This window comes from Stenotrophomonas chelatiphaga, assembly GCF_032054965.1.
GTDB lineage: Bacteria > Pseudomonadota > Gammaproteobacteria > Xanthomonadales > Xanthomonadaceae > Stenotrophomonas > Stenotrophomonas chelatiphaga.
Window position 1 is genome coordinate 690322 of sequence record NZ_DAMBRS010000001.1, and the last position, 57671, is coordinate 747992.

Sequence of the window (57671 nt, forward strand, 5' to 3'; positions counted from 1 at the left end):
GTGGGCCATGAAGTTGCGCCCGACCTGGCCGCTGCTGTTGGCCAGCCCCAGGTTGAGCAGCAGGCGCGGTGTCTCCACGCCGCCTGCGCACAGGAAAGCGGCCGAGCACTTCACCCGGTGCAGGCGATGCTCGCGCTGGTAGACCACCGCGCTGATGCGGCCACGGGTGTCGCGCTCAAGGTCCACGACTCGGCTTTCATCGCGGACGGTGGCGCCGTGTGCCCTCGCCCACGGCAACCAGGAGGTATCCGTGCTGGCCTTGGCGCCATTGCTGCAGCCCTGATGGCACGCACCACAGTTGTTGCAGGCGTGGCGCAGGCCCCAGTGCGCCTGCTGCCGGGCCTGGCTGACCAGCGCGGCCGGCGCATCGGTGGCGCGCACGCCGAGCGCATTGCAACCGCGCTGCATGGCCTGCGCCGAGGCATTGCGCGGCACGGGCGGGTAGCCGTACTGGCGGGCCGTGTCGCATGGGTAGTGCGCCGGGCCGGATACGCCGATGAACGCCTCGACCCTTTGTATGTATGCCAGCAACTCTGCTGGTGCGATGGGCCAGTCTGCCCCCTGCCCTGTCAGCGAGCGCAGGCGCAGGTCGCGCGGGTCCGGGCGTGGACAGAACGCGCCCCAGTGCAGCGTGGATCCGCCCACACCCTGGCCGGAATTGTTGGCGCCGAAGGCGGTAGGCGTCTGGCCGCCACTGAGGCGCTCCTCCATCCAGTAGATGTCGGTGGCCAGTTCGTCGGCAAGGTGATCATCCGGGGTGAAGGTGCGGCCCGCTTCCAGTACCAGCACCGATACCCCTGCCTCCGCCAGGCGGGCTGCCAGCGGCGCGCCACCAGCACCGCTGCCGATGATGACCGCATCGACCGACCCGGCCGTTGCGCGGACCTGCTCAGCACCCCTCAGCATGGAAGCTGCCACGCATCGATCGTGCCCGCTTCGGTGTGCTCGTAGCCTTGACTCTGCGCACCCTTGCCTCCGACGGCAAAGCCGTCGTAGCCGATGCGGGCCCAGGTGGAGGGAAGGCCCATCCATGTCCTGGCAAACAGCGCCCGCGCATCTTCGAACCACTGGGCCCACTGCACCGGATCCAAGGTGCCGCCCGGCGGCGCGATGGCGCTCTGCCGTTGTACCTGGTCAAGCAGGCCGTGCTGCGCGGCAGCGTCCAGCGTGGTGAATCCATTGGCGGCGGCATCCAGTTGATCCAGCGCCTGTGCCCATGCGTCCGCATCGGCGGGCAGGTCGGCAAACCGCCAGCCGTCGCTTTCCTGGTTCACCAATGCGTGGCCGACGCGCAGCGCCAGGTCATCGGCATCGGCGCCGGGCACAAGGCGCGCCGCCAAGGCAGTGAGCACGGCCAGATGGCGAGCGGGCAGTGCCGATTCCTGCAGCGGCAGCGGCGTGGCATGGCGGGCCAGCAAGCGGGCTCGCATGCGCGGGGCGACGCGCTCGGCGTCCAGCAGTTGGACGAACGCTGCGGGCAACGCGGACGCAGCCAGCGGCAGTGCCCACGCTGCGATGCGCTGGGCAAGCCAGTCGGGCTGCTCGAGCGGAATCAGATGCGCGGCGTCTGGTACGACGTCGACCGACGCGTGCAGATAGTGCGGTACGTTCAGTGCGCGTTGCCCCGCTTCGCCGAGGTCGCCGTCCTCGGCGCCGGCGATTATCAGCGCCGGTACGCGTAGATGTGCGGCCCGGTGCTGGCGATGCTCGCGGCTGCCGCGCTCCAGCCAGGCACGCCAGGCGATGGGATCGGTTCGCAGCACATCCACGATGGCCCCTTCGCGGGCAGCCCCGGCAAGCGGACGGTGCGTGTTGGCGTCGATGAATTCTTCAGCATGGGCCCGAGTAGGCGCGCCCGTCGCGAACCAGTCCAGCATCTTCGCGCGTCGCGCCTCCTGCATGGGTTCCGGGCACGGCGGCGATGCCGCCACCAGCACCACGCCGCTCAGGCCTGCCAGCCCCTGCACGCCGTCGCGACTGCGTGCGGCAAGCAGCGTGGCGATCTTGCCGCCCATGCTGTGGCCGACGGCGAACCAGCAGGTGGGTGCACGCGCGGTCACTTCCTGCTGGAACCAGTCCACCAGGGCATCGATGTCCGTCGCGTTGCCCGCGGCAGTGCCACCAAAGCCAGGAATATCCAGCGCGACACACTCGAACTGCTCGCCCAGGGCGCGCTGTACGGCACTCCATTCACGATGACTGGCGCCGAGGCTGTGCAGGAGAAAAAGAACGGGACGTTGCATGAAAACCTCGTCGTGTAGCGAGGCGAGCATGGTCGCCGGCGTGTCCACGCGGCGTGCAAACAGGTGTCAACGCAGTGCAGTGATCACGTGGCGTTGAGCCCTGCCTCACCCTGCCTGCGCGTGCGGCTGTCTAGCTTCAATGCACCCTACGTCTGGACATCCACCATGTGCTTCCCCCGTGCTGTTTCGGCAGCCTTGCACGCTTGCCGGAAGGCGCGTTGATGTCGACGCTGCCCGAGGCCACCCACCCCGTTGCCACCCCACACCGCGAAGCGCCGATTGCCATTGACCGCAGGCAGGACGGCGCGCTGCCGATCGAACAGTACTCGGCGCTGGGCGAAGGGCGCTCAGTCGCATTGACTGGCTGCGACGGTTCCATCGACTGGTGGTGTGCGCCGAACATGGACAGTCCGCCGCTGTTTGATCGCCTGCTGGATGCCACCAGCGGTGGTTACTTCAGTATTGCGCCCACCGAGCCCTGCACCGTCGAACGGCGCTACCGGGCGGAGAGCAACGTGCTGGAGACCGTGTTCACCACGGCATCTGGCCGTGCGTCGCTGACCGAATCGCTGAACAGCGGAAACGCCGGCCGACTGCCGTGGTGCGAGCTGGCGCGGCGCATCGAGGGCCTCGAGGGCGAAGTACGTTTTGCCGTGCGGATGTGCCCCGGTACGCGCGCGCAATCGGCCAGCCCCTACTGCTCTTCCATCGGCGAACACGTGGTCTTCCATGTACAGCGGCTGCTGGGCGTGATGATCCATCATCCGGCGCTGCAGCTGCAGTGGACCGACGAAGGCGCAAGCGGTGAATGCACCGTCAGCGCCGGTGAGCGCGTGACCGTGGCGCTGGTGGTGGGCGAGGATGAGCCGCTGGTGGCGCCTTCGGTGGAAGAGGTGGATGGCCGCATCGACCTGACCGACCGCGAATGGAAAGCGTGGGCCCGCAACGTGTCCTACGGCGGATGGGACCGCGCCACGTTCGTTCGCAGCACATTGGCGCTGAAGCTGCTGCTGTACTCGCCCTCCGGTGCCATTGCCGCTGCCGCCACTACCTCGCTGCCCGAGCGTATTGGCGGCGACAAGAATTTCGATTATCGCTACGCGTGGGTGCGCGACGCCGGATACACCATCCAGGCGTTCCTCGCCGCAGGGCTGGAAGCAGAATCCAAGGCGGCCTTTACCTGGCTGCTGCGCCAGCTGCGCCGTCACGGCCCGAAGGTGGTCTTCACCCTGGATGGCGAGAAGGTGGAGCCGGTGCAGGAACTGCCCATGCATGGCTACCGCAGTTCGCAGCCGGTGGTGAAAGGAAACCTTGCCGGCGACCAGCACCAGCACGGTATCTACGGCGATATCTTCGAGACCGCATTCTGCTTCGTGGCCGCGGGCAACATCCTGGATGGCGCCAGCGCAGAGCTGCTTTCCCGGATCGCGGACCTGTGCGCTGACCACTGGCGCGCGAAAGATTCCGGTATCTGGGAACTGCCGGAGCTGGAGCATTACACGATGTCCAAGATCAGTTGCTGGCAGGCGCTGGCGCGGGCGGTCGAGTTGGCCGATCAGGGCCAGCTGCCGACCACCTGCCGTGACCGCTGGCAGCGCGAACGTGACCGCATCAGTGAATGGATCGAAACCAACTGCTGGTCCGACTCCCTGCAGGCCTACGAAATGTATCCCGGCAGCGGCAGGCTGGACGCAGCGCTGGCGTTGGCCGTGCGCTTCCGCTTCGACGGCAGGGACCGCCTGCTGGCCACCCTGCGTGCCATCGACCGTGAGCTGGGCCAGTCGGGCTTCCACTACCGCTACTCGGGCATGGCCGAGGAGGAAAGCTGCTTCATCGCCTGCTCCTACTGGATGGCCGAGGCCTACGCACGACTGGGCTTCGTCGCGGACGCGCGCGACCGCGTGGATGCGTTGAACGGCGCCCTCGGCCGCTGCCAGGGCGTGCTCAGCGAAATGGTGGACCCCGCCACGGGCCACTACCTCGGCAATACCCCGCAAGGCTTGAGCCATCTGGCCCAGGTGATGGCCATGGCCACCATTGCAGACGCCCTGGGCTGCCCATGAGCCGCCTACTCTCCCCCCGCTCCACAACAAGGATCGACAATGAATGATCGCCTGAAAATGCAGGACCCGCGCAGCCAGTACCCGCAGCCGCCCTTCCCCGCCCAGCCGCAGCCGGTGCCGGGCAAGGCCGCGGCAATGGACCCGGTGCCGGACCACGGTGAAACGAGCTACCAGGGCTCGGGCAAGCTGAGCGGACGCCGCGCACTGATCACCGGCGCCGACAGCGGCATCGGCCGGGCAGCCGCGATTGCCTACGCCCGCGAGGGTGCTGATGTGGCCCTGTCCTACCTGCCCTCCGAAGCGTCCGATGCAGAGGAAGTCTTTGCCCTGATCGAAGCCGAGGGCCGCAAGGCGCTGGCACTGCCGGGTGACATCACCGATCCGGAATGGTGCAGGACGATGGTGGAGCGCACGGTGGAAGCGTTCGGCGGCCTGGATATCCTGGTGGTCAATGCGGCCCGCCAGCAGTACCGCGACAGCATCGCCGAGCTGAGCGCGGAGGACTTCGACAGGACGATGAAGACCAACCTCTACGCCATGCACTGGATCTGCCAGGCGGCCGTTCCGCACCTGCCGCCGGGTGCGGCGGTCATCACTACCGCTTCGGTGCAGGCGTATGACCCCTCCGCCATCCTGCTCGACTACGCCACAACCAAGGCCGGCATCGTGGCCTATACGAAGGCGCTGTCGGCGCAGCTTGTTGAAAAAGGCATCCGTGCCAACGTGGTGGCACCCGGCCCGTTCTGGACGGCGTTGCAGCCATCCGGTGGCCAGCCGACCGATGCGGTGAAAAAGTTCGGCACGCAGGTCCCGATGAAGCGCCCGGGGCAGCCGGTGGAAATCGCGCCGGTCTACGTGCTGCTGGCCAGCCAGGAAGGCAGCTACCTGACCGGTGAAGTCTTCGGCGTGACCGGTGGTGCGGGCATCGCCTGACCGACAGCATTGGCGCAGGTGGATGCCTGCGCCAATCGTTCCGGAGCCCGCGCTCGGTGCGCGCGCTCCGGGCGTGAGCGCTTATTCCGCCTGCGCCCGCAACATCGCCATCAGCCGCTGCGCGATGCCGGCGCGCACGTCCTCGTCGATCCTGCCGTTGTACATGCCCTCGTATACCCATAGTCCATCGGCCGCCAACCGTGCGATGAAGTTGTCCCAGACCGCCGGATCGGCTTCACCCGAGCGCGGGGGCGGCGGTGCCCAGCGCGCCATGGCTTCGCTCCAGGGGGCGACATCGCTGTCGGGCTGGACCGATTCCAGCATGAAGATCAGCTCGGCGCGGGTCGCGCTGTGAGCCGATACGCGCATGTAGGCCGCATGCCGTTCGACGGCGCTGGCCTGCCCCGCAGGCACGTCGAGCAGTTGCTGCATGGACGCTTCCCATGCCTGCACCAGGTGTTCGTCGATGCCGCGCAGCAACGCCTCGCGCGAGGGAAAGTGGTACAGCAGCCCGCCGCGCGTCAGGCCCGATTCGCTGGATACCGATTCGAAGGTCACCGCACGCACGCCATCGCGGTTGATGACCCGCACCGCAGCGTCGAGGATCTTCGTTTTATTGCTGGTTCTCATGCGTTCAATGTACGGCAATCGAGGTGCCGACGCGGCCACCGTGCACGCCGCGCAGCAGCAACGCAGTGATCAGTGCGCCGATCGCCAGGGCCGCCGCAACCACCCCCAGCACCAGCTGGTAACCGCGGTCGTAGGCGGCATGCACGTCACCCACCCAGGCAGGCGCGCCATCGCCGGCCAGCTGCAGTGCCTGGCCGATACCTTCGCGCGCGGCAGCCGGCAACGCGGCGTCAGCCGGCAGGAAGGCGCTGTACAGCGCGGCCGCCAGGCTGCCGAGGACCGCCACGGCCAGCAGGCCACCGAATTCGTAGGCCACCTCTTCCACCGACGAGGCCATGCCGGCGCGGTCGGCGGGCGCATTGCCGATGATGGCGGTGGAGGCTACGGAGATGGTCGCGCCCATCCCCACGCCGGTCAGCGCCATGCCGGCGATGACCCAGCCCAGCCCATGCGGGAAACCCAGCGCAACGACCGTCACGCCCACCGCACCACAGGCCAGCCCGCCGCTGATCAGCGGACGCAGTCCAACCCGATGCAGGAAGCTGCCGCCCAGCAGCGCACTGGGCAGGCTGCCCATCGCCGCGACGGACACCAGCAGGCCCGCCTGCAGTGGACTGAAGCCGGCCACCAGCTGGAAGCGCTGGGTGGTCACCAGTTGCAGGCCCGCCAGCGCGAACAAGGTGAACACCGCCGCCAGCGTGCCGGACAGGAAGGCCGGGTTACGGAAGATAGCGAAGTCCAGCAAGGGATACGGCAGCACGCGCTGGCGGCGTACGAAAGCGGCAGCGGCGATCAGCGCCACGGTGGTGGCGATGGCGGCCGTGGCCCACGCAGGCGGTGCGGCCATCACGGATTTGATGCCCAGTACCAGGCCTGACAGCGCCCCCAGCGCCAGCAACGAAGACAGCAGATCCCAGCGCCGGCTGGAATCCGGCACGCCTTTCGGCGCCAGCACGAGCGTGGCGATGAACGCCAGCACGACCACCGGCACGTTGACCAGGAATACCGAGCCCCACCAGAAGCGCGCCAGCAGCAGGCCGCCGATGATTGGACCGAGCGCGGCACCGATGATGGCCACCGAACCCCAGATGGCGATGGCGATGTTGCGTTCGCGTTCTTCGTGGAAGGTCAGCCCGATGAGCGCCAGCGTCGCCGGCATCATCGCAGCGGCGCCCACGGCCAGCGCCGCGCGCGCGGCGATCAACTGCCCGGCGGACTGCGCGAAGGCCGCTGCCAGCGAGGCCGCGCCGAAGGCAAGCAGGCCGATCAGGAACATGCGGCGGTGGCCAATGCGATCGCCCAGGGTGCCGGCCCCGAGCAGCAGTCCGGCCATCACCAGCGGATAGGCATTGACGATCCACAGCTGCTGGCTGTCGCTGGCGGCCAGTTCACTGGCCAGCGTCGGCAGCGCGGTGTACAGCACCGAATTGTCCAGGGTGACCAGCAGCAGGCCGGCGGCCACGGTGAACAGCAGGCTCCAGCGGCGCGCGGGCGACAGCGCGGACGTGGCGGGGACGGAAGCGGTCAGCGACATGGGTGATCAACAGGATTGCGTCGGGATGTGACCACTATACCGGATGTCCTGTACAGTTATGACACATCCGGCACGTGGCCGTTCACGTGCCGGAAGGCGAGTCAGCTCAGGCAGCCGCCGTGGCAAGCGTGTAAAATCTCGTCTTTTGGCCTCCTGACAATGGCGAAACCGTCACCTCGGCCGCCCGTTGCAGGGCCGCCCCTGATCCGCGCAATGCAGCGGCTTGGCCCTCACTCCGGCCCGGCCGAAAGCCCTGCCCTGCCTGCGGTGTTGGGCAGCTGGGTGGACTGGAACCGCGCCGTTGCCCTCGCACGGGCACTGGATGGCAGCCTTCCCGAGCAGCCGGAACAGCCGGCTGACATCGACGTGGACCGCCTTGTCGAAGAGTGCGCGCGTGCACGCAGCACCCACGCCGAGGCGATCCACGCGCTGATGGCCGAACTGCAGCAGCCGATGTCACCGGTCGAATTCGAACGCCGGCACGCCGCGCTGCAGCGGGCCCAGTTGACCACCACCGGTCGCCTGCGTGGACGCCTGCGTGACGCGCTGGCGAGAACGGACGACCACGGCGCACGCCTGGCCGAGATCGATGCGGTGATGGAGCAGGTGCTGGCACCGCGCGAATACCGGCTGCTGAACCGCCTGCCCCCGCACCTCGCCGCCTGCCTGCCAACCGCGATCAGTGCCGACTCCCCTGCCGTGGACGCCGACGCGGCATCGCCTGCCGTCATGCCCGACCCCCTTCCCGAGCCGTCCTGGCCGCCCGCGCTGCGCGATACCGTGCGCGACCTGCTGCTGGCCGAACTCGACCTCCGTTTCCATCCGATCGACGCGCTGTCTGCCGCCGTCCATCCGCACCGAGCACCGCCCCATGCTGCGTAATGCCCTGCACCTGATCGTTTTCCTCCTCGGACTGGCCGCTGCGGTCTGGATAGGCGTCGGTTACATCGGCCACAACACGCTCGGCGCCGCCGTCGCCCTGCTCATTGCCGCGTGCTACTGCGTTGGCGGCTGGGAGCTGCTGCAGTTCCGCCGCGCGACCGACGCGCTGCGTGGCGCCACTGGCAACGCCAGTGAGAGGGAAGACCTGGACGACTGGCTGAAGCGCGTGCCATCCGCCCTGCGCGGCGCGGTGCGGCTGCGCGTGGAAGGCAACCGCAGCGCCCTGCCCGGCCCCGCGCTGACCCCGTACCTGGTCGGCCTGCTGGTGCTGCTGGGCATGCTCGGCACCCTGCTGGGCATGATGGCGACGCTGCGCGGCACCGGCATGGCGCTGCAGAGCGCGACCGACCTGCAGGCCATCCGCGGCTCGCTGGCATCGCCGGTGGAAGGCTTGGCGGTAGCGTTCGGCACCTCCATCGCCGGTGTCGCCGCATCGGCGATGCTCGGCCTGCTCTCGGCACTTCTGCGCCGTGAGCGCCTGGCCGCGGTGCAGTTGCTCGACCAGCACATCCGCACCGACCTGTCGGTGCATGGCCACGCCTGGCAGCGTGCGGAAGGCCTGCGCCTGATGCAGGACCAGGCGGCCGTGCTGCCCACCCTGGTGCAGCAACTGCAGCAGCTGGTGGACGGCGTGCAGCAGGCAGCGGCAGCCAGCCACGCACAACTGGAGGCACGCCAGGAGGCGTTCATCGCGCGCCACGATGCGGCGCAGGAGCTTCTGGCTGCACGCCTGGAACAATCCCTGCAGCGCGGCGTACAGACCGGCACTGAAGCCATCGGCACGACGCTGCAGCCGCTGTTGCGCGATGCCCTGGGGAACCTTGAAGCGACCGCCGCGCGTACCCAGTCCAGCGTGACCGATGCGGTGAAGCGCCAGCTGGATGCGCTGCAGGCATCGACGCAGGCGGTATCCAGCGACCTGCGCGCCCAGTTCGAAGGTGCGCTCAGCGCGCAGCAGGCCGCCAACGCTGCGCTGGTCACGGCCCTTGGCAGCGCGCTGTCCGGCGTCATCGCCAGCCAGCAGGACGGCACTGATCGCCTGCTGGGCGAGATCGATGGCCGCCTGCGCAGCCAGGTCGAACAGCTTGGCGCCCACTGGGCCACGCTGGCCGAACAGCAGCAGGCCGCAGGTGACGCTGCCACTGAACGCGATGCGCTTGCACGCGCGGCGGCGCTGGAGGCGCAGCAAGCCGATGCGCGTGCGCTGCTGGCCCAGCTGCAGGACACCCACCAGGCGCTGCTGGAGCGGACCGAACAAGGCGACCAGGCGCGCCTGCAGCAGTGGTCGCAGGCGTTCACCGCGCTGGTCGAACAGGCGGGTGCGCAGTGGGTCACGCACAGCGAACGGGCCACGGCACAGCAGCAGCACATCAGCGAAACGCTGCAGCAGACCGCCAGCAGCATCGGCGAAGAAGCGCGGCGACAGTCCACCGCCACCCTCGCCGAAATCACCCGCCTGCTGGATGCCGCCAGTGAAGCGCCGCGCGCCGCCGCCGAAGTGGTCGCCGAGCTGCGCCAACGTCTGTCCGAAAGCCTGGTGCGCGATACCGCCCTGCTGGACGAACGCGCCCAGCTGCTGGGTACCGTCGGCAGCCTGATGGAATCGATCCAGGCCACGTCCAGTGCGCAGCGCGTTGCGGTGGACCAGCTGATCGAAAACGCCGCCGGGCTGATGCAGCACACCGGCGAGCGTTTTGCCGAACAGGTCGACGCCCAGGCGGGCACGCTGCAGCAACTGGTGGGCAGCGTTGCCGACGCCGCCACCGGCAGCCGCGAACTGGCCGCCGGACTGGAAGGCGCCGTGACCGCCTTTACCGCGACCAGCAGCGGCCTGTCGACCCATCTGGAACACCTGTCCGGCGCCCTCGACGCTTCGCTGGCGCGCAGCGATGAGCAGCTGGCCTACTACGTGGCGCAGGCGCGTGAAGTGGTCGACCTGAGCCTGCTGTCGCAGAAGCAGATCACCGAAGAGCTGCGCCAGCTTGGCAAGGGCCGTGCGCCGGCAGGGGCCGCATGAGCGATCACGACGAACTGGATGGCGATAGCGGCACGCCCATCTGGGCCGCGTTCGGCGACCTGATGTCGGTGCTGCTGGGAGCCTTCGTACTGATCCTGGTCGGCGTGGTCGCCATGCAGCTGGAACTGAGCGGGCGGCTGGATGCGGAAACCAAGCAGCGCCAGGCCGCCGAACAGACCCTGGAGCAGGCCTTGGCCGGACCCTTGGCCGGCGGCCGGGTCACGCTGGTGGACGGGCGTATCGGCATCAGCGGCAATGTCCTGTTCGCCCTGAACTCCGACCAGTTGCAGCCGGAAGGACGCGAGGTCCTGCGCAGCCTGGCCGGCCCGTTGAAGGGCTGGCTGGCGCAACGCCAGGACATCCTGATGGTCAGCGGCTTCACCGACGACCAGCCGGTGCACGCGCACAACCGGCAGTTCGCCGACAACTGGGAACTGTCCGCGCAACGATCGCTGACCGTCACCCGCACCTTGATCGCCGAGGGCCTGCCCTCGTCTTCGGTGTTTGCCGCCGCCTTTGGGGCCGAACAACCAGTGAGCTCCAACGCCGATGAAGCCGGGCGCGCGCGCAATCGACGCGTGGAAATCGCGCCGATGCCGCGTCCGGGCACGAAGGATGCCGATGATGCGCGATGACCGCGCTGTCACCGGGCTGGCGGGGCTGGTGCGGCAGCTGGAAGCGGGCTCGGCCTCGCTGCCGGATTATCCGCAGCTGCCATCACTGCAACCGATGCGCGATGCCTGGCAGCAGCTGCACGCCGACAGCCGCCTGCGTATCGCCCTGCAGCAGACACCGGCCGAAGGTGGACCGTTGAATTCGGCCGTGCTGGTGCATCGCATGCTCGATGCGATGCAGGCACTCTCGCCCGACTATCTGCGGCATTTCGTTGCCTACGCCGACACGCTGGCGTGGCTGGAACAGCAGCCCCAGCCGACAACGACCGTCCCGAAGCGCGCACCGCGCAAGCGTACGCCGAAAGCCCGGTAGCGCCGGGCCAGGAACGGCGGAAATCCCCCGCCGCCACAGCGCCAGGACGCCGCCCATGGCGATGCCGGTCGTTCTGACCGGCACCCCTGCAGGCCGGTCAGGCGTCGCGCTGCGCCTGCTTGCGGGTCAGGTCGCCGAAACGCGACAGCGACATCAGGTGCTGGTGCACCAGGCCCAGCCAGCCGTTGCGGTGCCATGCCAGCACCACGTCATCGGGCAGCTTCTGGAACTTCTCCACGTCCACCACGTTGAAGCCCTGCAGGGTGAGTTCGCGGCCGTTCGGCAGGCGCACGTTGGCGTTGCGCATCACCAGCAGGTCCTGCTCGATCAGCGCCTTGGAGAACGCCTGGGTGTGGTTGTGGTCGGCGGTGAAGCGGCCGCAGAATTCCATCGCCTGCTGCAGCAGCTCGCTCGGCTTGCCGTCGACGAACAGCGCCTCGCCTTCGGTGCCGCCCTTGACGATGCGCTCGGTGCCTTCGTCGAAGCCCAGCACGTAGTTCTGGCTGCCGTCGGTATCGATGAAGATGAAGGGGTGGCGGCGCACGTAGGCCGGCACGTAGGTATCCGGCTCCCACTGGCCGTCAGTGACGAACAGGTTGTCCTCGGTCACGCCGAGGGCGGCCATCGGCACCGCGTCCGGGCCGGCGAACAGGATCGGGAAATGGTGCAGCGCCAGCGAGAACTCGTTGACGATCAACGGAATCGCGTTGGTCTTGGCAGCGAAGCCCAGCTTGCCCGGCAGGATGCGCAGGTCGCCGTGGATATCCGACTGCAGCGGCACCGGGCGGCTGTAGAACAAAGGGGAGCCTGCTGCAGGCGCGGTGTCGTTGCCGTTGGTCATCAGAAAGCCATCTCTACTGAACGCGCCAGCCATCCCGGGCGCGAATGCGGGTGGAACATGAAGCCCGCATTATCAACAAGCCACGTTGCAATCACCACCCCGCCGCTGCGGCCTTACTTGAGCTGCAACGGATAGCGCTGCCACAGCACGTGCACCAGGAAGCCGGTCAGCTCGGGATCCTTGCCGCGGATAGCGCCACGGATCTTGTCCAGCAGCACCATGTCCGAGCATTTGCGCACATCGGAATGGTTGGCCTGGCCTGCGCGGCGCGCACGATAGCGGGCAGCACGCTGCGCATCGCTCATCGCATACCCGAATTTCGGCGGCCTGCCCCGCTTGCGCGGCAGAGCCAGTTCGAAGGTCCCGGGGTCTTTGTCGTCGCGCATGGGAATGGGGAGGGAAAACGGCCGCGCACTTTATCGTGAGGCATCACTTTAATCCAGTCTTTTTTCACGGAAACTGCTGGTTTTCCGGCTCGCGCGCCACGATCGGCCGCACCCGGCAAACGGCGCTGCGCGCCTCGCGAGTCCTCTGATTGCGAATGGGTCGCAATTGCGTTTCAACAAGGCCGACAGTAGACTGTGATCCACCTCTCTCATAGCGCTGTCGGCCGCCTCCGGATCCTGCATCCACGGCGTGCAGGCACGCCCGCGCACGCCCATGACACGACCCACCGCCTCACGACCCTCCCCCTTCCGTTTCCGCCCGTTGGCCATTGCCTGCGCGCTCGTCTGCGGCGCACCTGCAGTCCACGCGCAGCCGTCCGCCACTGAGTTGGACGCGGTGCGGGTCAACGCCTACCGCGCGGCCAACAGCGTCAGCAGCGCGACCAAGACCAGCACTTCGGTGGCCGAAACGCCGCAGTCGGTGTCGGTGATCGAACGCGCCGAACTGGATGCGCGCGGCGTGCAGTCACTCAACGATGCGATGCGTTACGTGGCCGGCGTAAGCCTGGAAAGTTCGGGCATCGACAACCGCGTGGATGACTTCCGCATCCGTGGCTTCGATGCAGGCAGCTGGGCCAACAACGTGACCCTGGATGGCATGCGCGCGCCGCAGGGCAGCCAGTGGAACCGCAGCATGTTCGACAGCTGGAACCTGGAACGCGTGGAGGTGCTGAAGGGTCCCTCGGCGGTGATGTACGGACAGGTCGCACCGGGCGGCATGGTCAACCAGGTCAGCAAGACCCCGCAGCCGGGCCAGTTGCAGCAGCTGCGACTCGGCCTGGATGCGCATGGCCAGTACAGCGCGGCGTTCGACGTGGGCACCGGCAGCGACGACGACGCGCACCTGGTGCGCTTGGTCGGCCTGTACCGCGATGGCGCAACCCAGATCAAGCACACCGAGCAGGAACACTGGTTCCTCGCCCCCAGCTACACCTGGCAGATGGCCGAGCGCACCCGCCTCACCCTGCTCGGCATGTACCAGAAAGACGATGGCGGATCGACCTACCAGTTCCTGCCGATGGACGGCACGCTGCGCGCCACGCCGTACGGTCACATGAAGAACACCACCTTCATCGGCGAGCCGTCCTGGAACACGTTCAATCGCACGCTGTGGACCGCGGGCTGGATGTTCGAGCACGCCTTCAACGACCACCTGACCTTCAGCCAGAGCGCGCGCCGCACGCATGTGGATTCGCTGTACCGCGGCGTGGTCACCAACGGCGCGCTCAATGCCGATGGCCGCACGCAGGCACGCCGCGCCACCTACGGCACCGGTGATTCGGATGGCGATACGTTCGACACCCGCCTGCAGGCACGTTTCAGCACCGGCGGCGTGGACCATGTCGCGCTGCTGGGGTGGGACTGGCAGCGTGCCGACTGGGAAGGCGTGCGCGGTGCGATGAGCAGTCCGCGGCCGATCGACATCTTCAACCCGGTGTACAGCGGTTACCTGCCGCAGGTCACCAGCCTGAGCCCAACCGAAGGCAGCAACCGGCAGAGCGGCGTCTACCTGCAGGACCAGCTGGCGCTGGGGCAGTGGCGCCTTACCGTAGGCGGACGCTACGACTGGACCAAGGATGATGCCTCCAGCGCGACCCGCAACCCGGTCACCGGCGCGACCGTGACCCAGCCGCGCAGCGTGATCAAGAACGAGGCCTTTACCGGCCGCGCCGGCGTGCTGTATGTCTTCGACAATGGCCTCACCCCGTATGTCAGCTATGCCGAATCGTTCCAGCCCTCGTCCACCAGTCCGCTGAACAATTTCGACGGCACCGCGTTCGACCCGGTCACCGGTACCCAGTGGGAGGCCGGTGTCAAATACCAGCCGGCCCGCATCGACGGCCTGGTCACGCTGTCGGCGTACGAGCTGCGCCAGCAGAACCTGTTGACCCAGGATCCCGATCCGACCCACATCACCTGCGGTGCGACCGCCAATGCACGCTGCTCGATCCAGGACGGCGAAGGCCGCGTGCGCGGCGTGGAACTGGAAGGCCGGGTCACCCCGTTCGAAGGCTTCAGCCTGATCGGTGCGGCAAGCTGGATGGATTCGGAGATGACCCGTTCGGACCAGTACCAGGGCAAGCAGCTGATCATGGTGCCCGACTACACCGCCTCGTTCTGGGCCGATTACACCTTCGCCGGCGGCGCACTGGAAGGACTGAGCCTGGCGGCGGGTGCGCGCTACAACGGCCGCAGCTACGGCGACAGCGCGAACCTGTACCGGATCCCGGGTTACACCCTGTTCGATGCGGCGATCCGCTACGACGTCGGCCGGGTTGGCAACAGCGACCTGCAGTTGGCGCTGAACCTGAGCAACCTGGCTGATCGCCGATATGTGTCGACCTGCACGACGGTGTCGTCGTGCTACTACGGCAGCGGCCGCACGGTGATGGCGACCGCACGACTGGGTTGGTGACACCGACCCACGCCCGGTAGTGACGGCCGCTGGCCGTCATGTTCCTGCCGCGGTGGGTGACGACCGTTGGTCGTCATGCTCCTGCCTTCCGCTGCGCTCGCCGACCATGGGTCGGCGCTACCCGGTAGTGACGGCCGCTGGCCGTCATGCTCCTGCAGCGGGCATAAAAAAGGGGCGGCCGAAGCCGCCCCTTACCCGTCTACTCATTGCGCCGGCGCATAACCGTGCAACTGCATGGTGCTGCTTGCCCGTCCCTGGCTCATCGAACGCAGCGCCGTACTGTAGCCCTGCAACTGCGCCAGTGGTGCAAACCCGCTGACCTGCGAACGGCCTTCGCGTTCGTCGATCGCCTGCACCCGTCCATGGCGCCGCTGCAGGTCACCCACCACGTCACCGACATGGGCTGCGGCCGACAGCACCTGCAGCGACATCACCGGCTCCAGCAACTGGGTGCCCACCTGGGCCAGCGCTGCCTTCACCGCCTCCATCCCGGCGCGATGGAACGCCTGCTCGGACGAATCCTTCGCATGCGTCTGCCCATCCACCAGCACCACGTCCAGGCCGACCACTGGATGACCCTGCGGGCCGTCCTGCAGCGCGGCGCGCACGCCCTGCTCCACCGCGCGGATGAAGCTGCGCGGCACCACGCCGCCAACGATGCGGTCGCTGAATTCCACCGCATCATCATCGCGTGGACGCACGTCCAGCACCACGTGCGCGAACTGGCCCTGCCCACCACTCTGCTTGACCACCCGGCCGACCACGCCGGGTGCTTCGCTGCGGGGTTTTTCCAGGTACGCCACGCGTGGCTGGCCGACCTGTACCTCGACCTTCCACTCGCTGCGCAGGCGCTCGACCATCACTTCCAGGTGCAGCTCGCCCATGCCCCATACCAGCGTTTCGCCGGTCTCTGCATCCGCCTCGACGCGGAACGACGGGTCTTCCTGGACCAGGCTTGCCAGCCCCTGGCTGATACGGATCAGGTCACCGGCGCGGCCCGCCTGCAGCCGCCACGCCAGCACCGCCGGCTGCGACTGGATGGCTTCCAGCAGCAACGGCTGCTGCAGCGAGGACAGCGTTTCCCCGCTGATCGCATCCTTCCAGCCCATTACCGCGACGATGTCGCCGGCCTCGGCCTGTTCGATGTCATGCACCTGATCGGCCTGCACCCGCACCAGCCGTCCAACCCGACGCGCGTCGTGCCGCGAACTGGCGATGCGATCGCCCACCCGCAGCGTGCCCGAGTACACCCGCACGAAGGCCAGCGCACCCTGCTGCATGTGGGTGACCTTGAACAGCAGCGCGGCCAGCGGACCTTCTGCATCGGGCGGCAACTGCACCGCGTCCTCACCGGAGGCCGCCGTCACCGCCGGCCGGTCCAGTGGCGACGGCAGGTAGTCGACGATGGCATCCAGCAACGATTCCACGCCCTTGCCCTTGAACGCAGCGCCGGCCAGCACCGGCACGCCGGCACCGCTGACCGCGATGCGTCGCACCGCCGTGCGCAGCGCTTCGGCGTCCACCGGCGAACCCGCCAGCCAGGCATCGGCCAGCGCGTCGTCCAGCTCGGCCGCGGCCTGCACCAGCGCATCACGCTGCGGCTGCCACTGCAGCGCCTCCGCGTCGGTCCAGGCCCGTCGTTGCAGTGAACCGCTGGCATCCCAGTGCAGCACCTGCCGGTCCACCAGATCGACCCAGCCATCGAACGCGGCTTCGCTGCCCAGCGGCACGCCCAACGCGAGCGGGCGCGCCTGCAGGCGATCGGCAAGCTGGGCCACGACGCGCTCGAACGAGGCGCCGATGCGGTCCATCTTGTTGACGAAGGCGAGCAGCGGCACGCCATGCCTGCGCGCCTGGTGCCAGACGGTCTCTGATTGCGGCTGCACCCCGTCGACCGCGGAAAACACCGCGACCGCACCATCCAGCACGCGCAGCGAGCGCTCCACTTCGATCGCGAAATCGATGTGCCCGGGAGTGTCGATGAGCGTCAGCCGGTGCACAGCGAGGTCGCGCGGCGCCCACTGCGCCTGCACGGCCGCCGCACCGATGGTGATGCCGCGTTCGCGCTCGATCGCCGAAAAGTCGGTGGTCGCCGCGCCGTCGTGCACTTCACCGACGCGATGGATCTGGCCGGTTTTCCACAGCAGCCGTTCGGTCAGCGTGGTCTTGCCCGCATCGATATGGGCAATGATGCCGAGATTGCGACGCAGCGAAAGGGTTTGGGTGTTCATGGACTACTCCTGCAATGCCAACATCGGGAAACCGCGCGTCCCGGTTGGCTGCAGGGCGCGCGGTCAGGTCTGGGTGTCGTCGAGCGGGTGCATGGCACGTTCTCCTTCGCTTCTCAGATGAATCGGGTAAATCGGAAATAAAAAAAAGCGCCCGGTTGGGCGCTCTGCTGGGGGTCCAAGGCAACCGCGATGCGGTCAGCCGCCTTGTCTTCCGCCGGGCAGACGCACCCGTTCCGCGCAGGCGCGGAGCAGGATCTGAAACGTCAGCAGCGGAAAAGCGTTCATCGGACTCACCACGGATTGGAGGCGCTAGTGTGCGCCTGCTGCGGGCAGATACAAGAGCTCTTTGCCATCAAAAATGGAACACTGAAGAGGGGTCAGCGTCAGGTCACCACCACCAGTGGCACCGGGCGGCGCGGGTGCTGCAGCACCAGCACATCCTGCTGGTAGACGCGGCGCAGCGTGTCTTCGGTGAGTACCTCGCGCGGGGTGCCATCGGCGGCCACCCGGCCGTGTTCCAGCAGCACGATGCGGTCGGCATGGCCGGCGGCCAGGTTGAGGTCATGCAGCACCACGATCACGCACGCGCCCTGGTCGGCCAGCGTGCGCACGCTGCGCAGCGTGCGTTCCTGGTGGCGCAGGTCCAGCGCGGCGGTCGGTTCATCCAGGAACAGCAGCGGCGTGTCCTGCGCCAGTACGCGCGCGAAGGTGGTGCGCGCCGACTCGCCGCCCGAAAGCTGCTGCACTTCGCGCTGGCGCAGGGCCTGGAGTTCGGCCGCGTCCAGCGCCGCTTCGACGCGACGCGCATCCTCGGCAGGCACTGGCGGATGCGGCAGGCGTCCCATCGCCACCACTTCTTCCACGCTGAAGGCGAAGCGCACTGCATGTTCCTGCGGCATCACCGCGCGCTGGCGCGCCAATTCCCCGGCACGCAGCGCCGACAGCGGCATGCCGGCCAGCAGTACCTCACCACTGTCCGGCTGCAGGTCACCGCAGGCCACGCCCAGCAGCGTGGACTTACCCGCCCCGTTCGGGCCGACCAGCGCGGTCACCGTGCCCGGCCCGAAGGCCAGCTCGACATCAGCCAGGATCGGCCGCTGTTGGCGCACCACGCCGACCTTCCGCAACGACAGCAGTGCACTGTTCATGCGACCCCCTTGTTGCGGCGCTGCATCACCAGCCACAGGAAGAACGGCGCGCCAAGCGCTGCCGAAAACAGCCCCAGCGGAATCTCCGACGGCGGATCCAGCGTGCGCGCGGCGGTGTCCGCCACCACGATCAACAGCGCGCCCAGCAGTCCGGACAGCGGCAACAGCCAGCGATGGCCCGGCCCGACCAGCAGCCGCGCTACGTGCGGCACCACCAGCCCGACAAAGCCGATCGACCCGGCGAACGCCACCGCCGCGCCCACCAGCAGCGCGCTGAAGGCCACCAGCCGCCGCCGCGTACGCGTGACATCCAGCCCGAGGTGCTGCGCCTGGCGCTCGCCCAGCGCCAGCATGTCCAGCGGCGTCGCCAGGCGCAGCAGGCAGAACGTGCCCACCGCGAACAGCGGGGTGACCGCGGCGACATCGCGCCAATCGGCGCTGGCCAGCGAGCCCAGCTGCCAGAACACCAGCGACTGCAGTTGCGCCTCGGTGGCTATATAGGTGAAGAAGCCGATCAGCGCCGAACAGAAGGCCGCCATCGCGATGCCGACCAGCAACAGGGTGGCGTTGCCATCGCCGCGCCCGGGACGTGCCAGCAGGTAGGTGATGCTGATCGCCGCCGCACCGCCGGCGAAGGCCGCCAGCGGGATCACCCAGCCGCCCAGTGCCGCCGCGCCCAGCACGATCGCTGCGACCGCACCCAGCGCCGCGCCTTGGCTCACCCCGACGATGCCGGGGTCGGCCAGCGGATTGCCGAACAACCCCTGCAGGCTGGCACCGGCCATCGCCAGCGATGCACCCACGATGGCACCCAGCAGCACGCGCGGGATGCGCAGCTGCCAGACCACCGCGACGTCGCGCGCGCTGGCCTGCGCGGCATCCAGCACGCCCAGCTTGACCCCGATGGCCTGCAGCACCGACAGCGGCGGCAGCCGCAGCGGTCCCACCGCGAACGACGCCAGCACCGCCAGCAGCAATGCGCCGAGCACCAACAGCAGCATCAGCTGGCCGCGGCGTCGGCGCCGGTCCCCCGGGATCCCGTGCGGCACTGCACTCATGCCGGCGGCAGCGCCGCCAACGCGCGCGCCAGCGCCAATGCACCGGCACCGGAACCCACGCTGGTGTACTTCAGTTGCAGGTCCGGCATCACCCAGACCCGGCCGGCCTGGCCGGCAGGGGTCTGCTTCAGCGTCGGATAGGCCTTCCACAGGCCCTCGGCACCGCCGAACAGCTGCAGGTCATGCGCGGTGACCAGGATCACTTCGGGGGCCGCTGCCACCACGCCTTCATTGCTGAGCGCGGAGAAATTGGCGACGCCCGCTTCGGTGCCGATGTTGAGCCCGCCCGCCAGCGCGATCAGCTTGCCCGACGCGCTGTCGGCGCCGGCCACGGTCGGTTTGCCGCCCGCGCCGGTGGCCGACACATGGATCACCCGCGGCTTGCGCGTGCTTGCCGCGGCGATCGTGGCGGCCTCGTCCAACTGCTTCTGCACGGCATCGGCCAGCGCCGCGCCTGCTCCGGCACGGCCGATCGCCGTGGCGACCTTGCGCACCTTGTCCGGTGCCGGCTGCAGGTCATCGATGATCACCGCGTCCTGGCCCACCGCACGCAGTTTCTCGGCCAGGTCACTGTGGCGACGCAGGCTGTTGCCCAGGAACAGCGAGCCGCCCAGGCTGAGCACGCCTTCCACGCCGGTGGTGCGGTTGAACAGGAACTGATGCGGCGCGGCGCGTCCGGCATCGGTGGTGGCGTTGGTGGGTGCGGCGAACACCTGGCTGCCCTGCCCCAGTGCTTCGATCACCGCGATGATGTCATCGCCACCGGCGACGATCCGGCTGGCATCGTCGACCTGCACGTCCACGCCATCGTCGGAATGCACGGTGGCCGGCAAGGTGGCCGCGCCCGCCGCAACCGACGGGACGGTCTCGCCGCCGACGACCTGCCAGCCTGCCGGCAGCGCGCCCTGCCCGGCCGCAGCACGCGGCGCGGGCGATGTCGCCGCGTCCGGGACCGGCGCGGCGGGCTCGCCACTTCCGGAACACGCGGCAAGCGCGAGGGTCAGTGCGAACGCCAATGGCAGCGTCCGGGCAGGCAGGATCCAATTCGAATTCATGGGAAAGCTCCTCCTGGACGGGGCGGCGTCAGCCGCCCCGCATCCAAGTCAACGTATCAAGGCTGGCGCAGTGCGATGCGGGTGATGCGGTCGCCTTCCGGGTCTTCGGCACCCTTGGACTTGTTCACCGCGAACACATTGCCCTTGCCATCGGCGCGCACATGGTTGGGGAAGGTGCCGCCGGCGAGATTGCCGACCACCTTGCCATCGGGATCCAGAACGGTCACCGTGCCGGCACCGCGGTTGCTGACATAGGCCAGCCCGGCGACCGGGTCGAAGGCCACGTTCAACGCACCGGCACCGACCGGCACGTCATGCAGCACGGTGCCGGCGGCCACGTCGACGATCAGCACGTTGTCGCTGCCCTGCGAGGCGACGAACAGGCGACCACGCGCTGCGTCGTAGGCCACGCCGGAGGCACTGCTTGCGTTGCCCAGCGCGATGACCTTGTCGACCTTGCCGCTGGCCACATCGATCACCGCCGCTTCCGGCGTGCCGATGCTCACGGTGAAAAGTTTGCCGGCCTGCTCATCCAGCACCAGGCTCATCGGCACGAACTTTCCGTCATCCACGCCGGAGGCCAGGGTGATCGCCTCCAGCGGCTCGAGGGTCCTGGCATCGAACACCGACAGATGGTCCTCGCCGGTTGCTGAAGCGAAGACTTTGCCGTGCACGCTGTCGACCACCACGTCGCGCGCGTGCGGCACGCTGCCGACATCGAACTGGCGCACCAGCGACAGGTCCGACTGGCGGTACACCGCCACGGTGTCCTGGCGCGTGTTGGTCACCCAGACGTTGCCGTTGGCATCGTCCACGCCCACCCCGTACACGGCGAACACGCTGTCCCCCTTGCCGCCGGGCACCTTGGCCGGGGTGATCGCCTTGACCACCTGCAGCGTGGCCGGGTCCACCTTCAGCAGCTGCGACTGGGTGACCGGCGGGCGGCCCACCGCCGAGGTCACGAACACCGCGTCGCTGGCCGCGCTGTAGGCACTCTGGTACAGCCCCTGCACCAGCTTGTTGGAGCTGCTGCTGAAGCGGTCCTGGCCGCTGAGCGCCAGCTGCGGCGACACCCGCAGGGTGGTTACCGCCGCCGCTGCCGGGCTGCTGGCGCGCGCCACCAGCGGATGCTGGCCGGGCATCGCATCGGCCGGAATGGCCAGTTCGGTCTTGAACTGGCCGTTGCCATCCACGGTCAGCGGCGCGGCGGTCAGCACGGTGTCGCCGCGCAGCAGTTCGACCTTCTGGCCGGGCACGAAATCGCTGCCGATGATCTCGGCCTTGCCACCGGCGACCGGGTTTTCGCTGCGTGCGCTCAGCTTGCCCTTGAAGCCGTTGGCCGGTGCGTCGAACACCGGTTGTGCATGGACGGCGACGGCGATCAGGATGCCGGCGGCGAGGCTGCCGAGCCGAAGCGGGGTACGGAAGGTCATGACATGCTCCTTGCATGGCATGCGCTGCAACAGCGCAGGGTGTCATTGCCTGGGCACATGCGTACGCGACGCGGGCGGCCTGGGTAGGGGAACGCGTGGCGATGGCCGCGCGCGGGATTCACGGCGTGGCGGCCTCGCCGCTGCGGTCGCTGATGCCGTACAGCGCCGACAGGGTCGCCTTGAACGACGCCGGCAACATCGGCCCGTGGCCGAGCCCGGGGAACTCGCGGTACTGCACCTGCAGGCCGGGCAGCGCGCCCAGGCGATCGCTCAGTGCATGCGCGGCATCCGGTGCGGCACCGCCGATGCGACGCAGGTGCGCGACCACGCGCGGGTTGGCCATGTCACGCACGCCGCTGTTGCCGTTGCGCTCATCGCCCCCGAGCATCACCCACAGCTGGGCCGCCTGGCCGGCGCGGTTTTCGATGAATTGTTTTTCCAGGTCGCCCAGCGGCGCGCCCTGGCTCCACCACAGCGACGGACTGGCCGCCACGTACTGCTGGAAAGCGGCCGGACGGGTGTACAGGCTGCTGAGCACGAACAGCCCGCCCAGCGAATGCCCCCACAGCGCCTGGCGCCGGGTGTCCACGCTGGCGCGACGCGCCACTTCCGGTTTGATCTGCCGCTCGATCACCTCCTGGAAGGCGAACGCGCCGCCGCCGACCACCTGCCGGGTGCCACTTTCATCATCGGCACGGTCGATCCAGGCGGTGTAGTCGCGTATGCGTTGCGCCGAATCGATACGACGCTCGTTGTCATAGCCGATCAGCACCAGCACCGGCGGCGCCGGGCTCGCGGCCAGTTCGTCCAGCATCGGCCGGTCCAGCACCATCGCCGCGGCATTGCCATCCAGCGCGTACAGCACCGGCGAAGGGGCGTTGGAGGCCTTGCCGGGAACCAGCAGATTGACGCGCCACTGGCGCTGGCCGTCGGGGCTGCCGACCACGAAACGTTCAACCCGGTAACTGCCGGCGGGCTCGTCCAGCACCGTCTGGCCCATCATCTGGTCCGGGTTGCGCTGCTGCGCATGGCTGCAGAAGGAGGCGCCGGCCAGCGCCAACAGCGCGGCAAGGCCGAAGAGACGGTGATGCATGGGGGCATGGCTCACAGCGGGATCGCTGGCCAGTCTACCAAACGCGAATGGTTCTCGCTTTCGATGCGCGTGTCAAAGTGTGTCGTCCCTGCCCAGGCACCCTGCCGCCACCTGTCAGCGCGCCGCCTCGGCCAGCCGCGCACCCAGCCATACCAGCAGCAGGCCACCCACCAGGCTGACGCCCAGGTACAGCGGCACCATGCCGCCGCGATCGCTGCGCGCGAACACCAGGGTCTCCAGCATCAGCGAAGAAAAGGTGGTCAGCCCGCCCAGCAGCCCGACCACCAGGAACGCGCGCAACAGGGTTACGTTGCCGCCCCGCTGCTGCAGCCACACCAGCAGGTAACCTGCCGCGAAAGCGCCGATGAAGTTGGCGCTCAGCGTTCCCCACGGGAAGCCCTGGCCGAAGCGCTGCAGCATGGCGTCGCCGATGACGAAGCGCAGTGCCGAGCCCAGTGCGCCGCCGGCCATCACCAGCCCGAGCTGCTGCCACCAACTGCCGCCCATCACTCGCCCGCCCCATCCCGCTTGGCCGCGCGCGCCTGTTCGCGCTGGGCACGCAGGCGGTCCAGTTTTTCCTTCAGCTTGATCTCCAGCCCGCGCGCCACCGGCTGGTAATAGACCTGTTCGCCCATCGCATCCGGGAAGCCGGTCTGGTCCAGCGCGATGCCGCCTTCCATGTCATGGTCGTACTGGTAGTCCGCGCCGTAGCCGAGGTTCTTCATCAGCTTGGTCGGCGCATTGCGCAGGTGCAGCGGCACCTCCAGCGTACCGGAGGCGCGCACCTCGGCCTTGGCCTGGTTGTAGGCGGCATAGCCGGCATTGGATTTGGCCGTGCTTGCCAGGTACAGCACCAGCTGGGCGAAGGCGAGCTCGCCTTCCGGGCTGCCGAGCCGCTCGTAGATGTCCCAGGCCTCCAGCGCCATCGACTGCGCGCGTGGATCGGCCAGGCCGATGTCCTCGATCGCCATGCGGGTCAGCCGGCGGGCCAGGTAGGACGGATCGCAGCCGCCATCGAGCATCCGCGTCAGCCAGTACAGCGCCGCATCGGGATTGGAACTGCGCACGGATTTATGCAGCGCGGAAATCTGGTCGTAGAACTGCTCGCCACCCTTGTCGAAGCGGCGGGTGCGGTCGGCCAGCACCTGGGTGAGCGTCTGCGGGGTGATCCGGCCGCCTTCGTCGACGGCCAGTTCGGCGGCGATTTCCAGCAGGGTAAGCGCGCGACGGACATCACCATCGGCGGCGCTGGCGATCTGCAGCAGCAGCGCGTCGTCCACCTGCACGCCCTCCGCGCCCAGCCCGCGTTCGCTGTCGGCCAACGCGCGCTGCAATGCTTCGACGATGTCCTGCGGCGATACCCCTTCCAGCACGTGCACGCGGCAACGCGACAACAGGGCGGAGTTCAGTTCGAAGGACGGGTTTTCGGTGGTGGCACCGACGAACACGATGGTCCCGCGTTCGATGTGCGGCAGGAAGGCATCCTGCTGGGTCTTGTTGAAGCGGTGCACCTCGTCGACGAACAGCACCGTGCGCCGGCCTTCGGCAAAGCGCTGCGCCGCTTCGGCCAGCACCTGGCGTACTTCCGGCAGGCCGGACAACACGGCCGAGATCGCGCGGAACTCGGCGTCGGCATATTCGGCCAGCAGCAATGCCAGGGTGGTCTTGCCACAGCCCGGCGGACCCCACAGGATCATCGAATGCACGCGCCCGGATTCGACCGCGCGGCGCAATGCACTCTCCGCGGCGAGCAGGCGTTTCTGCCCGACCATTTCGTCGAGGGTACGCGGCCGCATGCGCTCGGCAAGCGGCCGCAGGTGATCCCGATCCACGCTCAGCAGATCAGGGCCGGGGAATGAAGAAGTACGTTGTCTGGCCACGCGGCATTGTACCGCGCGGCCACGCGGTCATTCGCCGATGACGTCGGTACCGGCCGGCGGGGTGAAGCGGAACGTGCCGGCGGCGAAGGACGGATTGCGCTTCCAGCCGGTGAAGGCGATCACCGTGCGCTGGCCCACCGCGTCGGTGATTTCCATCTTCGCCAGGCCGCTGGCGTTGAAGCCCAGCGCGGCGTACTGGAAGCTGGCTTCGGTCTCGCGCTTGGGGGTCAGCGACAGCCACTGCAGGCCATCGCGCGGCGCGGCTTCTTCGCTCAGGTCGTACTGCTGTTCCAGCAGGGCCGGATTGATCAGCGCGGTCAGCGGGCTGTTCTGTTCTTCCTTGCCCTGCGCACGCACGGTGGCCTGCTCCAGGTCCGGTTCGTACATCCAGACCTTGCTGCCATCGGCCACGATCTGCTGCACGTGGGGGCGCTGGTACTCCCAGCGGAACAGGCGCGGCGCCGACAGCGCGACACGGCCACTGGTGGTTTCCTTGACCTTGCCACGGGTATCGAACACCTGCTGGCTGAACTGCCCATCCAGGCCCTTCAGGCCGGCGGTGAAGGTCTTCAGGTCATCACGCGCGCCGGCCCAGGCACTGGTCGAAACCAGGCACGCGGCGGCGAGCACGGAAGTAGCGAGGGTGCGGCGGAAGCTGGCGTGCATGCGGGTATCCAGAAGGAACGTGGAAGGATGGAATGAAGTGTGCCCAAAGCATCCTGAATGGGCGATCCACTGCAGCGCGCGCAGGGTTCAGCCGCCACCCTCGGCAGGGACCCGACCGTATACGATCTGCCCGCGGAAGCCACGCCGCACCTGTTGGAACAGTTCGCGGAAGGCGGCATAGTCGCCGGGCTGGCACAGCGCATCATCGCCGCGCACCGCGTTCTGGCGCAGCCGATGGCGGGCGATGACCTGCTGGCCGTCGCGCTCCCAGCGCACTGAATACTGGCCGGCCGCGTTGCTGAACTGCTGGTCGTGCGGCACTGCGATCAGCGGCACGCCCTGCGGCAGGGTCACCCGGTAGGTTTCCTGGCGCAGGCTGGCATCGCACTGGAACGGGGTGGCATTGTCCGGCGCCGAGGTCGCCGCGTAAGCGTCACGGAACGATTCCGCACCGGGCGGATCGGGCACCTGCATGCCGCCGACCAGGTTGAAATCCACGTAATCGGACGCGCTGAAATCAAAGGTGTAATTGAAGGGCTGCTGCAGCTCCTGCGGGTCGCCCTGCAGTTTCAGGCTGCCCTGCCCGTCGAAGCCGGAGGCCGCCACCATCGAGGCCTCGGCGCGGGCGCGGTTCTGCGCGTTCAAGCGCGCAAACGATGCGCGCATCCCGATTTCCGCGCTGTCGCCGGGCTGCAATCGGGTGCTGCCTTCCAGATTGCCGGCGGCATCGAACACGAAATCGGCTTCGAAGCCCATGCCATTGCGCTGGTCGTCGTTGGCGGGCGTCCGTGCCAGCGTCGCCGGGCCGGTCAGCAGCACCGGTGCGCCGAGGTCGCCGTCGGGCAGCTGGCCAGGACGCGCCCAGGCGCTGGTGGAATCCAGGTACAGATCGAATTCCGGCACGTAGGTGATGGCGTGGTTGAAGCGCCCCAGCGTCGGCACGGCCGGCAGGGTCGGTCCGCCGCCGGCGCCGATCAGCACCGCCGTGCTGTCGATGCCCTTGGCCGCCAGCAGCGCCTCCAGGATCACCACGTGGTCCTTGCAGTCGCCGTAGTGGTTGTCCAGCACGCTCTGCGCCGGGTTCGGTTCAAGCCCGCCGTTGCCGAGGTAAACCGCCACGTAGCGGATGTTGCGCGCCACCCAGCGGTACAGGGCATCCACCTGCCCGCGGCGGTCGGCGATGCCGTCGGTGACTTCGTCGGCCAATGCCTTCAGCTGCGGGGTCACCGTGGCGGCCTGCCCGGCCTTGAGCTGGTACGCGCGCGCCATCTGCGGCCACTCCGCGTAGGTGCTGGCCATGATGGTCGGGCTGAACTCCCACGGCGCGGCGGTCCAGTTCTGCGCCGGCAGCGGCGTGCCGCGGCGGTACGTCCAGCTCCAGTGGGCACGCCCTGCACGCACGGTGGGCGCATCACTGCCCTGCACGCCCCTGCTCAGCACCTTCATCGACAGGCTGGCCGGCGCGCTCAGGGTGACCTGCGCGTCGTCGTACTGGTTGAACACGCTGAAGGTTTCCCACAGCCCGAAATACCCCGGGAAGTACGGCTGCCGCTGGGTGCGGCGGGTGGCGTAGACCACGCGCGTGCCCGGCGCCAGGTTGGGAAACACGATCACCCGCACTTTGCGGTCGGCGTACATCGCCGCCGAGGCGCTGGAGTAACTTTCCTGGGTGTAGATGCGGTCGGCCGGGACGTCACGGCGCTGGCCATCGGCGGTGAGCGTGTAGGCCTCCAGCACCTCCAGCGTTTCCATTTTTTCGCTGTAGCTCAGCCGCACCTGGCTGAACTGGTCCACCGCGCTGCGGGTCTTGAGCAGGATGTCGTAGTGCTCGGCCTGGGTATTGCCGGCATCGGCGTCAACCACGTAATCGGCGCGGTAGCGGGCGAAGCTGAAGTTGTTGCTGGCCTCGACCGGCGCCGCGCCCTGCATCGGGGGCGCGGCGGGCGCGGCAGGCACCTCTACCGCCAGGGCGGATCCGAGGGGCAGCAGCAGGGCGGCCAGCAATCCGTTGCGCAGGGGTGCCATGGGGAGGGTTCCGGTTGGTCTGTGGGAGGGCGGCGGAGCGTGATCAAAAGCGTGACGACCAACGGTCGTCACCCACCAAGTCGGGTCGTCACCCACCTTGTCGGGCCATCATCCACCAGGTCGGGCCGTCCCCCACCGGGGCGGGTGGTGACCCACCGTGTCGGGTCGTCACCCGCGCGGCCAGGGACGTGCGGCATTACTTCGGCGGTGGCGGGGCCAGCACGGTGCGGTCGCCGTTGTGCTCGGGCGAGCTGACCACGCCGGCCGCTTCCATCGCCTCGATCAGGCGCGCAGCCCGGTTGTAGCCGATCTTCAGCCGGCGCTGCACGCCGGAAATCGACGCGCGGCGGGTTTCAGTCACCACCCGCAGCGCTTCGTCATACAGCGGATCGGATTCATCGCCCGACGATGCGGTTTCCGGCAGGCCACCGGCACCGACCACCACGCCGTCGCCCATGGTCTGCACTTCGTCCAGCACGCCTTCGATATAGTCGGCCGGCCCCATCGCCTTGAGGTGTTCCACCACGCGGTGGACCTCTTCGTCCGACACGAACGCGCCGTGTACGCGGTCCGGCATTGCCGTGCCCGGCGGCAGGTACAGCATGTCGCCGTGGCCGAGCAGGGTTTCGGCGCCGGACTGGTCCAGGATGGTGCGCGAATCGATCTTCGAGCTGACCTGGAAGGCGATGCGGGTCGGGATGTTGGCCTTGATCAGGCCGGTGATCACGTCCACCGACGGTCGCTGGGTCGCCAGGATCAGGTGGATGCCGGCCGCACGGGCCTTCTGTGCCAGGCGCGCGATCAGCTCTTCGACCTTCTTGCCGACGATCATCATCATGTCGGCGAATTCGTCGATGAAGATGACCACGAACGGCAGCGTTTCCAGCGGGCGCGGCGCCTCGCCCAGCTCCGGGTTCGGTTTGAACAGCGGATCCATCAACGGCTGCCCGGCGTCCTGCGCGTCCTTGACCTTCTTGTTGAAGCCGGCCAGGTTGCGCACGCCCACCGCGCTCATCAGCTTGTAGCGGCGCTCCATCTCGGCCACGCACCAGCGCAGGCCGTTGGCGGCCTCCTTCATGTCGGTGACCACCGGCGCCAGCAGGTGCGGAATGCCCTGGTAGACGCTCAGCTCGAGCATCTTCGGGTCGATCATCAGCATCCGCAGGTCTTTCGGGCTGGCCTTGTACAGCAGGCTCAGCACCATCGCGTTGACCGCCACCGACTTGCCCGAACCGGTGGTACCGGCCACCAGCAGGTGCGGCATGCGGGCCAGGTCGGCCACGGTCGGGCGGCCGGCGATGTCCTTGCCCAGGGCAAGAGTCAGCGGGCTGGTGGCCTTGTCGTATTCCTTCGAACGCAGCAGTTCGGAGAGATAGATCATCTCGCGGGTGACGTTCGGGATTTCCAGGCCGATCACCGACTTGCCGGGGATCACGTCGACCACGCGCACCGACTTGACCGACAGCCCGCGGGCGATGTCCTTGTCCAGCGTACTGATCTGGCTGACCTTGATGCCCGGCGCCGGCTCGATTTCGAAACGGGTGATCACCGGACCCGGATAGGCGCCGACCACCACCGCATCGATGCGGAAATCCTTCAGCTTGAACTCGATCTGGCGCGACAGGGTTTCCAGCGTCTCTTCGTCATAGCCCTTGGGCTGCGGCTTGGGATCGTCCAGCAGCGCCAGCGGCGGCAGGTCCGATCCGTCGCCATTGACGCCCTGGAACATCGGGATCTGGTTGTCACGCTTGGCCCGGTCACTCTTTTCGATCACCGGTTCCGGACGCGGCTCGATCTTCACCGGCTCGCGCTTGGCGCGCACTTCGGCATCGACCTTGCGCACTTCCTGGCGCTCTTCGCGCATCACCCGCGTCTGCTTCCACTCGGTGGCCTGCTCTTTCTTCTTTTCCAGCAGCGGCGCCAGCGCCATCACGCCCTTGCCGATCCTTTCCATGACCATCAGCCACGACAGCCCGGTGGCCAGGGTGATCGAGGCCAGCAGCAGCACCAGCACGAACAGATTGGCGCCCAGCGCCCCGAAGCCGACGCTCAGCGAGGAGCCCACCAGCTTGCCCAGGATGCCACCGGCCGAGGCCACGTCGGCACTGAACAGGCGCAGGTGCAGGAAGCCGGTGCCGGCAATCAGGAAGCCGACCAGGCCGACCAGCCGCAGCGCCGGGTCAAGGTCGTTCTCGCCCTTGGCCTCGCGCTTGAGGCCGAACATCGCAAACCAGGCCAGCGCGCCGAGGATCACCGGCAGCAGGAAGGCCATGTAGCCGAACAGCTGCAGCAGCACGTCGGCGATCCATGCGCCGGCGCGGCCGCCCATGTTGTTGACCGGCGCCACGATGCTGCCGGTGTGCGACCAGCCCGGGTCGGTCGCCGAATAGGTGAACAGGCTGGCCACCAGGTACAGCAGCGCCGGGGCCACGGCGATCAGACCAAGATCGCGCCACAAGCGCTGCCGCGTGGGGTTTTCAGACGGAGACGGATCGCGGCGACGGGCTTTGCCTTCGCTCGATCGGCTGCGTTCGGGGACCTGCTTCGCCACCTTGGACACTACCTTTGGAATACGCTGTTAGTGGTTGATAATAAACGAAGCGCGTCGGTTTTCCGTCACCGCTGGCTGACCGCGGTACGCCATGGCTTGGCAGGTACCGTCGAAGACGGCCTGACCGGCCCGGCGCATCGCCGCGTTCCAGGCGTGCGGGTTGAAACCCCCTGCCCCTGCCATCACTCTATGGTCTGCCCCCAGCGCGCGCAAACCGTCGCCGCGCCTTGATCCCCTTACCTTTCGCGAGTCTACATGAGCACCACGCTGCCCTCCCGCCATCAGAAGCTTGTCATCCTCGGTTCCGGCCCGGCCGGCTGGACTGCCGCCGTCTACGCGGCCCGCGCCAACCTCAAGCCGGTGGTGATCACCGGGTTGCAGCAGGGCGGCCAGCTGATGACCACCACCGAGGTCGACAACTGGCCGGGCGACGCCCATGGCCTGATGGGCCCGGACCTGATGGCGCGCATGCAGGCCCACGCCGAGCGCTTCGAAACCGAAGTGATCTTCGACCACATCCACACCGCCGACCTGTCCCAGCGCCCGTTCAAGCTGATCGGCGACAGCGCCGAATACACCTGTGATGCGCTGATCATCTCCACCGGCGCGACCGCCAAGTACCTGGGCATCCCGTCCGAAGAGACCTTCAAGGGCCGCGGCGTGTCCGCCTGCGCCACCTGCGACGGCTTCTTCTACCGTGACCAGGACGTGGTGGTGGTCGGCGGCGGCAACACCGCCGTGGAAGAAGCGCTGTACCTGTCCAACATCGCCCGCAAGGTCTACCTGGTCCATCGCCGCGACACCCTCAAGGCGGAAAAGATCATGCAGGACAAGCTGTTCGCCAAGGTCGCCGCCGGCAAGATCGAAACCGTCTGGCACCACCAGGTGGACGAAGTGCTGGGCAACGACGCCGGCGTGACCGGCGTGCGGGTGAAGTCGGTGCAGGACGGCAGCACGCGTGACATTGAAGCCCATGGCTTCTTCGTGGCGATCGGCCACCATCCGAACACCACCCTGTTCGACGGCCAGCTGGCGATGAACCACGGCTACCTGGAAATCCGTTCCGGCCTGGGCGGCAATGCCACCCAGACCTCGGTGGAAGGCGTGTTCGCCGCGGGCGACGTGGCTGACCAGCACTACCGCCAGGCGATCACCTCGGCCGGTTTCGGCTGCATGGCCGCGCTGGATGCCGAGCGCTACCTGGACGCGCAGGGCAAGGCGAGCTGAAGCACGCCGCCGCGTGAGCGTGAAAAGGCCGGCCTTTGCGCCGGCCTTTTCTGTTTCACGGCAGCCTGCGTGCCGTGGCAGCCTGTGCATCGCCAACGTGCGCTGCAGGTGACGCGAGCACTCCCGAACCGCGTACGCACTGCACGATGTGCCGGACCGGCGGAGATTTCACCCCGTCGTCGTCGACCATCCGGGTGTCCCAGTAGATCGGCGCGCTCCCTGCATTTTCGCATCGCAGGGTGATCTGGGCAGGCTTGCTGTCCGGGTCAGGCAGCGTCACCGCACCATCGGTGCACTTCCATCCGGGAGGGCACGCAACGTTCTTTGTCTCGATCACGACGGGGTACTGGGGAAAGCCAGCAAAGGCCAGGTCGACCACCTGGGACTGGCCAGCCGCCACGCGGATGGTGGCAATGGGATCGACCTTCAACGGGTTGCAGCCCTTGCCCTCGCGCCAGAGGCGGTAGCCCTTCTCGACACCTTTCATCGACGCTTCCCGGAAGACGGGGTCCTGCAGGGCGAGGGCGTCCTCGGGGTTGGAGTGGTAGGCGACCTCAACGATGACCGAGGGCATCAGCCCGATCCTGTTCTCACCGTGGCGTCCGAACTTCGCTGGACCACGAATCGGGAAGTTTTCATACCCTTCCTGCCCTGTTATCAACTCTTCCGTGTAGCACAGGATGCTGTCTGCAAGGGGCCGATCCTGCGGTTTGTCTTCGTGATAATAAACCTCCAGTCCCCGCACGTGGTCTCGATCGCTGCCATTGGTGTGGATGCTGAACAACGCGTCGGCCTGAATGAAGTTCGCATATTTGGGTCTGGCACGAATATCTTCCTTGAGCTCTCGATCGTCACTGCTATCGCCTGGGAGGCTGTGCCATATGTCAGTCTCCTCGGGATACAGGGCCTTAAAGTTGTAGCGAGCAGACATATGGTCCCAAGGCTGATGTGATTCAGCGTGATCGGCCGGGTCGTGGCGTCGGGCGAGCCTGACTGTCATTGAACTTCGGCTGGCAAGGTATCCATTGAGGGCCTCAGCGTACGGCGGGGTGACAAGGTCTTCCAGGATTCCGTTCATCAAATCACGCTGAAAAACCCATGCCTTGCTCCCGTGGTTGAAGTAGAGGCCGTGGCTTGCGGACACCACTGCCAGTCCACCACTGCGTCGCTGAAGCCGGGAAAGACCGGGACCCCATTTGGCCGGCACGTAGGGAAAGTAGTGGTCGTACGGCTTGCCCTGGTAAAGGGCCCGAAACTGGGTCTCACGAGGCATCCCGGAGTTCCTTGCATAGTGAAGCAGGGTGCTGCCGAGTTCCTGTTCGAGCCGCTCGTTGCTTAGGTCCTCATCGGTCAATGCTCCGGGGCCGAAATCCGCGTACACGATGCCAGCCTCCAGGTCGGCCCAACTGCGCACCGTGATGTTGAAACCGCCTTCCTCGGGGTGAGCGCGGACAAAGTTATCAACATAGTCCTGGGCCTCCTTCTGAAGCATTTCGTCCAGCTTCGCATCGCGCGCCGAAGACGCTCCAGCCCACGCGCTGAAGCAACCCAATGCACTCATCGCTCCCAACACCACTCCCCACGCCAAGTTCATTCTTCCTGCACCCATCCCACCGCTCCTTCCTGCCAACCAGAACGGCCAGCGCCCTTCATCCAAGCTGCCAGCAAACGTTGGCCTCAGAGGTGCGCAACATCACGGCATTCGGCGAATCGATGGCGATGGACCAATGGAGCTCACGGAACAGATAACGGTTGCTCTATCCTGTCCCCATGCCGCAGATCCGCTTCCTCGAAGACCTCCAGACGCTCACTGCGTCCCAATGGGACGCCCTCCACGACGGCAGCAATCCGTTCGTCAGCCACGCCTTCCTGTTCGGCCTGGAGCAGTACGGCTGCCTGCGCGAGGACTGGGGCTGGCGTCCGCAGCACCTCACCCTGTGGGAAGGCGAAACACTGGCAGGCGCCATCCCCGGCTACCTGAAGGAGAACTCGCACGGCGAGTTCGTGTTCGACCATGCCTGGGCCAATGCCTATGCCCGTCACGGCCGCGACTACTACCCCAAGTGGCTGGGCGCGGTGCCTTACTCACCGGTCACCGGACCTCGCCTGCTGACCCGTGACCCTGGCATGCGTGCGGCCCTGCTGGCCGCGCTGGTCCAGGCCCTGCCCGGGCTCGGCGTGTCCTCCGCCCACATCAACTTCCATCGCGGACACGAGGACGGCGACTTCAGCGAGGCCTGGCTGCTGCGCGAAGACATCCAGTTCCAGTGGCAGAACCCGGGTCAGTGGCGGACGTTCGAGGACTTCCTCGGTGCGATGAACCACAAGCACCGCAAGAACATCCGCCAGGAGCGCAGCAAGGTAGCGCGGCAGGGCATCAGCCTGCGCACCGTGCATGGCGACCAGGCTACTCGTGCGGACCTGCAGGCGATGTACCGGTTCTACCTGCAGACTTTCCTGGAATACGGCAACGCCCCGGCCCTGACCGAGCCGTTCCTGCGCCATCTGGCCACCTCACTGGGGCGCGGGCTGGTGCTGTTCCTGGCCGAGCAGGACGGCGAACCGATCGCCGGCGCGCTGTGCCTGCGCGGCGGCGACACCCTGTATGGCCGTTACTGGGGCGGTGCCACCCTGCCCGGCCTGCACTTCGAAGCCTGCTATTACCAGGGCATCGAGTACTGCCTGCGCGAAGGCCTTGCCCGGTTCGAACCCGGCGCGCAGGGTGAGCACAAGCTCGCGCGGGGGTTCCTGCCGACGCTGGTACGCAGCCGGCATTGGATGGCCGACGCTGACTTCAGCGACGCCCTGAAGGAATGGTGCCTGCACGAGCGCGCCGATGTCGGGCGGTACCGCGAGGAACTGCTGCAGCACACGCCCTTCCGGCTGGCCGATCTGGCCGCCCCGTAACGCCCTGCCATCACGCCGCGGAACCCCCGCGCGCCGCCATCAGGCGGGCAAGCTGCCGGGACACGCATTCCAACGCATCAAGGCATCCGCCCTGCGCTGCGATCGCCACGGCACGATCCCGGTAGCCCGGGCAGGACAGTACGCTGGTAACCGCCCGCTGGATATCACCCGTGGCGGGGGTCGAGGTGCCCAGATTGATGCCGCAGCCTGCCATCACTGTCCGGGTGCCGACTTCGGACTTGTCCTCACCCTCCCCGGCAACGACCAGCGGCACTCCTGCAGCGAGGGCGTACTGCACCGTCCCATAGCCCCCATTGGTCACCACGACCGCAGCGGCGGGCAGCCAGTGGGCGAAGGGAATGAAGGGCCTTACCCTGGCATTGCCTGGCACCCGCAGTGCACCATGTTCCCTGCCCCCGGTGGTGGCGAGCACGCGCAGCGGAAGATGCTCCAGCGCCCGCAGCGTGGGACCGATCAACTGCTGCAGATCCTTGTTCGCCAGCGTGCCCTGGGACACGATCACCAGCGGCCGGCCATCGTCACTGTCCCACAACGCCTGGACCTCATCGGGTCCGCTGGTCGGGAAGGGCAGCGGCCCTGCCAGCGTGACGTGCCCGGGAAGGTCGATGCGCTGGTACTCGAAGCCCGGCGTCGAGAGCTGCACGCAGGCATCGGCATCTAGGATCATGTGATCGGTGAACGATCGATCCAGTGGCGCAGCGCCAGAGCGCAGCATCGCGGCATTGAACGCGGCATGGATGCGCTGCAGGCTCGCCGATTCCGTTTCGGTGCGCAGCTCCAGTGCGCGAAGCGCAGGCGGCAGGACGGCGGGCGGAATGCGCGGCCCGAAGAACATCGCGTCGTTGGTGGAAAGCGCCAGTGGCGTGACGCCGATCATGATCATGGCGGGCCGGCTGTGTCTGCGCAGCAGGGGCAGGATGCCGGTGAACAGCGAGTCGTAGACAACGGCCTGAATGCTGTGGATGTCGATGAGCGCCCGGAGCTGCGCACTAGTCACCGGAATCGACGCCGCGAAAACATGCTCCAGCGCGAACGCCATCTGCTCATCCCCGACAGGCAATGCGTTGTATTCGGTCGTTTCAGGGCAGTCCCCCTGTGCATTTTCAACCGTGACCGATGGGTCGCGATAGTCGAAGTCAGCAGCCTCGTCCAGGGCGATGAAACGACAGCCGTCGCGCTCTACGTCCTCGCGGAACAGCGCGCCGGTCAGGAGCGTCACCGCGTGTCCATGGGCCTGCAGATGCCTGGCGACGCTCCGCATCGGCCCCACGTGCCCAGGCGTCGGGACTGCGCATACCAGGATGCTGGCCATTTCATTGGCCTCCAGCCGCTTCGGGCCTGCCCGGCGGCGCAGAAGGAGGGGCCAGCCCGTCCGCGATCGGCAGGTTGAGCGCCATCGGTTCGGCGTGGACCTGCACCCGCCAGAGCGTGCGTCGGCTACCCGGCGTGAACCGGTCCCGGCCATGCAGGACGGCGAAATTGTCCGCGATCATCAGGTCACCGTCCTCCCACGCGTGCGCAAGGCAGCAGTCGTCTGCCAGCAGATGCGAGGCCAGGTCGTCCTCAAAAGCCGTCACTTCCGACGATGCAATCCCGTGCCAGATCCGCACAGGCTCATTCAACAGCGGGGCGGACGCGGTATAGGGACCATCCAGGCGGATCACGTCTTGGCCAGTGAGTGGATGCTGCGCGATCAACGGCGAGTGCGCCGCGCCACTGTAATGAACGCGACCGCCCTTCAGGTACGTCACGCTGACCTGTCTCCATCGCTCAAGCGTCTGCCGGCCGGCCTGTCTCGCCACCCGCCGTGTGTCAACGACCCGCGTGCGCCCGCCCTCGCCCTCCCGGGGCGCACGTGCGCAATAGAGCATCATGAACTCCGGAGTCGCCTCCCGGTACATCCCATCCCAATGCAGCGGAAGGCGGCCGCTGTCATACACCGCATCGCGTGGCGAGGGCCGTTCCTCGACTTCGAGAACGGATCCGAACGACCAGGGCATCACCGGCCCCCAGGCGGACGCAAAGCGGCTCAAGGCCTCCTTGTCGGCGAATCTGCTGCCCACCCCACGCAGGATGACGACAGCGTGCTGGCGCACCAAGGCGCGCAACGTATCGATACCGGAGTCCATCAGCGCCCGCGCCCGGTCCGCCGGGAGCGCGATGCCGAAGGGGGATAGCGGCGCTTCGCCGGTGTGCTTCTCGCTGTGCATCGGTGTCTTTCTCGTGGGAACCCGTGGAGGGTCAGCCTGCGATGAAGGCGTCGAGCAGAAACAGGGGCTGGCGCGCCACATCAGCCGTACCACTCGCCAGCGCGAAAAACGCAGGCGCAACCTATTGATCAGCGCCCGCACGCGTCCGCTCGACGCCCCTCGCGCGTGCACCTATCCTTGGACCATCATTGAATCCTGCGGGCCGGAGCATGCCTCACCACAACGACGCCGGACGATGAGCCGGCACCTGCCCTGGCGGCTGGCGAGCGACCCCGCCGCCGCCTTTCCCCCCGCCGAGACCGCACTGCGCCAACCCGACGGCCTGCTGGCCATCGGCGGCGACCTTTGCCCCCAGCGGCTGCTGAACGCTTATGCGGAGGGTGCGTTCCCATGGTTCAGCCAGGGTGAGCCGATCCTGTGGTGGTCACCCGATCCGCGCACGGTGTTCGCCACCGATGGCGTGCATCTTTCGCGCAGGTTCCGCAGGCAGCTGCGAGCCCTGGATTGGGACGTGACGGCCGACACCGCCTTTGACCAGGTCATCCGCGCCTGCGCCTCGGTGCCGCGACCCGGGCAGGACGGCACGTGGATCGGCACGGACATGATCCACGCCTACACGGAGCTGCATCGACTGGGGCACGCACACTCGGTCGAAGTATGGGAGGGGCCGGAGCTTGTTGGCGGCATCTATGGCGTAGCGCTGGGCAGGATGTTCTTCGGCGAAAGCATGTTCAGCGCGCGCAGCGGGGGCTCCAAAGCGGCCTTGGCGGTGCTGGCCAGGCGGCTCCACGACTGGGGCGCGCCGCTGATGGATGCACAGGTGCAGAACCCTCACCTGATGCGGATGGGCGCAACACAATGGCCGCGCGCCCGTTTCCTGGCACACGTGCGGCAGGCCATCCAGCAGCCGATGCTGCCCGGCAACTGGTCGGCGGCAGTGGCCCGGCTTCCGGTGCGGCATTACCTCCCCGACTGAGGGCGGACTCAGGCCGCGGCACGATCCTGGAGCACGCGGCGACGTTGGTCCGGCCATACGCGGTAGTGGCTGGGACGTCCCTCCACGTGGACCAGCCTTGCGCCCTGGTTCTCAGCCTGGTGCCGTTTCATCAGCACGGTGCGATCGCCGAGATCCACCGCCACGGCATGCCAGGGCGTCAGCCAGGCATCAGCGGTGGGCAGCATGTGGATGCCCAGCTTGTCGCTGCCATGCGCCTGCGGATGGATGGACAGGCGAAGCGAGCGCGGGAAGCGCTGCTGCAGAAAGTTGCCCCAGGCCAAGCTGTGCTGGATGACCTGATAGGCACGCGACTTGGCGTGACGCTGTATCTGCGTTGCACTTCGAGGGTCATCCGGACGCCAGTCGTCTTCGGCCATGAACCGGATGATGCCGCGCAGCTGCCGCAGCCCGCCGTCCGTCCGCAGCAGCTCACTGCGGATGTCAGCCAATGGGTGGCCGTGCCGCATCATCAAGGCAGCGCGGCGTTGTTCCGGCGTAGGCGCAGCCGTCCCATGCAGATGCTCCCCGTCAAGCAGGCAGAAGGTGTCCAGATGCCGCAGCCCACGGCGGGCGATCATGTCCTTGATACCGGCCTGGTACTGGTCGATGACCGGGTCGCTGACGCCGATGGTGGGCCCGAATACATGGCCATCCGAACAGATCGTCAGGCGGGCGCCAGCAGGGTGGATCGCGGCGATGCGGGCGCACAGCCGTTCCAGTGCATCCAGCGACAACGCTTCGGCCAGGTCAGGCAGCGTTCCCAGCACCTTTCGACGGGAGGGCGATTTGGCGGGGAAGGCAGGGAGGACCATGTGCACGGCCTCCCCCGCCTGGACGAAGTCGCGTAGTCGCGCCATCAGCGGATCGGACAAGGCGGGGGCGAGGGTGCCTGACCGGTCGCAGCGCTGGTGACGTGCCAGCCTCTGCGCAATGTCATGGACACGGGTTTCGGCTGCGTCTCGAGGAGGTCTCATTGCTCGGTTTCCCTTACAGCGGCGTCGCGCCGGGTAGCCTGCACGTAGACGGCCTGGGCGCTTTGGCGGATGAATCCTGTGATGAGAGGCACGTTAGCAACGAGGTGCAGGGCTCGGAATAGTTCAACCCGGCAAATCCTGACCCTGCAGACAGACAGTGGCGGGCGGCTCCGGGGAAGGGGCATATCCCGCAACAGGGTGACGGTTAACGCAATCTTTGCAAAAACGGGCACATGTGCGTAAAATGCAGCGGCTTAGGCCCCCGTGGCCGCTCTCTGAACCGCACAGGATTACATGTCGAAAGACGACTCCATCGAGTTCGAAGGCACCGTCAGCGAGACGCTGCCGAACACGACGTTCCGCGTCCGCCTGGAAAATGGTCATGAAATCATTGCCCATATCTCCGGCCGCATGCGCAAGAACTACATCCGCATTCTGACCGGTGACCGGGTCAAGGTTGAAATGACCCCGTACGACCTGACCAAGGGCCGTATCACCTACCGCATGAAGTAAGCGGTCCGACGCATCCGCGTCGACGAGAAAGGCCAGCCATCGAGCTGGCCTTTTGGCGTTGCTTCAGATTAGATCCGGGAGGGTCAGGAGGGGTCAGCGTCCTTCCGCTGCGCGCAAGGACCCCGACCCCGCCCCCCTTATACCGTGGCCGGCAACAGACGCTCCGGTTCCGGGAAGGTTTCCACCACCAGTTCGTTGTCGCGCACGTCGATGCTGACCCTGCCGCCGTTGACCAGCTTGCCGAACAGCAGCTCGTCGGCCAGCGGACGCTTGACCTTGTCCTGGATGACACGGGCCATCGGGCGTGCGCCCATCAGCGGATCGAAACCGTGCTGGGCCAGCCAGTCGCGCGCGGTCGGCGTGGCCGACAGGCTGACGTGCTTTTCCTGCAGCAGCATTTCCAGCTCGATCAGGAACTTGTCGACCACGCGCAGGATGTGCTCGAAGCCCAACGCCTGGAACTGCACCACCGCATCCAGCCGGTTGCGGAACTCCGGGGTGAAGCTGCGGCGGATGGTTTCCATCGCGTCGGTCGCATGATCCTGCTTGGTGAAGCCGATCGAACGCCGTGACGCCTGCGCGGCACCGGCATTGGTGGTCATCACCAGCACCACGTTCTTGAAGTTGGCTTCGCGTCCGTTGGTATCGGTCAGCACGCCGCGGTCCATGACCTGCAGCAGGATGTTGAAGATATCCGGGTGCGCCTTTTCGATTTCGTCCAGCAGCAGCACGCAGTGCGGCGTCTTGACGATCTTTTCGGTCAGCAGGCCACCCTGGTCGAAGCCCACGTAGCCCGGAGGCGCACCGATCAGGCGACTGATCGAATGCCCTTCCATGTACTCGGACATGTCGAAGCGGACCAGCTCGATCCCCAGCTGCAGGGCCAGCTGCTTGGTGACCTCGGTCTTGCCGACACCGGTGGGGCCGGCGAACAGGAAGTTGCCGATCGGCTTTTCCGGGTTGGCCAGGCCGGAGCGGGCCAGCTTGATCGCCGAAGACAGCGTTTCGATGGCCGGATCCTGGCCGAAGATCACCATCTTCAGGTTGCGCTCCAGGTGCTTGAGCACGTCCTTGTCGGTGGCGCTGACCTGCTTGGCCGGGATGCGCGCCATCTTGGCCACGATCGCCTCGATCTCCTCGATGTCGATCAGCTCCTTGCGCTGCCCTTCCGGCATCAGGCGCTGCCTCGCGCCGGCCTCGTCGATGACGTCGATCGCCTTGTCCGGCAACAGGCGGTCGCCGATATGCTTGACCGACAGGTCAACGGCGGCCTGCAGTGCATCATCGGCATAGGTCACGCCGTGGTGCTCTTCGTACTTCGGCTTCAGCCCCTGCAGGATCTCGTAGGTTTCGCCCACGGTCGGTTCGACGATGTCGATCTTCTGGAAGCGCCGCGCCAGCGCACGGTCCTTTTCGAAGATGCCGCGGTATTCCTGGAAGGTGGTGGAGCCGATGCAGCGCAGGTCGCCGGAGGCCAGCGCCGGCTTGATCAGGTTGGAGGCATCCATGGTGCCACCGGACGCCGAACCGGCGCCGATGATGGTGTGGATCTCATCGATGAACAGCACCGCATTGGGCACCTTCTTCAACGAGGTCAGCACGCCCTTCAGGCGCTTTTCGAAGTCGCCGCGGTACTTGGTGCCCGCCACCAGCGCGCCCAGGTCCAGCGAGTAGATGACCGCATCGGCGAGCACCTCCGGCACCGAGCCTTCGACGATCCGGCGCGCCAGGCCTTCGGCGATGGCGGTCTTGCCCACGCCGGCTTCGCCGACGTACAGCGGGTTGTTCTTGCGACGGCGGCACAGCACCTGGATGGTGCGCTCGATTTCGTCGGCACGGCCCACCAGTGGGTCGATGCGGCCGTTGCGGGCCTGCTCGTTGAGGTTGCTGGCGAACTCGGCCAGCGCATCGCCCTTGCCTTCGCCCTCCCCGCCTTCAGCGCGGCCCTCGGGATCGGCCGGCGAGGCCGACTCGCCCTCCTCGCCCAGCTTGGCGATGCCGTGGGACAGGTAATTGACTACGTCCAGCCGGGTGACGTCCTGCTGGTTGAGATAGTAGACAGCGTGCGAATCCTTCTCGCCGAAGATCGCCACCAGCACATTCGCGCCGGTGACTTCCTTCTTGCCCGAGGACTGCACGTGGTAGACCGCGCGCTGCAATACGCGCTGGAAGCCCAGGGTGGGCTGGGTGTCGCGCCCGTCGTCTTCGGCAAGCCGCGAAACCGACGCTTCGATGGCCTGCTCCAGCTCCTGGCGCAAGCGTTCGGCGTCGGCACCGCACGCCTTCAGGACGGCCTGGGCCGAGGGGTTGTCCAGCAGCGCCAGCAACAGGTGTTCGACGGTCATGAATTCATGCCGCGCTTCCCGTGCCCGCTTGTAGCACTGGCCAATGGTGTGTTCGAGGTCTTTGCTGAACATGCTCTACTCCGGCGGCAGTTGAAGACGATATGCGGCCTGACCACACGTTTTCCATCACCCTAGCGGAACTGCCCGTTCATACGGCGTTAGCATGCCGTCGCGCGCCTGGCGAAGGTGATTCCACCATAACCTAAACCGGATCCCCGCCGGGTGCTGGCTTTCAGCCAACGCACACGCACGATGAGGCGATGGGCGGCCAGCCGCGCCGCAAACCAAGGCAGGACAGGCGCATCACCGACGCCAGCTGCGTCGTCGCCGCGACGTCCGATCGTGCCGTGGATGGAACGCACCGGACTACCACGCAGCGGTCATGGCCGCCCGATCAGGCCTTTTCCATCGTGCACAGCAGCGGATGCTGGTTCATCCGGGCATATTCGTTGACCTGCGCCACTTTGGTTTCGGCCACTTCGCGGGTGAACACACCGCAGATGCCGCGGCCCCGGGTATGCACGTGGAGCATCACCTGGGTGGCCCGGTCCAGGTCCAGGTTGAAGAACTGCTGCAGCACATCGACCACGAAATCCATCGGGGTGTAGTCATCGTTCAACAGCATCACCTGGTAGAACGGCGGGGGGGCGACCTCCGGGCGGGCCGGTTCAAGCAGCACGCCGTGGTCGGAATGGGATTCGTGGGAAGTCTCGCGAGGCATCCGCTTATTATAGTGGCTGGCTTGGCCGGATTGGACGGCAAGCCGACGCGCCTTCACAATCTGCGGGACTCCCTGCATCACCTTCACAGGATTCTCATGGAAAGGACGCTTCGCTCCGCCCTGCTGCTGGCTGTCGCCGCCATGGCGGCCCCCTCCTTCGCCGCCGAGCCGGACAAGGCCATCGGACGCCATCTCGACAAGCTGGGCTACCCCTACGAAATCGACGAGGACGGCGACTATCGCATGGTGTTCGACATGGAAGGCGACCGCACCCAGCTGGTCTATGTGCGTTCGGTGGTGGAAGAATTCGGCAGCCAGCACGTGCGCGAGATCTGGTCGCCCGGCTACCAGGCGAGCACCGACCAGTTCCCGGTGGCCGTGGCCAACCGCCTGCTCGAAGATGCGCAGGATGCGAAAATGGGCGGCTGGGTGAAGCAGGACAAGATCGCAATGTTCGTGGTGAAGGTGGATGCCGATGCGTCTGCGGAAGCACTGGACGATGCCATCGAAGCGGCCAGCCGGACCGCCGATGCGATGGAACTGGAACTGACCAAGCAGGACGAATACTGAAGTGAATGCTGCTGCGCCGCGCTGGGCACCCCGCGTCACCGTCGCCACGGTGGTGGTCGACGCCGGCCGGCTGTTGCTGGTCGAAGAACGCATCGATGGCGTGCTGGTGCTCAACCAGCCCGCCGGCCACCTGGAGCCGGGTGAGTCGCTGGCCGAAGCGGCGCTGCGCGAGACCCGGGAAGAAACCGGCTGGGAGGTCGAACTGACCGCGTTCATCGGCACCTACCAGTGGACCGCCCCGGACGGCACCCCGTTCCTGCGCTTCAGCTATGCCGCACGCCCGCTGCGGCACGATCCCCAACGCCCGCTGGATACCGGTATCGAGCGCGCGCTGTGGCTGCAGCCCGGCGAGCTGCTGGCTGCACGGCAGCGGCTGCGCAGCCCGCTGGTATGGCAGGTGGTGGCCGACTTCCTCGCCGGCCAGCGCCATCCTCTCGCCCTGGTCAAGGAGGTCGCAGCATGAGCGCGCCGCGGATCATGGTCGGCGTGTCCGGCGGGGTGGATTCTTCGGTGGCCGCCTGGCGGCTGGTCCAGCAGGGCGAGCCGGTGGCCGGACTGTTCATGCAGAACTGGGCCGATGATGGCAGCGGCGAATGCCGCGCCGAGGACGATCGCCGCGATGCGGTGGCGGTGTGCGGACTGCTTGGCATCCCGTTTCACTTCCGCGATTTTTCCAGCGAATACTGGAACGGCGTGTTCGAACACTTCCTGGCCGAATATGCGGCCGGGCGCACCCCCAATCCGGACGTACTGTGCAACCGCGAAGTGAAGTTCAAGCACTTCCTGGACGCCGCCCGCGAGCTGGGCGCCGAGCGCATCGCCACCGGTCATTACGCGCGGATCGCCCGCGAGGGCAACCAGTGGCTGCTGTTGCGTGGCGCCGACCGCAGCAAGGACCAGAGCTATTTCCTGCACCAATTGGGCCAGGCCCAGCTGTCGGCAACCTTGTTCCCGATCGGCGACCTGAACAAGAGCGACCTGCGCCGGATGGCACGTGACGCCAACCTGCCCACGCACGCCAAGAAGGACTCCACCGGGATCTGCTTCATCGGCGAACGCGATTTCCGCGAGTTCCTCGGCCAGTACCTGCCCGCGCGCCAGGGCCGCATCGTCGATCCGGACGGGGCGGAGATCGCCGAGCACCCCGGGGTGTTCTACTTCACCCTGGGCCAGCGCGAGGGCCTGAACATCGGCGGCGTGCGGGGCCGTCCGGCGGCGCCGTGGTACGTGGTGGGCAAGGACGTGGCCAGCAATACGCTGTACGTGGACCAGGACCGCGAAAGCCCCTGGTTGATGTCCACCGAGCTGGTCAGTGAAAGCGCGCACTGGATCGCCGGTGCGCCGCCCGCCGCCCGCTTCGAGTGCACCGCGCAGACCCGCTACCGCCAGCCCGACGAGGCCTGTACGGTGCAGGTGCGCGATGATGGCAGCCTGCACGTCCGCTTCCCCACTCCCCAGCGGGCGGTCACTCCCGGCCAGTCGCTGGTGCTGTACCAGGGCGATGTCTGCCTCGGTGGTGCGGTGATCGCCGCCACCGACGCGCCGCTCGAACAGCGGCTGCGCCCTACTCCTTCTCCTTTTGAGGTATCTGCTGCATGAGTTTCACTGTCGACGACCGCGTACTGGCCCTGGCCGGCATAGCCCAGGCCCTGCAACAGGTCCGCCGCATCGCCGATACCGGCCACTCCGACGCCGGTGCGGTCCGCACCGCCATGGACAGCGTGTTCCGCATCGACGCCGCATCACCGCAGGACGTCTATGGCGACCGCGAGTCGCTCAAGCCCGGCCTGCGCCTGCTGCACAACTACTTCCGCAACCAGGGCCAGGACCCCATCCTGCCCAAGCTGGCGCTGGCGGTGCTGCAGCTGGAGCGCCGCTTCGTGCGCGAGCCGGACACCATCGCCAAGGTCACCGCCGGCATCGAGCGCGCCAGCCGCCAGGGCCGCGAGCTGGGCGACAGCGGGCATCCGGACGTGCTGGCCACGCTGGGCGGCGTGTATGCCGACACCATCAGCCACCTGAAGCCGCGGGTCATGGTGCAGGGCAACCCGCATTACCTGGGCCAGGCCGGTGTGGTGGCCGAAATCCGCGCGCTGCTGCTGGCGGCGGTACGCTCGGCGGTGCTGTGGCGCCAGTTGGGCGGCAGCTACTGGGACTTCCTGCTGGCACGCAAGGCCATGGTGGAAGCGGTGGACCGCGCGCTGCGCTGAGTGGCTTGGCGCGCGCAGCGGCGAACCAGGCGCGCGCATGCAACATCGGCGTTAAAGAGAACCCGGGTACGGCCGATACTGCATTTGTGACTCTCCCGGGAACGTCCATGTACTCTCGCACCATCATCCGTCTGGCCGCACCGTTGGTGCTGACCCTGCTTCTGCCCCTCGCCTTTGCTCTGGAGTGGCCTGCGGCCCTGCGCTGGGCGATCCTTACCACGATGACGCTGAGCTGGCTCGGCCACGCCTGGTGGAGCACCCGTGCTCCGGCCGGGCGTTCGCCGGAACAGGCCCGCATCTTGCGCGAGCAGGACCAGCTGCTGACCGAACTGCGCAACTTCGTCAGCAATGAAATCGACGGCTCGCGCAGCGAAGTCGAGCGCGCCCGCGACCTGATCCGCCAGGCCGTATCCGGCCTGGGCGGCAGCTTCGAGGCAATGAACCGCAAGTCGCGCCAGCAGAGCCAGGCGCTGGCCCGCATCGTCGACCGCACCGGTGAAGATGGGTCGGCCGGGCTGGACGTGGCGCGCTTCGCCCAGCACGCCAGCCACCAGATGGAACAGCTGGTGGAAGCGCTGGAACAGGTCAGCGGCCAGAGCAGCAACACCGTGCAGCACATCGACCAGATGGCACAGCACCTGGATGGCATTTTCGCGCTGCTGGAAGACGTCAAGTCGATCGCCGACCAGACCAACCTGCTGGCACTGAACGCGGCCATCGAAGCGGCGCGTGCCGGTGAAGCCGGTCGCGGCTTTGCCGTGGTGGCCGACGAGGTGCGCAACCTGTCCGAGCGCTCGACCACCTTCAACGAGCAGATCCGCAAGCTCGCCCACAGCTCCAAGGACGCCATCGCCAAGGTCCGCGAAACGGTCACCCACATGGCATCGCGTGACATGGACCGCTCCCGCGAGGCACGCATGGAAGCCGCTTCCATGGTCGACAACGTGGCGCAGATCAATGCCTCGCTGGGCGATGGCATGCGCGAAGTATCCGAATGCGCCCGCGCCATCGACGGCAGCGTGGCCGAAGCCGTGCGCGCCCTGCAGTTCGAAGACATTGCCACCCAGGCGCTCGGCGGGGTGCACGTCCACCTGGACCGCCTGACCTCGATCAACCGTGAAGCGCTGGCGCTGCAGGAACTGCTGCATCGCCATGACGGTGCGGCCGACGAGGAGATGGTCACCGCGCTGGCGCGCACCGGCAACCGCCTGCGTGACCTGCGCAGCGAATGGGAGCGCCCGCCGCACAAGCCGGTTACCCAGCAGAGCATGGGTGCCGGAACGGTGGAACTGTTCTGATCCCGCGTGGTGCTTGATCCATCAGGTCAACCGCAGAGCCCCGGCAGTGCTGGGGCTTTGTCGTGCCCGGGCCCGGGCCCGGAGCTTTCCCGGGCTCCAGCTGCGGCGCCCGCGGCCAGGACCGTGCGCCAGCAGCTGCAGCAGCTGGAAGCGATGGCACAGGCAGAGCTGGCGCAGCTGGAGCAGATGGCGGCCAGGCAGGCCGCTGCGCGTCACAGTGCCGAACAGGCCAGCCTGGGCTGGGACCTGGGACTGGATGCAAGGGACCTGGGGCCTGCCGCCGGTGCGCCCGCTACGGCGCCAACGCCGCGCTGACACGCGCTGGATGCTGCCTGCGGGCGGCAGCGCTGGATCCGCTTGCGGCGACCGCGCGCCGCCACGCAGGCAACGGCGGTGTTCAGCCCACCAGGGCCGCTGCGGTATCGCGCATCGATGCGCCGGTGGCCGCATTGCGCAGCCACTGTGCCAGCTCGCGCGGCACCAGCGGCCGCGAATACAGGTAGCCCTGGATCTCGTCGCAGCCCTGGCGGCGCAGCAGGTCTTCCTCCTGTGCGGTCTCGACCCCTTCGGCCACCACTTTCATGCCCAGGGCATGGCCCAGGTGGACGATGGCCTGGGTCACTTCGGCGGTGCCGGCATCTTCGAGCATGCCCTGCACGAAGCTGCGGTCGATCTTCAGCCGTCCCACCGGGAACCGGTTGAGGTAGTGCAGGTTGGAGAAACCGGTACCGAAATCGTCCACGGCCAGCGGCACGTTGTGCCGTTCGAACACGTCGAAGCAGTGGCGCAGGATGTCGGTGTCACGGATAAGCGCCGATTCGGTGAGCTCCAGCTCCATCCGGGTCGGCGACAGGCCATGCGCATGGCAGACCTCGATGACCCGCTCGGCGAAGCCACGCTCGCGCAGCTGCACCGCCGAGACGTTGACCGCGATGCGGTCGAACACCAGGCCGGCGCGATCCCACGCCGAGGCCTGCCGGCAGGCTTCGTTGAGCACCCAGTCGCCGATGCGCACGATCTCGCCGCACTTCTCCGCGATCGGGATGAATTCAACCGGGCTGCAGTAGCCCAGGCCGGGCCGGTGCCAGCGCAGCAGCGCCTCGATCGCCGGCGGCTGGCCGGGTTCGGCGTGCATCAGCGGCTGGTAGACCAGGCTGAACTCTTCGCGCTCGATGGCGCCGTGCAACGCATGTTCGATATCCAGCCGACGCTGGATGCGGCTGAGCGCATCCTGGCTGTAATACTGATAGGTATTGCGGCCCGCTTCCTTCGCCGCGTGCATGGCCGCATCGGCAGCGCGCAGCAGCGAGTCGAAATCTTCGCGGCCGTCTTCCAGCATCGCGATGCCGACGCTGGCGCCGACCTTCAGCAGGTCCTGGCCGCGATGCAGCGGTTCGGCCAGCGAGGCGATCAGCTTGCGCGCCACGTGCCCGGCATCCTCGGCTTCGGCCAGGTCGCGCAGCACCACGATGAACTCATCGCCGTTGAAGCGCCCGAACAGGTCGCTGTTGCGCAGGTTCTGGTGCAGCCGGGTGGCTGCAGCCTTGAGCAGGGTATCGCCGGTGGCATGGCCGAAGCTGTCGTTGATGGTCTTGAAGCCGTCCAGGTCGATGAACAGCATCGCCAGCGGCGTGCCGCGATCGCGCGCCTCGTCGATCGCATCGGCGGTCTGCTCGCGCAGCAGCATGCGGTTGGGCAGCCCGGTCAGCAGGTCGTAGTGGGCCAGCAGCTCGATGCGTTCGTTTGCCTCGCGTTCGCGGGTGATGTCACGGAACAGCACCACGAAGCGCGGCGGCAGGCCGTCACGGCGGTCCAGTTCGATCAACACCTGCACCCATACGCGCATGCCGGATTGCCGGTAGAAGCACAGGTCCAGCTGTTCAGGCAGGCCGCCGGCGGCGATGCGCTCAAGCGCGGATTCGAAGGCGCTGCGCGAATCGTCGGTGTACAGCGCGAGTGCCTGGTCCAGGCTGATCGATTCCTTGCGCAGGCCATGGATGCGATAGCACTCTTCGGTCCACTGCATCTGCCGGGTATCGACTTCGATCTCGCAGCCGCCGATGCGTCCCAATGCGGAGACACGATTCAACAACTCGGTGCGCCAGCGGATCAGGGCATCGGTCTGGTGTTGTTCGCTGATGTTCTGCACCTGGCCGAGCAGGCGCTGGATCTGTCCATCGGCGGCCTGCAACGGCTGCATCCACAGGCGCAGCTGCAGCGCGGGGTGCTGCCCCAGCCGGCGCAGCTCCAAGTCCAGGTTTGCCGGCCGCCCGTCACGCCACAGCCGCCGCCACGCCATTCCCAGCGCACCGCGCGAACGCGGGTGCAGGCGGCGCAGCCAGGCACGTGGGCTGGATGCCGCGGCGCCCTCGGCGCCTTCGGTTCCCAGCAGCCCATGCAGTTCCGGCGACCACCAGAAACGGCGGCCCGCCGGCTCCCACGACCAGCTGCCCATGCTGGCGATCTGCTGTGCCTGGCGCAGATGCAGCTGCTGGTCGTGCAGGTGGGCTTCCAGCTGCTTCTGGTGTTCGATATCGGTGTGGGTGCCGATCATGCGCAACGGCTGGCCGTCGGCGGTCCGCGCCACGACCCGGCCGCGATCGAGCACCCAGCGCCAGCCCTGGTCGGGCTGGCGGTAACGGAATTCGGCGCTGTACTGGTCTTCTTCGCCGCGCAGGTGGCGCTGCACCGCCGCATGCACGCCGGCGCGGTCGTCGGGATGGATCCGCTCCAGCAGCGCGCCGGCGCGCTCCTGCGCGTCGATCCTGCCATCGACCGTTGGCGATCGCAGCACACGGTCACTGGCCAGGTCCCAGTCCCACAGCCCGTGCCCGGCACTTTCCAGCGCCAGCTCCCAGCGTTCGCCGGCGGGGCTGCCGTCGGGGTGCGGGATGCTCAGGGTGAAGGCCAGCAGGTGGCCGCCGTCGTCATGCACGGCGCGCATCCAGCCGTCGTGGCGACCGCGCGGGCCGCCGGGCAGGCTGCACGGCACGATGCCCCCGTCGGCGGCCAGCAGGCGGATGTCTTCCAGCATGGACTGGTAGGCAGCTGCTGCCGCTGGCAGGCCGTGTTCGCGCGCGGCGGGGTTGGCGGCCAGCGGCGCACCGTTGCGGTCGAGGATCACCAGCGCGGAGGCGAGCGGGTGCTGCAACAGGCTGGCAATGATCCCTTGGTCCACGCAACTTGCTCCGATGACGCCCCCGACAGCCGGGAACGAAATCGTTAGCGGCGGGCTGGCGGGATAATTGAGGGTCGGCTCGCCGCATGGGCATCATCGCGGCGAGTTAAGATGCCATTCGTTGCTGCCCTCCTTCCGCGACCCGGCCCCGTCCCGCCATGCCCCTGCATCCTGTTGGCGACACCCCGATGACGGTCTGTCCAACCCACCTGGCCAACACGCTGCGGCGGGAACGGCGCCGCGTGGTGCTGGTCTACCTGCTGCTGGCCGTTGCCTGGATCGTCAGCAGCGACGCGGCGGTGGGCGCCTTGGTCGGCGATGCGCGGATGGCGGCCTGGCTGCAGACCGTCAAGGGCGCGTTCTTCGTCTTCGCCAGTGCGGCCATGCTGTACCTGCTGCTGCGCCCGCTCGGTGCGCACGTGCTGCAGGCCAATGCGCGGCTGGCGGCCAGCGAACTGCGCCATCGCCAGGCCTTCGTCGGCAACCCCGGCCCGATCCTGATCTACGACCTGCAGTCGGTACGCATCCTGGACGCCAATCCCGCCGCCTGCACGCTGTTCGGCTGGAGCCGTGAGGAGCTGCTGCAGGAGTCGATCAGCCTGCTGTGGCCGGCCGACGACCACGCCGGGCTGGAATCCACGCTGGAACAGCTGCGCGAGCATCCCGAAAAGACCTGCGTGCTGCGTTCGCCGCTGAAGCTCCGTGATGGCCGGCTGCGCCAGATGGAGCTGCGCAGCAATGCGATCGACGTGGACGGACGCGCGGCGCGGCTGCTGATCGTCATCGACCGCACCGCCGAAGACGAGGCGCTGGCGCGCCGCGACCAAGCGCTGGAGCGGCTTGAAGAGGCGCATGAACTGGCCCGCATCGGCGCCTGGCAGCTCGACCCCGCCAGCGGGCTGGCCAGCTTCTCGCGCCAGGTCTACCAGCTGCTGGGCCGGCGTCCGCCGCAGGTGCGCACCTGGCACCGCTTCGATGAACTGCTGGTACCGGCCGATGCGGCCACCACGGCGATGACCGAGCAGCTGCTGGCCGGGATGAGCAGCGGCGATGCGGTCCACGTGGACGTGCTGCTGCCCCTGATCGGCATGGATGGGCGGCCGTTGATGACCCACCTGCGCGCCGAAAGCGGTGTGGATGAACTGGGCCGCCCGCGGGTGATGGGCACGCTGCAGGACGTCACCGAACGCGAGCAGTCGCGCCGCCTGCTGCGCGAGCGCGAGGAACAGTTCCGCGAACTGGTGCGGGTGCTGCCCGATGGCGTGGTGATCCTGTCCGAAGAACACGTGCTGTATGCCAACGCGTTCGCCGTGCGGCTGTTCGGCTATGAAGGCCACACCCTGCTGGGCGAGCCGCTGCAGGCGCTGGTCGGTGAAGCGGGACTGGCCGGCGTCCGCGCACAGCTGCGCGATCCTGCGCCGCAGGCCAGTGCCGGCCAGATCGCGATCATCGGCATGCAGCGCGCCGATGGCAGCCGTTTCCAGGCCGGGCTGGCGGTGGGCGAAGTGCGCTACGGCGGCCGCGACTGCCGGCTGATGATCGTGCGCGACCTCAGTGATGCCGAGCGCACCCGCGCGGCCCTGGAGAACAGCAACCGCGAGCTGCAGGCGATGGCGGGGCGGCTGTTTTCGCTGCAGGAAGACGAACGCCGCGCCATTTCCCGCGACCTGCACGATGACATCGGCCAGGCGATCACCGCCATCAAGCTTTCGGCGTGGGCCGCGCTGGATGAAGAAGACGGCGCCCGTCGCCGCGAAGACCTGCAGCAGATCGTCCAGCTGGCCGATGGCACGGTGGCCAAGCTGCGCGACCTTTCCACCCTGCTGCGTCCGCCCCAGCTGGATGCGCTGGGCCTGGAGGCAGCGCTGCGCTGGCAGGCCGGCGTGCTGTTCCGCTCTTCCCAGGCCGAACTGCTGTCACGCATCGACACCCTGCCCCAGCGTCCGGACAATGCCATCGAACAGGCGTGCTTCCGGATCGCACAGGAAAGCCTGACCAATGCCCTGCGCCACGCCAAGGCCAGCCAGGTGCTGCTGCACCTGCGCGACATCGACCAGGACCGCCTGCACCTGCAGGTGCGCGACGATGGCGAAGGCTTCGATCCGCATGGGCCGCGCGGCCTGGGCCTGATCGTGATGCGCGAGCGTGCGCAGAGCGTGGGTGGTCAGCTGCGCATCGAATCGGCTCCCGGTGAAGGTACCCTGATCGAACTGCATCTCCCCTACCGTGTCGGCACGATGCCGGACGAACCGCTGGAATCACGCCTTTGATGTGGAATACCTCCCTGCCCCCGGTCAGTATCGAGGACGCCCCGGACCGACTCGGCGCCGGCAACCCCGAGCTGCAGGCGATGGTCGCCGATGCGGCCGCGGGCGGTACCCCGATGATGCTGATGCACGTGGACATCGACCACTTCGCATCGGTCAACGAGAACATGAGCGCCGAAGTGGGCGACCAGGCGCTGGTGCTGGTGGCCCAGCGCCTGAAATCGTGGCTGCGCGGTCGTGGCAAGCTTTGGCGCCATGGCAGCGATGAGTTCCTGGTGGCCGTGCCGCGTACCAGCGAAGTCGCCCTGCCGGAGGACTTCGCCGAAGAGCTGCGGCAGCAGCTGGAGCTGCCGCTTTCGGTGCTGCCCTACACCTTGTTCATGACCGGCAAGCTGGGCGTCAGCCTGTGCCCGGAGCATGCCAGCACCGCTTCACGACTGCTCGACCACGCCGAGGACGCGCTGTACCAGGCGGCCCGCGAAGGCGGCAATGCGGTGCGCATCCACGCCGTGGATACCGTGCCCAGCGCGCACAGCGAGAGCATCATCGCCCGGCAGATCATCGATGCCATTCCCAATGGCGAGCTCAAGCTGCGCTACCAGCCGCTGGTGAGCTCGCGCGATGGCCACGTGGTGGGCATGGAAGCACTGCTGCGCTGGCAGTCGCCGACGCTGGGCATGCTGGTGCCGGAGCGCTTCATGCGGACCGCCGAGCGGCTGGGCATCATCGTGCAGATCGGCACGTGGGTGCTGGAAGGCGCGTTGAAGCAGGCACGGCTGTGGCGTGACCAGGGCTTCGATGACTTCACGATCGCCGTCAACGTCTCCACCCTGCAGCTGCTGCGCCCGAATTTCTTCACCGAAGTGATGGGGTTGATCCAGGCCGCCGGGATTCCGGCGCCGATGCTGACCCTGGAAATCAACGAAAGCGCGTTGACCAACAACGTCAATTTCGTCCACGAGACGCTGGTCAACCTGCGCAACGAAGGCATCAGCCTGAGCCTGGACAATTTCGGCACCGGCGACTCCAGCCTGAGTGCGCTGGTGCGCTACCCCGTGGACAAGCTGAAGATCGACCGCAGCTTCATCAAGAGCGCCCCGGCGGGCAACCGCGAAGCCGCCATCGCCCGCGCGATCATCGCCATGGGCCACCAGCTGGGCATGACCGTGATTGCCAACGGCGTGGAATCGCAGGCGCAGCTCGGCTTCCTGCGACGCAACGACTGCGATGTGTTCCAGGGCTACCTGTTCGGCGAACCGATGTCCGCCGATGCGGCCGGCATGACCCTGCGCCGCCGCTACCTGCGCCCGGAAGCGTTCGCTGAAACCCGCCCGGACCGCACCCTGCTGCTGCTGGACGACGAAGAGAACGTGCTGCGCTCGCTGGTGCGCCTGTTCCGCCGCGACGGCTACCGGATCCTGGCGGCCGGCAACGTACGCGATGCCTTCGACCTGCTGGCGATCAACGATGTGCAGGTGATCCTGTCCGACCAGCGCATGAGCGACATGAGCGGCACCGAGTTCCTGGGCCGGGTGAAGATGCTCTACCCGGACACGATCCGGCTGGTGCTGTCCGGCTACACCGACCTCAACACGGTCACCGATGCGATCAACCGCGGGGCGATCTACCGCTTCCTGACCAAGCCGTGGAATGACGACGAGCTGCGCAAGCACATCCACCAGGCGTTCCGCACCTACGAAGAGCAGCGGCGCAGCAATGGTGGTTCGGTTGCGGCTGAGCCGGTGGAGTCGGTGGATGATCGGTCGGTGTTGCGCTGAGGGGGGGTCGAACGGGTTGGACCCCCTCGCGGGTGGCTCTCGTTTGAAGCCGCAGCTGGGGCGGGCCGGGCGGTGGGGCTGGTCGGGGGACGGCAAGAGCCGCATCCTGCGGGCCTCGTTTCGCGCCATCCATGGCGCTCAACGCCCCCGCCCAGCCCCACCGCCCAGCCCCCTGACAGGTTCCGGTTGCCGCCACCCGCGTATTGAAAATAAAAGAACAAAGGCAGGGGTCAGGGTCCTTTCGCTACGCGAAAGGACCCTGACCCCATCTTTCTCCCACTCTTCCAACCCACCGCATTTTCCACGGCCACCGTGAACCTGTCGAAGGTGGGGCGGGGTGGGTTCGTGGGAACGCTCATCCGCATGGATGCGGATGGCGAGCCTACATGGACGTACTTGCGGCGATTCCCACGAACCCACCCCGCCCCGCCAACAACCGGCCCAGATGCTCTTGACGTTGCCGTTGCTCCGGCTTGAGCGGGTGCCGGGCGCAGCCCGGCAACACACCCACTACCGCGGCTGCTTGATCGGCAGCACGATCCGGAACGTGGACCCCACCCCCGGCGTGCTGTCCAGGTCGATCCGGCCGTTGTGCTTGTTGATGATGCTGTAGGAGATCGACAGGCCCAGGCCCGTGCCGCTGCCCACCGGCTTGGTGGTGAAGAACGGATCGAAGATGCGCTGGCGCAGGTCCGGCGAAATGCCGCCGCCACTGTCCTGGAATTCCACCCAGACGTGCTCGCCGTCCACCCCGGTGCGCACCGTGATGACACCCCGTTCGGCAATCGCATGCCCGGCGTTGAGCAGCAGGTTCATGTAGACCTGGTTGAGCTCGGAGGGCAGGCACTCCACCAACGGCAGCTGGCCGAACTCGCGGTGCAGTTCCACCTTGTACTTGAGCTCGTTCCAGATGATGTTGATGGTCGACTCCAGTCCGGAGTGCAGGTCCACCAGCTTCCACGACTCGTCACGACCGGAATAGGAGAAGTCCTTCAGGTCGCGCACGATGCGGGTCACCCGCTCGATGCCCTCGCGCGATTCGGCCATCAGCTGCGGAAGATCCCGGCTGATGAAGTCGATGTCCAGCCGGTCGCGGATGTCGTCGATTTCCGGGATCAGGGTCTTCGGATCCGGCGCACGCAACGCCCGCTCATACGCCTCGATCACCGTGAACAGGCTGCGCAGGTATTCCTGCAGGCTGCCCAGGTTGGAGTGCACGTAACCAATGGGATTGTTGATCTCATGCGCCACGCCCGCGGCCAGCTGGCCGATCGACGCCATCTTCTCCGACTGCAACAGCTTTTCCTGCGCGCCGTTCAGGCGCAGATAGGCCTGGCGCAGCTCTGCGTGCCGCTGCTGCAGTTCGCGTTCGTAGTCTTCCTGGCCTTCGACCCGGCGGAACAGCCCGAGGTAATAGCCCGCACCCTGGTCACGGTGGTGGTACAGCTGGGCGGTGACGACCGCTTCGCCCATCACCAGGCTGCCACTCCACTGCCCCTCACGCCGCGCAACGGCCATCGCATCGGGCGGCAGCAGTGCCCGCAGCCGCTGTGCCGGGCCGGTGGCACTGGCCGGGCCGGTGCCCAGCAATGCGTCCACGGCCGGATTGGCCAGGATCACCGAATCGTCGTCGGTGAACAGCAGCAGGCCTTCGCGCACCGGGGCAAGCAGCGCCTGCAGCAGGGCGGGCGAAGGGAAGGACGCGGTCGGGTTCGGAGAGGCGGCAGGCACGGGCACTCGGCATGGCGGAGATGATCCCCACTATACGATGCCTGCGTGCCGCTGGCCGGCTTCAGGCGACGGCGAGCGGACGCCCGGCGGTCATCTGCTGGGACTGTCCCTTGCTGTCATAGGCAGGGGCATCTTCGCTGCGACCGAGCTGGCGCAACGCCCAGTTGACCTCGCGGCGCCGCCGCGACAGCAGCACGCCGTTGGCGCGGTTGCGCTCGGCCAGTTCCTGCAGTTCGCTGGACTGACCCACGGGCAGGGCCTTGTCCAGTGCGCGCAGGGCATCCAGCTTGGCCCCGGTGGCACGGATCAGGGCATGCACATCGTGCGCGACCAAGGCCTGGCGCTCGGCATCCAGGGCTTCGCTCAACCGCTGCATGGGCTCGCTCATGGGCGTGCTCATCCCTGCAGCTGCTGGTCCAGATCAAGCATGCGCGAAGCAATCGCCTCTGGATTGATCCGGTAGCTGCCGTTCTGCAGCGACTCACGCACCGCTGCAACGCGCTCGGCATCGATCGCCGGAGCGGCCGAAAGGCTGCGTTCCAGGGCCTGCAGGTTGGTGGCTTCACCGGTCAGCTTGAGGCTGTCGGCTGCTTCCACCGGACGTGCAGGCGTATCGGCACTGATGCCGGGCCGACTGGCCGGACCCACCGCGCGCAGGGTCTGCGCCGCCTGCAGGGTACCGTCGATTTTTTGGCTCATTGGAGCTCCAAGGGTTGCCGTACTGTAACGATAACGGCCATCGGACCGTGATCTTTAGGGGGTTTGCCGATTTTTTTCAGCGCGTCACTAAAACGTCGCCGTTGGCGGCCACGGTACCCTGCACTACCTTGCGCGAGGTCAGGTTCTCGACCGACAGGCGCTCGTTCTCGCCCGCATCGCCCAGCGCCTTGCCCGCCACGCGCACTTCCACCGACCCGTGCCGGGACACCAGGGCGACACTGTCGCCACGGCGAACCAGCCGCTGCGCCACCAGGTCCGAGGCCGACAGCAGGCTGCCCGCCTGCAGCGTCCTCCGTGCCACCCGGCCAACGGCAGCGGCGGGATCGGACAGCACCGCGCCGGCAATCCGCGCCGCGTCACGCTGGGCAGGGGTGATATCGGCAGCAGCGAGTATTTCTCCAGCGGCAATGCCGCGCGCCAGCACCAGCACGGTCTGCTCGCGGCGCACCTTCACCGGCACGAACAGCCGCCAACCGCCGGCATCGGGGCAGCTGACTTCCACCGTGGTATTGGCGGTGGGCTGCGCGGCCAGGCCCTGCGCGCAGGCCGGCAGGCGCAGCGCGTCGGCGACCACGGCCTCGCCCTGCTCGCCGGCGGCCAGCGTGGACAGTGCGGCCGCGCGGATGCTGTCCACCGGCTGCCACGACGGCGCGGCCCAGGCGGGGGCGGCCATCGCCAGCATCAGCCAGCACATCGTCTTGAAGGATGGCATGCCACCTCCGGTCATGGGATCACCCGGCCTGTTGCAAGCGGCGTGCCAGTGGCAGCGCAGCCCTGCCGCTCAAGTCCATCGCCGGCGCGCCGATACAGCCTCCATGCCACATGACCTGCTCAACCGCATCGACCAACGCACCCGGCTGGCCGGACACAACCGGCTGGCCCTCCTGTTGTTCCGCCTGGGCGGACGCCAGCTTTTTGGCGTCAACGTGTTCAAGGTGCAGGAAGTGCTGCGGCGCCCTGCCCTGTTCCAGGTGCCGGGCCTGCCCAGCCAGTTCTCCGGGGTGGCCGATGTGCGCGGCCGCTCGGTGCCGGTGCTGGACCTTGGCGTGGCCATCGGCCATCCCGAACGGGGCAACAACGGCGACGGCCCGGGCTACCTGGTGGTGACCGAATTCAACCGGTCCATCCAGGGTTTCCTGGTCAGCGGGGTCGAGCGCATCGTCAACATCGCCGTGCAGGACATCCATCCGCCGCCCGAACTCGGCGCCGAATCGAGCTACCTGACCGCGGTGACCCGCTTCCAGGGCGAGCTGATCCAGGTGATCGACGTGGAAAGCGTGCTGGCCGACATCGCCCAGACCCGCAGCGAGGCCGTGCTGGACCCGGCGATGGCCCTGCCCGCCGACGCCCCGCCGATGCAGGTGCTGGTGGTGGACGACTCGCGCGTGGCGCGCCAGCAGATCCGCAGCGTGCTGGACCAGCTCGGCGTGGGCGCGACCCTGCTGTCCGACGGCAAGCAGGCGCTGGACCACCTGCTGCAGATCCACGCCGCCGGTGAAGACCCCGCCCAGCGCTACGCGATGGTGATCTCCGACATTGAAATGCCGGCGATGGACGGGTACACCCTGACCACCGAAATCCGCCGCCACCCTGGCCTGTCCGGGCTGTTCGTGCTGCTGCACACCTCCCTGTCCGGCGTGTTCAACAACGCAATGGTGGAACGGGTGGGCGCCAACGCCTTCGTCGCCAAATATTCCCCGCACGAGCTGGCCGATTTCGTCCTGGACCGCCTGCGCCGCGTCGCCGAAGCCGCCTGACCTGCCAGCGAGGCAAGCCCCTTTCCAAGGGGCTGCGCGGTAGGCGCGGGGATCG

47 protein-coding genes and 1 pseudogene (1 of these 48 running past the window's edge) are annotated in these 57671 nt (G+C 67.5%); 20 read left to right on the forward strand and 28 right to left on the reverse strand.

Annotation, left to right across the window (positions count from 1 at the left end):
• Positions 1 to 906 (reverse strand): annotated as a pseudogene (locus tag RTX79_RS03410) (GMC family oxidoreductase) (its annotated part extends 627 nt beyond the left edge of the window); the annotation flags it as partial.
• On the reverse strand, positions 900 to 2243 hold the full coding sequence (locus RTX79_RS03415; RefSeq protein ID WP_312681849.1) for an alpha/beta hydrolase: 1344 nt from the start codon (positions 2241 to 2243) through the stop codon (positions 900 to 902). The gene RTX79_RS03415 and the pseudogene RTX79_RS03410, both read right to left, overlap by 7 nt.
• A gap of 221 nt (positions 2244 to 2464) precedes the next feature.
• Between RTX79_RS03415 and RTX79_RS03420 the strand changes: the two genes are divergently transcribed.
• The gene (locus tag RTX79_RS03420; protein WP_312681851.1) at positions 2465 to 4306 is read left to right on the forward strand and encodes a glycoside hydrolase family 15 protein; all 1842 of its coding nucleotides are present in this window, start codon (positions 2465 to 2467) and stop codon (positions 4304 to 4306) included.
• 39 nt (positions 4307 to 4345) lie between these two features.
• Positions 4346 to 5239 (forward strand): SDR family oxidoreductase, encoded by an 894-nt coding sequence (locus RTX79_RS03425; RefSeq protein ID WP_312681853.1) that lies wholly within the window; start codon positions 4346 to 4348, stop codon positions 5237 to 5239.
• Between the two features lie 81 nt (positions 5240 to 5320).
• On the opposite strand, the gene RTX79_RS03430 is transcribed toward RTX79_RS03425, so the two are convergent.
• Both RTX79_RS03430 and RTX79_RS03435 read right to left on the reverse strand, forming a co-directional pair.
• Positions 5321 to 5869 (reverse strand): TetR/AcrR family transcriptional regulator, encoded by a 549-nt coding sequence (locus RTX79_RS03430; RefSeq protein ID WP_057507238.1) that lies wholly within the window; start codon positions 5867 to 5869, stop codon positions 5321 to 5323.
• 4 nt (positions 5870 to 5873) lie between these two features.
• Positions 5874 to 7403: an MFS transporter gene (locus RTX79_RS03435; RefSeq protein WP_312681856.1), complete on the reverse strand. Its 1530-nt coding sequence runs from the start codon at positions 7401 to 7403 to the stop codon at positions 5874 to 5876.
• Between the two features lie 213 nt (positions 7404 to 7616).
• Here RTX79_RS03435 and RTX79_RS03440 point away from each other — a divergent pair, with 213 nt between their 5' ends.
• From RTX79_RS03440 to RTX79_RS03455, 4 genes are read left to right on the forward strand one after another with little or no spacing between them, the layout of a single operon-like run.
• Positions 7617 to 8285, forward strand: coding sequence for a DUF3348 family protein (locus RTX79_RS03440; RefSeq protein ID WP_428695939.1), 669 nt, complete (start codon positions 7617 to 7619; stop codon positions 8283 to 8285).
• Positions 8275 to 10362, forward strand: a complete 2088-nt coding sequence (locus RTX79_RS03445) for a hypothetical protein (protein ID WP_312681860.1) — start codon at positions 8275 to 8277, stop codon at positions 10360 to 10362. The genes RTX79_RS03440 and RTX79_RS03445 overlap by 11 nt, the downstream gene beginning before the upstream one ends.
• Positions 10359 to 10997, forward strand: a complete 639-nt coding sequence (locus tag RTX79_RS03450) for an OmpA family protein (RefSeq protein ID WP_312681861.1) — start codon at positions 10359 to 10361, stop codon at positions 10995 to 10997. The genes RTX79_RS03445 and RTX79_RS03450 overlap by 4 nt, the downstream gene beginning before the upstream one ends.
• A complete protein-coding gene (locus tag RTX79_RS03455; protein WP_312681862.1) occupies positions 10987 to 11349 on the forward strand; it encodes a DUF2894 domain-containing protein in 363 nt (120 codons plus the stop codon). Before RTX79_RS03450 ends, RTX79_RS03455 begins: the two co-directional genes overlap by 11 nt.
• A 97-nt stretch (positions 11350 to 11446) precedes the next feature.
• Here RTX79_RS03455 and RTX79_RS03460 read toward each other — a convergent pair whose 3' ends face one another.
• Both RTX79_RS03460 and RTX79_RS03465 read right to left on the reverse strand, forming a co-directional pair.
• Positions 11447 to 12190, reverse strand: coding sequence for a SapC family protein (locus RTX79_RS03460; protein WP_057507244.1), 744 nt, complete (start codon positions 12188 to 12190; stop codon positions 11447 to 11449).
• Between the two features lie 113 nt (positions 12191 to 12303).
• Entirely contained in the window at positions 12304 to 12576 is a 273-nt protein-coding gene (locus RTX79_RS03465; protein WP_057507245.1) for a hypothetical protein, read from the reverse strand.
• 397 nt (positions 12577 to 12973) lie between these two features.
• Here RTX79_RS03465 and RTX79_RS03470 point away from each other — a divergent pair, with 397 nt between their 5' ends.
• A complete protein-coding gene (locus tag RTX79_RS03470; protein WP_312681867.1) occupies positions 12974 to 15052 on the forward strand; it encodes a TonB-dependent siderophore receptor in 2079 nt (692 codons plus the stop codon).
• 203 nt (positions 15053 to 15255) lie between these two features.
• On the opposite strand, the gene fusA is transcribed toward RTX79_RS03470, so the two are convergent.
• The 11 genes from fusA to RTX79_RS03525 all read right to left on the reverse strand — a co-directional run bounded on the left by fusA (position 15256) and on the right by RTX79_RS03525 (position 30192).
• Positions 15256 to 17283: an elongation factor G gene (gene fusA, locus RTX79_RS03475; protein ID WP_312681869.1), complete on the reverse strand. Its 2028-nt coding sequence runs from the start codon at positions 17281 to 17283 to the stop codon at positions 15256 to 15258.
• Between the two features lie 383 nt (positions 17284 to 17666).
• A complete protein-coding gene (locus RTX79_RS03480) occupies positions 17667 to 18431 on the reverse strand; it encodes a heme ABC transporter ATP-binding protein (RefSeq protein WP_312681871.1) in 765 nt (254 codons plus the stop codon).
• Positions 18428 to 19432: a FecCD family ABC transporter permease gene (locus RTX79_RS03485; protein ID WP_312682205.1), complete on the reverse strand. Its 1005-nt coding sequence runs from the start codon at positions 19430 to 19432 to the stop codon at positions 18428 to 18430. The genes RTX79_RS03480 and RTX79_RS03485 overlap by 4 nt, the downstream gene beginning before the upstream one ends.
• A 53-nt stretch (positions 19433 to 19485) precedes the next feature.
• Positions 19486 to 20544, reverse strand: coding sequence for a heme/hemin ABC transporter substrate-binding protein (locus RTX79_RS03490; RefSeq protein ID WP_312681873.1), 1059 nt, complete (start codon positions 20542 to 20544; stop codon positions 19486 to 19488).
• Positions 20545 to 20600: 56 nt separating this feature from the next.
• Positions 20601 to 21977 (reverse strand): YncE family protein, encoded by a 1377-nt coding sequence (locus tag RTX79_RS03495; protein ID WP_312681875.1) that lies wholly within the window; start codon positions 21975 to 21977, stop codon positions 20601 to 20603.
• 118 nt (positions 21978 to 22095) lie between these two features.
• Positions 22096 to 23070 (reverse strand): alpha/beta hydrolase, encoded by a 975-nt coding sequence (locus tag RTX79_RS03500; protein ID WP_312681876.1) that lies wholly within the window; start codon positions 23068 to 23070, stop codon positions 22096 to 22098.
• 114 nt (positions 23071 to 23184) lie between these two features.
• Positions 23185 to 23577, reverse strand: a complete 393-nt coding sequence (crcB, locus tag RTX79_RS03505; protein ID WP_057507251.1) for a fluoride efflux transporter CrcB — start codon at positions 23575 to 23577, stop codon at positions 23185 to 23187.
• Positions 23577 to 24866, reverse strand: a complete 1290-nt coding sequence (locus tag RTX79_RS03510; RefSeq protein ID WP_245625262.1) for a replication-associated recombination protein A — start codon at positions 24864 to 24866, stop codon at positions 23577 to 23579. Before RTX79_RS03510 ends, crcB begins: the two co-directional genes overlap by 1 nt.
• Positions 24867 to 24977: 111 nt before the next feature.
• Positions 24978 to 25616, reverse strand: coding sequence for an outer membrane lipoprotein chaperone LolA (gene lolA / locus RTX79_RS03515; RefSeq protein ID WP_057507253.1), 639 nt, complete (start codon positions 25614 to 25616; stop codon positions 24978 to 24980).
• A gap of 87 nt (positions 25617 to 25703) precedes the next feature.
• Complete coding sequence (locus tag RTX79_RS03520; RefSeq protein ID WP_428695940.1) at positions 25704 to 27641, reverse strand: DUF3857 domain-containing protein; 1938 nt, start codon at positions 27639 to 27641, stop codon at positions 25704 to 25706.
• A gap of 196 nt (positions 27642 to 27837) precedes the next feature.
• A complete protein-coding gene (locus RTX79_RS03525) occupies positions 27838 to 30192 on the reverse strand; it encodes a DNA translocase FtsK (RefSeq protein ID WP_057507282.1) in 2355 nt (784 codons plus the stop codon).
• Positions 30193 to 30447: 255 nt separating this feature from the next.
• Between RTX79_RS03525 and trxB the strand changes: the two genes are divergently transcribed.
• On the forward strand, positions 30448 to 31419 hold the full coding sequence (gene trxB / locus RTX79_RS03530) for a thioredoxin-disulfide reductase (RefSeq protein WP_057507255.1): 972 nt from the start codon (positions 30448 to 30450) through the stop codon (positions 31417 to 31419).
• A gap of 55 nt (positions 31420 to 31474) precedes the next feature.
• Here trxB and RTX79_RS03535 read toward each other — a convergent pair whose 3' ends face one another.
• The gene (locus tag RTX79_RS03535) at positions 31475 to 33028 is read right to left on the reverse strand and encodes an N-acetylmuramoyl-L-alanine amidase family protein (protein ID WP_312681881.1); all 1554 of its coding nucleotides are present in this window, start codon (positions 33026 to 33028) and stop codon (positions 31475 to 31477) included.
• 161 nt (positions 33029 to 33189) lie between these two features.
• Here RTX79_RS03535 and RTX79_RS03540 point away from each other — a divergent pair, with 161 nt between their 5' ends.
• Positions 33190 to 34326, forward strand: coding sequence for a GNAT family N-acetyltransferase (locus RTX79_RS03540; RefSeq protein ID WP_312681882.1), 1137 nt, complete (start codon positions 33190 to 33192; stop codon positions 34324 to 34326).
• A 10-nt stretch (positions 34327 to 34336) separates the two neighbouring features.
• On the opposite strand, the gene RTX79_RS03545 is transcribed toward RTX79_RS03540, so the two are convergent.
• Together RTX79_RS03545 and RTX79_RS03550 are read right to left on the reverse strand one after the other, a co-directional pair.
• Positions 34337 to 35659 carry a glycosyltransferase gene (locus tag RTX79_RS03545; protein ID WP_312681884.1) on the reverse strand — a complete coding sequence of 441 codons (1323 nt, stop codon included), beginning with the start codon at positions 35657 to 35659 and terminating at the stop codon, positions 34337 to 34339.
• A gap of 1 nt (position 35660) precedes the next feature.
• Complete coding sequence (locus tag RTX79_RS03550; RefSeq protein WP_312681886.1) at positions 35661 to 36557, reverse strand: TauD/TfdA family dioxygenase; 897 nt, start codon at positions 36555 to 36557, stop codon at positions 35661 to 35663.
• 235 nt (positions 36558 to 36792) lie between these two features.
• Between RTX79_RS03550 and aat the strand changes: the two genes are divergently transcribed.
• On the forward strand, positions 36793 to 37533 hold the full coding sequence (gene aat / locus RTX79_RS03555; protein WP_312681887.1) for a leucyl/phenylalanyl-tRNA--protein transferase: 741 nt from the start codon (positions 36793 to 36795) through the stop codon (positions 37531 to 37533).
• An 8-nt stretch (positions 37534 to 37541) separates the two neighbouring features.
• Here aat and RTX79_RS03560 read toward each other — a convergent pair whose 3' ends face one another.
• On the reverse strand, positions 37542 to 38528 hold the full coding sequence (locus RTX79_RS03560) for an isocyanide synthase family protein (RefSeq protein WP_312681888.1): 987 nt from the start codon (positions 38526 to 38528) through the stop codon (positions 37542 to 37544).
• Positions 38529 to 38822: 294 nt separating this feature from the next.
• Between RTX79_RS03560 and infA the strand changes: the two genes are divergently transcribed.
• Positions 38823 to 39041: a translation initiation factor IF-1 gene (infA, locus tag RTX79_RS03565; RefSeq protein WP_005409596.1), complete on the forward strand. Its 219-nt coding sequence runs from the start codon at positions 38823 to 38825 to the stop codon at positions 39039 to 39041.
• A gap of 137 nt (positions 39042 to 39178) precedes the next feature.
• Here the strand turns inward: infA and clpA are convergent, their stop codons facing one another.
• On the reverse strand, positions 39179 to 41458 hold the full coding sequence (gene clpA, locus RTX79_RS03570; RefSeq protein WP_312681890.1) for an ATP-dependent Clp protease ATP-binding subunit ClpA: 2280 nt from the start codon (positions 41456 to 41458) through the stop codon (positions 39179 to 39181).
• A 322-nt stretch (positions 41459 to 41780) separates the two neighbouring features.
• Positions 41781 to 42107 carry an ATP-dependent Clp protease adapter ClpS gene (clpS, locus tag RTX79_RS03575; protein ID WP_057507263.1) on the reverse strand — a complete coding sequence of 109 codons (327 nt, stop codon included), beginning with the start codon at positions 42105 to 42107 and terminating at the stop codon, positions 41781 to 41783.
• Positions 42108 to 42203: 96 nt separating this feature from the next.
• Between clpS and RTX79_RS03580 the strand changes: the two genes are divergently transcribed.
• The 6 genes from RTX79_RS03580 to RTX79_RS03605 all read left to right on the forward strand — a co-directional run bounded on the left by RTX79_RS03580 (position 42204) and on the right by RTX79_RS03605 (position 46500).
• The gene (locus tag RTX79_RS03580; RefSeq protein WP_312681892.1) at positions 42204 to 42677 is read left to right on the forward strand and encodes a hypothetical protein; all 474 of its coding nucleotides are present in this window, start codon (positions 42204 to 42206) and stop codon (positions 42675 to 42677) included.
• 1 nt (position 42678) lies between these two features.
• Positions 42679 to 43140, forward strand: a complete 462-nt coding sequence (locus RTX79_RS03585) for an NUDIX hydrolase (RefSeq protein ID WP_057507265.1) — start codon at positions 42679 to 42681, stop codon at positions 43138 to 43140.
• Positions 43137 to 44276 (forward strand): tRNA 2-thiouridine(34) synthase MnmA, encoded by a 1140-nt coding sequence (gene mnmA, locus RTX79_RS03590; RefSeq protein ID WP_312681893.1) that lies wholly within the window; start codon positions 43137 to 43139, stop codon positions 44274 to 44276. The genes RTX79_RS03585 and mnmA overlap by 4 nt, the downstream gene beginning before the upstream one ends.
• On the forward strand, positions 44273 to 44887 hold the full coding sequence (hflD, locus tag RTX79_RS03595) for a high frequency lysogenization protein HflD (RefSeq protein ID WP_057507267.1): 615 nt from the start codon (positions 44273 to 44275) through the stop codon (positions 44885 to 44887). The genes mnmA and hflD overlap by 4 nt, the downstream gene beginning before the upstream one ends.
• Before the next feature lie 107 nt (positions 44888 to 44994).
• On the forward strand, positions 44995 to 46185 hold the full coding sequence (locus RTX79_RS03600) for a methyl-accepting chemotaxis protein (RefSeq protein WP_312681894.1): 1191 nt from the start codon (positions 44995 to 44997) through the stop codon (positions 46183 to 46185).
• A 123-nt stretch (positions 46186 to 46308) separates the two neighbouring features.
• Complete coding sequence (locus tag RTX79_RS03605) at positions 46309 to 46500, forward strand: hypothetical protein (protein WP_312681896.1); 192 nt, start codon at positions 46309 to 46311, stop codon at positions 46498 to 46500.
• A gap of 82 nt (positions 46501 to 46582) precedes the next feature.
• On the opposite strand, the gene RTX79_RS03610 is transcribed toward RTX79_RS03605, so the two are convergent.
• A complete protein-coding gene (locus tag RTX79_RS03610; RefSeq protein WP_312681898.1) occupies positions 46583 to 49363 on the reverse strand; it encodes an EAL domain-containing protein in 2781 nt (926 codons plus the stop codon).
• A 158-nt stretch (positions 49364 to 49521) separates the two neighbouring features.
• Between RTX79_RS03610 and RTX79_RS03615 the strand changes: the two genes are divergently transcribed.
• Both RTX79_RS03615 and RTX79_RS03620 read left to right on the forward strand, forming a co-directional pair.
• Positions 49522 to 51633, forward strand: a complete 2112-nt coding sequence (locus RTX79_RS03615) for a PAS domain S-box protein (RefSeq protein WP_312681899.1) — start codon at positions 49522 to 49524, stop codon at positions 51631 to 51633.
• The gene (locus RTX79_RS03620; protein WP_312681901.1) at positions 51633 to 53408 is read left to right on the forward strand and encodes an EAL domain-containing protein; all 1776 of its coding nucleotides are present in this window, start codon (positions 51633 to 51635) and stop codon (positions 53406 to 53408) included. Before RTX79_RS03615 ends, RTX79_RS03620 begins: the two co-directional genes overlap by 1 nt.
• Positions 53409 to 53918: 510 nt before the next feature.
• Here RTX79_RS03620 and RTX79_RS03625 read toward each other — a convergent pair.
• The 4 genes from RTX79_RS03625 to flgA all read right to left on the reverse strand — a co-directional run bounded on the left by RTX79_RS03625 (position 53919) and on the right by flgA (position 56571).
• Positions 53919 to 55139 carry an ATP-binding protein gene (locus RTX79_RS03625; RefSeq protein WP_428695941.1) on the reverse strand — a complete coding sequence of 407 codons (1221 nt, stop codon included), beginning with the start codon at positions 55137 to 55139 and terminating at the stop codon, positions 53919 to 53921.
• A 61-nt stretch (positions 55140 to 55200) separates the two neighbouring features.
• Complete coding sequence (locus tag RTX79_RS03630) at positions 55201 to 55539, reverse strand: flagellar protein FlgN (protein ID WP_123698798.1); 339 nt, start codon at positions 55537 to 55539, stop codon at positions 55201 to 55203.
• Positions 55536 to 55838: a flagellar biosynthesis anti-sigma factor FlgM gene (gene flgM / locus RTX79_RS03635; RefSeq protein ID WP_123698797.1), complete on the reverse strand. Its 303-nt coding sequence runs from the start codon at positions 55836 to 55838 to the stop codon at positions 55536 to 55538. Before flgM ends, RTX79_RS03630 begins: the two co-directional genes overlap by 4 nt.
• A gap of 76 nt (positions 55839 to 55914) precedes the next feature.
• Complete coding sequence (gene flgA / locus RTX79_RS03640; protein WP_312681905.1) at positions 55915 to 56571, reverse strand: flagellar basal body P-ring formation chaperone FlgA; 657 nt, start codon at positions 56569 to 56571, stop codon at positions 55915 to 55917.
• Positions 56572 to 56674: 103 nt separating this feature from the next.
• On the opposite strand from flgA, the gene RTX79_RS03645 reads away from it, so the two are divergent.
• Positions 56675 to 57616: a chemotaxis protein gene (locus tag RTX79_RS03645; protein ID WP_312681907.1), complete on the forward strand. Its 942-nt coding sequence runs from the start codon at positions 56675 to 56677 to the stop codon at positions 57614 to 57616.
• The last annotated feature ends 55 nt before the right edge of the window (positions 57617 to 57671 follow it).

Bases quoted from the DNA above. Each gene is read 5' to 3' on its own strand.
- RTX79_RS03415 (WP_312681849.1), bottom strand. From the start codon at position 2,243: ATGCAACGTCCCGTTCTTTTTCTCCTGCACAGCCTCGGCGCCAGTCAT.
- RTX79_RS03420 (WP_312681851.1), top strand. From the start codon at position 2,465: ATGTCGACGCTGCCCGAGGCCACCCACCCCGTTGCCACCCCACACCGC.
- RTX79_RS03425 (WP_312681853.1), top strand. From the start codon at position 4,346: ATGAATGATCGCCTGAAAATGCAGGACCCGCGCAGCCAGTACCCGCAG.
- RTX79_RS03430 (WP_057507238.1), bottom strand. From the start codon at position 5,869: ATGAGAACCAGCAATAAAACGAAGATCCTCGACGCTGCGGTGCGGGTC.
- RTX79_RS03435 (WP_312681856.1), bottom strand. From the start codon at position 7,403: ATGTCGCTGACCGCTTCCGTCCCCGCCACGTCCGCGCTGTCGCCCGCG.
- RTX79_RS03440 (WP_428695939.1), top strand. From the start codon at position 7,617: ATGCAGCGGCTTGGCCCTCACTCCGGCCCGGCCGAAAGCCCTGCCCTG.
- RTX79_RS03445 (WP_312681860.1), top strand. From the start codon at position 8,275: ATGCTGCGTAATGCCCTGCACCTGATCGTTTTCCTCCTCGGACTGGCC.
- RTX79_RS03450 (WP_312681861.1), top strand. From the start codon at position 10,359: ATGAGCGATCACGACGAACTGGATGGCGATAGCGGCACGCCCATCTGG.
- RTX79_RS03455 (WP_312681862.1), top strand. From the start codon at position 10,987: ATGCGCGATGACCGCGCTGTCACCGGGCTGGCGGGGCTGGTGCGGCAG.
- RTX79_RS03460 (WP_057507244.1), bottom strand. From the start codon at position 12,190: ATGACCAACGGCAACGACACCGCGCCTGCAGCAGGCTCCCCTTTGTTC.
- RTX79_RS03465 (WP_057507245.1), bottom strand. From the start codon at position 12,576: ATGCGCGACGACAAAGACCCCGGGACCTTCGAACTGGCTCTGCCGCGC.
- fusA (WP_312681869.1), bottom strand. From the start codon at position 17,283: ATGAACACCCAAACCCTTTCGCTGCGTCGCAATCTCGGCATCATTGCC.
- RTX79_RS03480 (WP_312681871.1), bottom strand. From the start codon at position 18,431: ATGAACAGTGCACTGCTGTCGTTGCGGAAGGTCGGCGTGGTGCGCCAA.
- RTX79_RS03485 (WP_312682205.1), bottom strand. From the start codon at position 19,432: ATGCTGCTGTTGGTGCTCGGCGCATTGCTGCTGGCGGTGCTGGCGTCG.
- RTX79_RS03490 (WP_312681873.1), bottom strand. From the start codon at position 20,544: ATGAATTCGAATTGGATCCTGCCTGCCCGGACGCTGCCATTGGCGTTC.
- RTX79_RS03495 (WP_312681875.1), bottom strand. From the start codon at position 21,977: ATGACCTTCCGTACCCCGCTTCGGCTCGGCAGCCTCGCCGCCGGCATC.
- RTX79_RS03500 (WP_312681876.1), bottom strand. From the start codon at position 23,070: ATGCATCACCGTCTCTTCGGCCTTGCCGCGCTGTTGGCGCTGGCCGGC.
- crcB (WP_057507251.1), bottom strand. From the start codon at position 23,577: ATGGGCGGCAGTTGGTGGCAGCAGCTCGGGCTGGTGATGGCCGGCGGC.
- RTX79_RS03510 (WP_245625262.1), bottom strand. From the start codon at position 24,866: ATGCGGCCGCGTACCCTCGACGAAATGGTCGGGCAGAAACGCCTGCTC.
- lolA (WP_057507253.1), bottom strand. From the start codon at position 25,616: ATGCACGCCAGCTTCCGCCGCACCCTCGCTACTTCCGTGCTCGCCGCC.
- RTX79_RS03520 (WP_428695940.1), bottom strand. From the start codon at position 27,641: ATGGCACCCCTGCGCAACGGATTGCTGGCCGCCCTGCTGCTGCCCCTC.
- trxB (WP_057507255.1), top strand. From the start codon at position 30,448: ATGAGCACCACGCTGCCCTCCCGCCATCAGAAGCTTGTCATCCTCGGT.
- RTX79_RS03535 (WP_312681881.1), bottom strand. From the start codon at position 33,028: ATGGGTGCAGGAAGAATGAACTTGGCGTGGGGAGTGGTGTTGGGAGCG.
- RTX79_RS03540 (WP_312681882.1), top strand. From the start codon at position 33,190: ATGCCGCAGATCCGCTTCCTCGAAGACCTCCAGACGCTCACTGCGTCC.
- RTX79_RS03545 (WP_312681884.1), bottom strand. From the start codon at position 35,659: ATGGCCAGCATCCTGGTATGCGCAGTCCCGACGCCTGGGCACGTGGGG.
- RTX79_RS03550 (WP_312681886.1), bottom strand. From the start codon at position 36,557: ATGCACAGCGAGAAGCACACCGGCGAAGCGCCGCTATCCCCCTTCGGC.
- aat (WP_312681887.1), top strand. From the start codon at position 36,793: ATGAGCCGGCACCTGCCCTGGCGGCTGGCGAGCGACCCCGCCGCCGCC.
- RTX79_RS03560 (WP_312681888.1), bottom strand. From the start codon at position 38,528: ATGAGACCTCCTCGAGACGCAGCCGAAACCCGTGTCCATGACATTGCG.
- infA (WP_005409596.1), top strand. From the start codon at position 38,823: ATGTCGAAAGACGACTCCATCGAGTTCGAAGGCACCGTCAGCGAGACG.
- clpA (WP_312681890.1), bottom strand. From the start codon at position 41,458: ATGTTCAGCAAAGACCTCGAACACACCATTGGCCAGTGCTACAAGCGG.
- clpS (WP_057507263.1), bottom strand. From the start codon at position 42,107: ATGCCTCGCGAGACTTCCCACGAATCCCATTCCGACCACGGCGTGCTG.
- RTX79_RS03580 (WP_312681892.1), top strand. From the start codon at position 42,204: ATGGAAAGGACGCTTCGCTCCGCCCTGCTGCTGGCTGTCGCCGCCATG.
- mnmA (WP_312681893.1), top strand. From the start codon at position 43,137: ATGAGCGCGCCGCGGATCATGGTCGGCGTGTCCGGCGGGGTGGATTCT.
- hflD (WP_057507267.1), top strand. From the start codon at position 44,273: ATGAGTTTCACTGTCGACGACCGCGTACTGGCCCTGGCCGGCATAGCC.
- RTX79_RS03600 (WP_312681894.1), top strand. From the start codon at position 44,995: ATGTACTCTCGCACCATCATCCGTCTGGCCGCACCGTTGGTGCTGACC.
- RTX79_RS03615 (WP_312681899.1), top strand. From the start codon at position 49,522: ATGCCCCTGCATCCTGTTGGCGACACCCCGATGACGGTCTGTCCAACC.
- RTX79_RS03620 (WP_312681901.1), top strand. From the start codon at position 51,633: ATGTGGAATACCTCCCTGCCCCCGGTCAGTATCGAGGACGCCCCGGAC.
- RTX79_RS03630 (WP_123698798.1), bottom strand. From the start codon at position 55,539: ATGAGCACGCCCATGAGCGAGCCCATGCAGCGGTTGAGCGAAGCCCTG.
- flgM (WP_123698797.1), bottom strand. From the start codon at position 55,838: ATGAGCCAAAAAATCGACGGTACCCTGCAGGCGGCGCAGACCCTGCGC.
- flgA (WP_312681905.1), bottom strand. From the start codon at position 56,571: ATGCCATCCTTCAAGACGATGTGCTGGCTGATGCTGGCGATGGCCGCC.
- RTX79_RS03645 (WP_312681907.1), top strand. From the start codon at position 56,675: ATGCCACATGACCTGCTCAACCGCATCGACCAACGCACCCGGCTGGCC.